Genomic DNA, 57,671 nt, shown 5'->3' on the forward strand with positions numbered 1-57,671 from the left:
AGATGTGTATAAGAGACAGAGCATATACGAAGTAAAACCGAAATTCCAACAACTGTTAATGCCATTAGTTGACTGGATGAGAAAAATTGGTATGATGCCAAATCACGTTACAATACTAGCATTACTCTTATCTATCCTGACGGGTGTTATTTTAAGTATATTTCATGATAACAAATGGATATATATTATCATGCCTATTGTGATGTTTGTAAGAATGGCATTAAATGCAATTGATGGTGTAATGGCGAAAAAATATCATATGAAATCTGATTTAGGGTTATTGTTGAATGAATTAGGAGATGTTATAAGCGATTTATTTTTATTTTTACCATTCGTGTTTATTTCAGAAGATTATGGGATAGGTATTTTGATGTTTATAAGCTTATCCATCATTAGTGAAATGACTGGTGTAACAGTACAAGTGATAGGTAGCACAAGAAGATATGATGGTCCTATGGGTAAAAGTGACCGTGCATTTATAATTGGTTTCATTAGTTTTTTAATTTTTCTACATTTAAATATGACACCCTATTTACATTTTGTGTTTTACGTTTGTTCAATTCTGATGTTAATCAACATATATAGTCGAATAACAAATGGGTTGAAGGAGGTTAAATCATGAATTTAGGGAAGATTTCTTCAGAAATGCTTATTGTTATGATAGGAGTATTTATCGTATTAGTATTATCAAGTTTAATCAGTATCTATTTAACGAAACGATACCCTGAAAAAGACTTCACTGAAATTAGATTAAGAATTAAATCATGGTGGAGTATGTGTATTATCTTTACAATCGCTTTAGTCATAAACTCTACTGTATCCTTAATATTTCTTGGCTTACTTTGTTTTTTAGCTTTGAAAGAGTATTTTTCACTAATACCTACGAATCGTAGCCATAGAGCTGTATTATTCTGGGCGTACTTATCTATACCTATTCAATTTACATTTATATATTTTGGGTTTTATGGCATGTTTATTATCTTCATACCGGTATATATGTTCTTATTCATACCGATACAAGCTATTTTGATAGGTGAAACAAAAGGGTTTTTACAATCAATGGGATCTGTGCAATGGGGCTTGATGCTTATGGTTTTTAGTTTAAGTCACATAGCATATTTAATTGTGTTGCCTGGCGAAAAAAGTACTGTACCTGGTGCGAGTCTTGTTTTATTTTTAGTCATATTGACCCAAGCAAATGATGTGTGTCAATTTATGTTTGGTAAAGCATTTGGTAAACATAAAATTGTACCTAAAGTGAGCCCTAATAAGACTTGGGAAGGTTTTGTTGGTGGGATTATTTCAACTACAATTCTATCGTTATGTTTAGCGCCATTGCTAACACCATTTACACTTTTAGGTATGATTGTAGCAGGTTTATATATTAGTATTATGGGGTTTGTTGGTGATGTGAATATTTCAGCTTTAAAAAGAGATTTGAATATTAAAGATACTTCCCAAACAATACCTGGTCATGGTGGTATTTTGGATAGGGTGGATTCTTTAACATACACAGCGCCACTGTTCTTCCACTTTGTAAGGTTCTTTTACTTTTAAGGAGTGAGCCGATATGTTAAGACACATCATTTTTACATTTATCATTAGACCAATTATTTTAATTGTTTTAGGATTAAATATACGTAGGCGAGAATGGTTACCTAAAAAAGGTCCTATTGTGATTATTGCCAATCATAATTCACATTTAGATACGTTAGTATTACTTTCATTATTTCAAGGAAAAGGATTTAAAAAAGCACGACCTGTAGCTGCAGGAGATTATTTTCTGAAAAATAAACTTTTAAAATGGTTTTCCGTAAATATTATGAGAATCATACCTATTGAAAGAAGAATGACACGTGATATAAAAGGTTTATTTGAACCAATTGTTGAGGCTTTAGATGAAGGTAGTATTATCATCTTGTATCCAGAAGGAAGTAGAGGAGAACCTGAAAAGTTATCAAAATATAAATCAGGAATTTATTATTTAATGAGAGAACGACCTAATATACCGATACAACCATTGTTTCTACATGGTTTAGGCAAATCATTACCGAAAGGATCTAAATTATTTGTACCATTCTTTGTTGATATTTTTGTAGGACGACCATTTTTATTTAATGAGAATAGAAAAGCATTTATGGATGAACTGAATGAACGAATGGATGCACTCAGAAATGAAGGTGATTTCAAAGAATGGTAATTATATTTATATGGGCTTTTCTTGAAGCAATCGTATTTTTTATCATTCCTGATGTTGCTTTAACTTATTATGCAATCATACAAAAAAGTAAATTTAAATTATTATGTGCGAATCTTATAGCAATTATAGGTGCAGTTCTAGGCGGTATAATTGTATACATTGTTTCAATACAAAATTTAAACTTTGTTGAAATGATTATGCTCAAGATTCCTGGTATTCATCCATATATGATAGAACATGTTATACATTCATTAGAAGATAAAAGCGTACTAGGATTAATAGAAGCACCATTGTTTGGTGTTCCATATAAACTTTATGCGATGATGAGCTATCACGAAGGTATATCATTTATCGTATTTATATTCGTAAGTTTTATTGCACGACTCTTAAGATTTATATTAACAAGTTATTTGTCATACGTATTAAGTCATATCGTGTTTAAAAACACTAATCGATATATCAAATTATCGCTTTGGTTGATAGTGTGGATAAGCGTCTATTGGATATATTTTTCGATACATCCGTTTTAATTTATGAAAGAAGCAGGGACATAAATATCATTTTCAAATAAATCAAAACCACCCTTTAAAGGGTGGTTTTGATTTATTTATCTTCTTCTTCACGTTCTTCTAATGATTTGGAAAAGTCAGTATCATCATCAATGTACGTCATTTTAAAGTGTTCTGCAGGTTCTCTTCGTAATGCTTTCATTATTGAGAACATCATTAAGAAGAGAATGACGGCAAATGGAAGGCCAGCTACAATTGAAGCAGTTTGTAAGCTTTTAAGTCCACCGGCTAAAGTCATGGATACAGAAATTGATCCTATTAAAATACCCCATACGAGTTTGTATTTTAATGGCGGTGTAATAGAACCTCTGTCAGACATACTAGAAAGTATGAATGTAGTAGAGTCGGCACTAGTTACTAAGAATAAGAAAATTAGTATAATTGCGAATATACTAGTCACTTCGTACAGTGGAAAATGCGAGAGTAATGAGAATAGTGCAATCGTATAATCTCCTTTAACATCTTCAGCAATACCAGCACCTTTGTTAATAACAAGGTAAATAGCTGTACCACCAAATGTAGCAATCCAGCTAAATGAAATCAATGGTGGAATAATAAGTACACCAATAACAAATTCACGAATTGTTCTACCTCTAGATACACGTGCTACAAATCCACCTATAAATGGTGACCAAGCAATAACCCAAGCCCAATAGAATATTGTCCATTGTTGCATCCAAGAATTATCACCTTCATATGGATTTAATCTTAAGCTGTATTGGACGAAATTCGTTATATAATCACCAATTGCTACAGTAAATGTCTCGAAAATAAACATTGTCGGACCAAAAATTAAAATGTATATCAGTAAAGCAAAACAGATAAATATATTTAAATTACTTAAAATTTTAACACCTTTGTTCAAACCTGATGCTGCTGATCCTAAAAATATAACAGTCATAATGACAGTTATAATAATTTTAGTCCAATTATTATTTGGAATATCAAAAACATGATTAAGGCCGCCACCAATTTGAAGTATACCTAAACCGATAGATGTGGCAATCCCCATAACTGTTGCGACGATTGCTAATACATCAATAACATTTCTGTAAGGTTTTTTATATGCTTCACCAAATACCGGTTCCATTGCTGTAGAGATGAGACCATCTCTTTGTTTTCTAAACTGGAAATATGCAACGATTAAGCCTGCCATAGCAAAGATTGACCATTGAGAAATACCCCAGTGGAAAAATGTATAGCCCATGGCTAATCTAGCGGATTCTAGTGTACTTCCTTTAACTTCATTAGGCATAGGTGATTTTAAGTAATGAGTCATTGGCTCTGCTACACCCCAAAAGACTATACCAACACCTAATCCTGCTGAGAAAAGCATGCAAATCCAGGAAATAAAAGAGAATTCTGGTTTTTCATTATCTCCACCAAGTTTAAACCGACCAAATCTTGTAATAGCTAATCCAATTAAGAATATATCTAATACAAATACGATGATAAGAAATAGCCAACCTGAACTACTAGATATAAATGTATATAATATATCTGCATTTTTACCAAAAGCACTAGGGAATATCCCTGCTACAATGGTAATTAATAATATAATAGACATTGATACCCAAAAAACTAAGGTCATTTTATTATTATGATTATCTGAAGGCTGTTTTGACTGTCCCATAGTTATCCCCCTTTAATAAATGCAGTCGCAATTTCAATTACCCTAATATATATGAGATTAACATGTTATTTTTTGGATAAAACCTTCTCTGTTGTGCATATCATGTAAAATTAGTTATGATATATTTAAATAGGTGGGGGGATTGGAAATGATACAAGAAAAACAATACGGTGATATTTATATTAAACCATTTGAAGAAAATATGAGATCCGCATTAAACGCTTTTCAATTGAACGAGCGCCAACAAGTATATTCATCATTACCTAAAGAAGTATTAGATGAAGCAATTGAAGATGTAGATAGAAGGCCAAACGTAGTTGTAAATATAAATAACGAAATTGTAGGTTTTTTTGTATTACATAAATATTATCAACATGAAGGATACGACACTCCAGAAAATGTCGTATACATTCGTTCATTATCTATAAATGAAAAATATCAAGGTAATGGATATGGGACAACAATCATGATGAATTTACCAGAATATGTTCAATTTGTGTTTCCTGATTTTGATCATTTATTTTTAGTTGTAGATGCTGAAAATGAGGCAGCATGGAATTTATATGAAAGAGCAGGTTTTATGCATACCGCGACAAAAGAAGAAGGACCTTTGGGTAAAGAAAGATTGTATTATTTAGATTTAGATTCAAAATATGTTTCATCTTTGAGATTAGAATTACAAGAAAATGATTTAGATGATGAATATGAAAATATACATTTAATGAAAGATAATAAAAAAATTGGTATTATCGTATTAGAACATAAAGATGATAACTTTGATGTAAGAAGTATTGAAGTGGAAGAAAGCGAAAGAAAAGAAGGCATAGCTGAAAGTGCATTAAGACAGCTTAGCACGTTTATAAGAAGAAACTTTAAAAACAAAAAAGAATTACATATAACGCTGTTCGGTTCACATAACAAACTTAAGCCATTATGTGATAAGGCGAATTTTGTTGAAATACAAAAAACTGAAGATTATATGACGTTAATGAAATATATTAACTATTAAACTAACATTTGCTAAAAATCAGCTTGTCAATTATAATCTTTAACTGTTATGATTATATATACGAATGCGCGACAATAGTATAGTTGTTGAAAGGAAGAGTAAAGCATGAAATTAAAAGATTTTTCTAAAGAGATGGTAGACGAACATTCATTTATTGAAATGGCTTTTATCTTATTAAATGAAAACGGTAAAGACACGAATTTATATGATATGATAGACGAATTTAAGAGAATAGGTAATTATAAGGATTCAGAAATTGAAAATCGTATTTTACAATTTTATACTGATTTAAATACTGATGGTCGTTTCTTAAGTGTAGGTGAAAATATTTGGGGTCTTAGAGACTGGTATTCAGTTGATGATATTGAAGAAAAAATAGCGCCAACTATTCAAAAATTCACTGTACTTGATGAAGATGAGGATTTAGATATCACATTATTAGGTGAAGAAGATAAAACTAAAGATGTTGATATTACAATTGCTCAAGACGATCAAGAAGGACTGAATGATCCTGAAGATCCTGAAGACGAAGAAGTTGAAGATGAACTTGATGAAGCTGGTTTAGTTGTCGAAGTCGATGAAGAAGATGAAGACGAAGAAGAGGAAGAAGAAGAATTATAATTGACTTTTCTTTAAAAGATGGTAATATTTTATTTGGGCTCCTTTAAATAGGACAACGTATAAAATATAGCGCTCCCTCCTTACATTATGAATTAATGTAAGTGGGAGCGTTTTTTATTTTTTAATTATTAGATGGAGGTACAAACATGACAAAGTTCATTTTCGTAACAGGTGGCGTCGTTTCATCACTTGGTAAAGGTATTACAGCAGCATCTTTAGGTAGACTACTTAAAAATAGAGGGTTAAATGTTACAATTCAAAAATTCGATCCATACTTAAATGTTGACCCAGGTACGATGAGTCCTTATCAACACGGTGAGGTTTTTGTGACTGAAGATGGAGCTGAAACTGACTTGGATTTAGGACATTACGAAAGATTTATAGACATTAATTTGAATAAATATTCTAATGTAACTGCTGGTAAAGTATATTCACATATTTTGAAAAAAGAACGACGTGGCGACTTTTTAGGTGGAACAGTTCAAGTTATTCCACATATTACAAATGAAATTAAATCAAGATTATTAATGGCTGGTGAAAGTACGAATGCTGATGTTGTGATTACTGAAATAGGTGGTACAACTGGTGACATCGAATCACTTCCTTTCATTGAAGCAATCAGACAAATAAAAAGTGACCTTGGTAGAGAAAATGTTATGTATATTCACTGTACGCTTCTTCCATATATTAAAGCAGCGGGTGAAATGAAGACAAAACCTACGCAACATAGTGTTAAAGAACTTAGAGGTCTAGGTATACAACCTGATCTAATTGTTGTACGTACAGAATATGAAATGACTGAAGATTTAAGAGACAAAATTGCATTATTCTGCGATATTAACAAACGTGCTGTAATCGAATGTCGAGATGCGGACACTTTATATCAAATTCCATTGGCGTTACAAGAACAACATATGGATGATCTTGTAATAGAAAGGTTAGCTTTAGATGCAGATCCGGAAGCTGAATTAACAGAATGGACGCAACTATTAGAAACGGTTCGTAATTTAGATGGTAAAGTGAAAATCGGTTTAGTTGGTAAATATGTAAGTTTACAAGATGCTTATTTATCAGTTGTTGAAGCACTTAAACATGCTGGATATAACTTTAAGAAGGATATTGAAATTAAATGGATTAACTCTGAACATCTTGATACATCAAATTATAAACAAGAACTTGCAGATGTAGATGGGATATTAGTACCTGGTGGTTTTGGTGATAGAGGTGTTGAAGGTAAAATTTTAGCAGTACAATATGCACGTGAAAATAATGTACCGTATTTAGGTATTTGTTTAGGCATGCAATTAGCTACAGTAGAATTTGCTAGAAATGTAGTGGGCATGAAAGATGCACATTCTGCAGAATTAGATCCAAATACACCATATCCAATTATCGATTTATTACCTGAACAAAAAGATATAGAAGATTTAGGTGGTACTTTAAGATTAGGTGTATATCCATGTAAATTGATTGAAGGAACGATTGCACATGATGTATATGGCGTTTCTGAAGTTGATGAGAGACACCGTCATCGTTATGAATTTAATAATGAATATCGAGAAAGACTGGAAAGTGAAGGTATGACATTCTCAGGAACAAGCCCAGATGGTAGATTAGTTGAAATAGTTGAACTAGAAAATCATCCGTGGTTCGTAGCTTGTCAATTCCATCCAGAGTTCGTATCAAGACCAAATCGTCCTCAAAAATTATTCAAAGGTTTTGTAGAAGCAAGTATTAAAAATCAAAAATAAATCATTAGAACATAAAGATCGTAACTTTTCTTTAATTTGCTAAGAAAAGTTACGATCTTTGTCTTTCTGTTGGGTTAAATACGTTATAAGCGTTTATTTCACAATTTATAGTTCTTCTAAGTCTTGCGTAATCTCATACATTTCTGCATACATGATATAATAAATATAATTAAGCGCCATAATATGAGGCGTTATGATTTTGCTGAAATCCGCAGTAGGTACAATTGACCTAGGCGTTGATAAATCTATGAAATGCATTAATGATTCATGTGTTTTATGTTCTTTATCTTTATTTGAAATCACAACAAAATCTATGTCGTGTTCGTTTAATTTTTCAATCCAAGATAGCAGTTCATCGGTAAAAAATGGTGAAATTAATAACACACGATCGGTTGTATCGATTTTACTGATTTCATCGATAGATTCAATTAATTTAGCGTTTGGTAGTTTTTCTTCACTATCTGTCATGTAAGTTGAAAAATATTTAGTTTCACCACATACATGAATTAAAATGTTCCCTTGACCACCTGCAGCTTGCATAAGTAATTGGGACGCAATTTCGATTTCTTCTTCTTGTGCATCTATTTTACTGAATATACCATTCAGTTGAGTATTGAAAATTTTAAGCAATTTGCATTCTCCTTAAATATGTAATTAAATTTATTTTATAGAAAAAGTGGGGTATCTTCAATGGATGTACTTATTATAGACGATGAAAAAATATTAGAAAACTTTTAAAAGAAATTTTTGAATTAAATGAGTTTAGTGTAGATACTGCCAAAAATGGTAAAGAAGGTCTTGAATTGTTTGAAAAACATCAATATGACCTCGTATTTATTGATAAGAGAATGCCAGGTTTGACGGGAGAAGAAGTCATCATAAAAGTAAGAGAATTAGATAAAGAAGTGCCAATATATATGATTTCCGCATTTCAAACATCAATAGATTTAGAAACGATAACAAATGAAAATATTACAGGTATGCTTATGAAGCCGTTTTCAATTGACGAAGTTATGAAAATTGCAAGAAAACATTTAGGATAGGGCTTTCAAAAGATGCATAAAGCATTAAAATTTGATATAATTAACGTATAAATATATGTGCAAAGCACAAATAGGAGGAAACTCAATGCCTTTAGTTTCAATGAAAGAAATGTTAATTAAAGCGAAAGAAAATGGTTATGCAGTTGGTCAATACAACTTAAATAACTTAGAATTCACACAAGCTATTCTTCAAGCATCTCAAGAAGAAAATGCACCAGTTATTCTTGGTGTTTCAGAAGGAGCAGCTCGTTACATGGGTGGATTCAAAACTGTAGTCAAGATGGTAGAAGGATTACTTGAAGATTACAAAATTACAGTACCAGTAGCAATACATTTAGATCACGGTTCAAGTTTTGATAAATGTAAAGAAGCTATTGATGCTGGATTTACTTCAGTTATGATTGATGCTTCTCATCATTCATTCGAAGAAAACATCGAAATTACTTCTAAAGTAGTTGAATATGCGCATGCTAACGGTGTTTCTGTAGAAGCTGAATTGGGTACTGTTGGTGGACAAGAAGATGATGTTGTTGCTGATGGCGTTATCTATGCTGATCCTAAAGAATGTCAAGAACTAGTTGAAAGAACTGGAATTGATACATTAGCGCCTGCATTAGGTTCTGTACATGGACCTTACAAAGGTGAACCAAACTTAGGATTTAAAGAAATGGAAGAAATCGGTGCTTCAACTGGTTTACCATTAGTATTACATGGTGGTACAGGTATCCCAACTCAAGACATCAAAAAAGCTATCACTTATGGTACTGCTAAGATTAACGTTAACACTGAAAATCAAATCACTTCTGCTAAAGCAGTTCGTGAAGTGTTAAATAATGACAGTGAAGTTTACGATCCACGTAAATATTTAGGACCTGCTCGTGAAGCAATTAAAGCAACTGTTAAAGGAAAAATTAAAGAATTTGGTACTTCAAACCAAGCTTAATTTTTAATTAATTTAATAAATTGTTATAAAAAGGCCGCTAATAAGTCACCTGACTTATTAGCGATCTTTTTTTATATAATATTTAGATATTTACATTTTGCGTTTTTGCGTTTATGTTATTGAATAGTATATAATAGTATTAATTATCTATTCATGTTGGGAGAGTATGCATTCTCTAAGACGATGAAGTAAAGGAGTAAACATATGTCTCAAGAAGTAATAAAAATAAACGGTGGAAATAAATTAAATGGTAAAGTTCAAATAAGTGGTGCTAAAAATAGTGCAGTCGCACTAATCCCCGCTAGTTTAATGGCAAATGATGTCGTAACATTAGATGGGTTACCAGATATTTCAGATGTAAAGACTTTAATGAGCCTATTAGGCGATTTAAATATAAAGACAGAACTTAACGGAGACCAACTTGTTGTAGATTCAAGTGAAGCGGTTAATTTACCATTACCAAATAATAAAGTTCAATCATTAAGAGCATCATATTATATGATGGGTGCTATGTTAGGGCGATTTAAAAAATGTGTCATTGGTTTACCTGGAGGATGTCCTTTAGGGCCACGTCCAATCGATCAACATATTAAAGGATTCGAAGCTTTAGGTGCTAAAGTAACAAACGAACAAGGTGCAATGTATTTAATCGCAGAAGAGTTAGTTGGTGCAAAAATATTTATGGACGTTGTAAGTGTTGGCGCTACAATTAATATTATGCTTGCTGCTTCATTAGCTAAAGGACGAACTGTTATCGAAAATGCAGCAAAAGAACCGGAAATTGTTGATGTAGCTACGTTGTTAAATAATATGGGTGCTAAAATTAGAGGCGCTGGTACAGACACATTAAAAATAGAAGGTGTTGAATCTTTACATGGAACAACACATTCTATTATTCCTGACCGAATAGAAGCGGGGACATATATGTGTGCTGCAGCTGCAATGGGTGAAGAAGTCATAATTGAAAATATTATTCCGCTACATTTAGAACCATTAATTGCTAAATTAAAAGAAATGGGTACAGAAATCGAATTAGGTGAAGATTCAATTTTAATTAGAGGTAAAGATGAATATAAACCTGTTGATATCCAAACTGCGGTTTACCCTGGTTTTGCGACAGATTTACAACAACCTTTTACGCCATTACTTTTAAAAGCGAACGGTTCTAGTAAAGTGACGGAAACGATATACCCAGCTAGATTTAAACATGTTGATGAATTGAGTAGAATGGGAGCCAAAGTTCACTTAGAAAATGGAACTGCTATATACTACCCATCTAAATTAACTGGAACAAGCGTTGCTGCTAGTGATTTAAGAGCGGGTGCATCATTACTCATTGCCGGATTAATATCTGAAGATGTTACGACAGTTTATAATGTTAATCATATCTATAGAGGATATAGTGGTATAGTTGAAAAATTAAAATCACTTGGTGCAGATATTTGGACAGAAGTTATTGAATAGAAGTATAAAATATATACTTTGTATAATAAATGTAGTATAATAGTCTTATAGAATTAAAAGAGGTGAGTATTATGGAAGTATGTCCTTATTTAGAAGAAACATTCAAAGTTATAGGACGCAGTTGGAATGGTTTAATACTCAATTACTTGTCACGTTGTGATGAAAGGGCTGCTCACTTTTCTGATATGAAAAGAGATCTCAAACGAATTACACCTAGAGCATTATCACTGAAACTTACAGAGTTAAGTGATTGGGGTCTTGTTGAGAAGAAAGTAGTTACTACAACACCATTATCTGTTGAATATCATCTTACTCATAAAGGATATGAATTAGCAGAGGCACTTGTTCCTTTAGAAGAATGGGCACAGCGTAATGTAGAATTAGAAGAGAATCATTCTTGAAATATAAAGTCATAACATAATGAGGAGATCCTGGAGACAAATATGTTCCAGGGTCTTCTTTATTATTTCTTTATAAACACATTATTTTAAATTTAAGTGTGTTAGGTATTATAATGAATAATGTAATGATTATAAAGGAGTAGATAATATATGAGACAAGATATTAAGCAATATATTAATGGCGAATGGGTAGATAGTCATAGTGGTAAAACAATTGACGTTATCAATCCAGCAACAGAAGAAGTAATGGGACAAGTTGCTGCAGGTAACAAACAAGATGTAGATGACGCTGTCGCTGCAGCAAAAAGTGTATACGTAAAATTTAGAAATACATCAGTAGAAGAAAGAAAAGCACTATTAGAAAGAATTGCTGATGAATATGAAAATAGAAAAGAAGATTTAATAGATGTTATGACAGATGAACTTGGTTCACCAATCGAAAAATCAGAATCAGTTCATTATCAAATGGGGTTGAATCATTTTAGAGAAGCAAGTAAAGCAATCGATTCAATTAATTTTGAAGAACGTCGCGGTGATGATTTAGTTGTTAAAGAAGCTATAGGGGTATCAGGACTTGTAACACCTTGGAACTTCCCAACAAACCAAACATCATTAAAATTAGCTGGTGCATTTGCTGCAGGTTCGACTGTTGTATTGAAGCCATCTGAGGAAACGCCATTTGCTGCTGTTATTCTTGCAGAGATTTTCGAAAAAGCTGGCGTGCCTAAAGGTGTATTTAACTTAGTAAATGGTGACGGCGCAAGCGTTGGAGATCCTTTAAGTTCTCATCCTGATGTAAGAATGATGTCATTTACAGGATCTGGACCAACTGGTAGAAAAATTATGGAAAATGCTGCTCGAGATTTCAAGAAAGTTTCATTGGAATTAGGAGGTAAATCACCATTAATCATACTTGATGATGTTGATGTAGAAAAAGCCGCTAAAGGTGCAGTTGCTAAATTTGTTCAAAATACAGGACAAGTTTGTACAGCAGCAACGCGTACATTAATACCAGAAAGTATTAAAGATGAATTTATAGAAGCAGCTAAAAAAGCAATTGAAAATGTCAAAGTTGGTAATCCTAGAGAAGCTGGGCAAGATACAGGTCCATTAGTATCTAAGAAACAGTTTGATACAGTTCAAGGATACATTCAAAAAGGTATCGATGAAGGTGCAACACTACTTCATGGTGGCGTAGGGAAACCAGACGGTATAGAAAAAGGATACTTTGTGAAACCTACATTATTTACAGATGTAAATAATGACATGACAATTGCACAAGAAGAAATCTTTGGTCCAGTAGGTACAATCATTACGTATAAAGATGTAAATGAAGCAATTGAAATTGCAAATGACACTGTTTATGGATTAGCAGCATACGTATATGGAAACGACAAAGATAAAGTAAGAGAAGTTGCGAGACAATTAGAAGCAGGAACAGTCGAAATAAATGATTCAGGTAGAAGACCTAATTTACCATTCGGTGGTTATAAACAATCCGGACTTGGTAGAGAATGGGGTGACTATGGAATAGAAGAATTCCTAGAAGTTAAATCAATACCTGGTTATTATAAATAATATAAGATTCATAATGAACCATCTAACATTAGTTTTTATTAATGTTGGATGGTTATATTTTATTTAGAAGTATAATTAAAAAAATATAAATAATGAGCTATAACATTTTTTGTCTTACAAGTAAAAAAATGCTATAGTTTAATGGAAGTTTATAAAAATTCATTATGTTATTGATGAATAGATTTTAGGAAATGGGTGTCACAATTATGGCTGAAAGAGTAAGAACTAGTCCTCAGTATGAATCGTTTCACGAATTATACAAGAACTACACAACAAAAGAATTAACATCTAAGGCAAAAGAACTCAGAATAAATAATTATAGTAAATTAAATAAAAAAGAGCTTGTCTTAGCAATTATGGAAGCGCAGATGGAGAAAGACGGAAATTACTATATGGAAGGTATCTTAGATGATATTCAACCTGACGGATATGGATTTCTAAGAACTGTTAACTATTCCAAAGGTGAGAAAGATATCTATATTTCTGCTAGTCAAATAAGAAGATTCGAAATTAAAAAAGGCGACAAAGTAACGGGCAAAGTTAGAAAACCAAAAGAAAATGAAAAGTATTATGGTTTATTACAAGTAGACTTTGTTAATGATCACAATGCTGAAGAAGTTAAAAAGAGACCACACTTTCAAGCATTAACTCCTTTATATCCACAAGAACGTATCCAATTAGAGACGACAGAGAAAAATTATTCAACTAGAATTATGGATTTAGTTACACCTATCGGTCTCGGGCAACGTGGTATGATAGTAGCACCTCCAAAAGCAGGTAAGACGTCACTTTTAAAAGAAATAGCAAATGCTATGGCGGTAAATCATTCGAATGCTAAATTATTTGTACTATTAATAGGTGAACGACCAGAAGAAGTAACAGATATTGAAAGATCGGTTGAACATGCAGAAGTCGTACACTCGACTTTCGATGAGCCACCTGAACATCATGTAAAGGTAGCTGAATTATTGTTAGAAAGAGCTAAGAGATTAGTTGAAATTGGCGAAGATGTTATTATCTTAATGGATTCATTAACGAGATTAGCAAGAGCATACAATCTTGTTGTTCCACCAAGCGGTAGAACATTATCTGGTGGTTTGGATCCTGCATCACTTCATAGACCAAAACACTTCTTCGGGGCTGCTAGAAATATCGAAGCGGGTGGAAGTTTAACAATACTTGCTACTGCATTAGTTGAAACAGGATCACGTATGGATGATATGATATACGAAGAGTTTAAAGGTACTGGAAATATGGAGTTACATTTAGACCGTAAGTTATCTGAAAAACGAGTATTTCCTGCAATTGATATTAGACGTAGTTCGACTCGTAAAGAAGAATTATTGCTCGATCCTAAAGATTTAGAGATGATATGGCAATTAAGAAATCTATTTACCGACCAAGGTGATTTTGCAGAACGATTTATTCGAAAATTAAAAAGAACAAAAACAAATCAAGAATTTTATGAAGAACTTAGAAAATCAATGGTTGAAAGTGCAAAGACAGGTAAACCTGTTATATAAATTTAAGGTTGCATTTTAATAGTTGAACATATATAATATGTAAGTATTGAGTGAATAAGTCACAAATAAACTCTGTTCCAGATGGTTCAGGGCAAAGGAGCTGAAAACAATGAAACAAGGAATTCATCCAGAGTATAAAAAAGTTATCTTTTTAGATACTACTACTGATTTTAAATTTTTAAGTGGTTCAACACGTACTTCAAACGAAACAATGGAATGGGAAGATGGTAACGAATACCCAGTTATCCGTTTAGATATTTCTTCTGATTCACATCCATTCTATACAGGTCGTCAAAAATTCGCATCTGCGGATGGTCGTGTGGAACGCTTCAACAAAAAATTTGGTTTCAAATCAAGCAACGAATAATGAAGCGCATCAAGCATCCTTTTATAAAGGGTGCTTTTTTTTGTAAAATTTAAGAACTGCAATTTATAATATGATATAATTAAGCGATTATGAAAAAAGGTGGATTTGTAATATGTACGAAAATTACCATTCCGGGTGGATAGAATGTATTTGTGGCAGTATGTTTAGTGGTAAATCAGAAGAACTTATTAGACGTCTTAGAAGAGGTTTATATGCTAAACAACAAGTGAAAGTATTTAAACCTGCTATCGATAATCGTTATAGTGATAAAGCTGTTGTGTCCCATAATGGTAATCAATTAGATGCCATTAGTATTGAACATTCAAGCGAAATATTGAATTTTGATTTACAAGGTATAGATATAATAGGTATAGATGAAGTTCAATTTTTTGATAATGAGATAGTAAGTGTTGCACAAAAATTAGCTGAAGAAGGCTATCGGGTTGTAGTTGCAGGATTGGACATGGATTTTAAAGGTGTTCCGTTTGAACCGATGCCAGAAATGATGGCTGTTGCAGAAATCGTTACAAAATTACAAGCTGTGTGTGCAGTATGTGGCTCACCATCAAGTCGAACACAAAGACTTATTAATGGAGAACCAGCACACGTTAATGATCCAATCATTTTAGTAGGTGCAAACGAAAGTTATGAACCGCGATGTAGAGATCATCATATTATAAGAACAGAAACAAGGAGTGATAATCATGTTTGATCAATTAGAAATAGTAGAAGATCGATACGAACAATTAAACGAGCTTTTAAGTGATCCGGACGTTGTTTCGGATTCAAATAAATTAAGAATTTATTCCAAAGAACAATCTGATTTACAAAAAACAGTAGATGTTTATAGAACGTATAAATCTGTTAAAGGCGATATAGAAGATGCGAAATTAATGCTAACTGAAACTTCTGATAAAGATGACCAAGAAATGTTGAAAGAAGAAATTAATTCATTAAATAAACGCATTCCTGAACTTGAATCAGAACTGAAGTTCTTGCTTATCCCGAAAGATCCTAATGATGATAAAAACGTTATTATGGAAATTAGAGGTGCAGCAGGTGGAGATGAAGCAGCAATTTTTGCGGGTGACTTATTCAGAATGTATTCTAGATTTGCAGAATCACAAGGATATAATATTGATGTAGTTGAAGAAAATATAAGTGACCATGGCGGATATAAAGAGATAAGTTTCTCTATCCAAGGTAATGGTGCATTTAGTAAGCTTAAATATGAAAATGGTGCTCATCGTGTTCAACGAGTTCCAGAAACAGAATCTGGTGGACGAATTCATACATCAACAGCAACTGTAGCAGTATTGCCAGAAGCAGAAGATGTCGAATTAAATATTAAAAGTGAAGATCTAAAAATAGAAACTTATCGTTCAAGCGGTGCAGGTGGACAGCACGTCAATACAACCGATTCAGCCGTTCGTATTACGCATTTACCTACTGGTGTAATCGCGACATCATCAGAAAAATCACAAATTAAAAACCGTGAAAAAGCTTTAAAAGTATTGAAAGCAAGAGTTTACGATATGATGGTTCAAGAAGAAAATGCTAAATATGCCGAAAAACGTAAATCTGCAGTTGGTACAGGTGATCGTTCTGAACGTATTAGAACATATAACTATCCACAAAACCGTGTAACAGATCATCGAATTGGTTTAACAATTCAAAAACTTGATCAAATTATGGAAGGTAAAGTCGGAGAAATAATTGATGCATTAACTATGCATGAACAGACTGAAAAACTGGAAGAATTGAATAATGGTCAATTATAATTTCGAGCAATTATTAAAAGAAACTTATGATGACTTATCAGCACGAGGGTTAGAAACCTCTCGTGCTGACTGGTTATTGCAAGATATTTCTGGCATGTCTCGAACTGATATTTTGATGCATTATAAAGAAGAGGTTCCACAACCACTCATTGATCAATTTTTAATTTTAAGAGAAAGAATGTACGATGGTGAACCAGTACAATATATTGTAGGGTTTGCAGAATTTTATGGTAGAAAGTTCGAACTTAATAAAGATGTACTCATTCCACGGACAGAGACAGAAGAATTAGTCTTTCAGACGTTATCAACTATTACTAAACAGAACAGTGTTTTATGTGATATAGGTACTGGTTCTGGTGCTATTGCGATATCGCTAAAGAAGGAGATGCCTACTTTAGATGTTATAGCAACGGATATTAGTAATGAAGCATTAGTAGTTGCAAAATCGAATGCAAATCTTCATAAAGCAGATATACATTTCATGCAAGGTGATGCTCTACAACCATTAATTGATAAAGGGATAAAGGTAGATGTTTTAGTATCAAATCCTCCGTATATTTCATACGAAGAACAGATACAGATGACAGATACTGTACTCAACTATGAACCACATTTAGCGTTATTCGCTGAAGATGATGGTTTGTATATTTATAAATCGCTACTTGCAAAACTTGACCAAGTTATGGATACAGGTGGTCTTGTGATATTTGAAATTGGACATTTACAAGGTGATGTTTTAAAAACATTTATTGCGCAACATTATCGTGTTGATGGACTGAAGATTATCACAGATATAAATCAAAAGAATCGTATGATACAATTTAATTGGATAAGCGAGTAAAAGTTATACACAAAACGGCTGAGTTAACCACAACCTGTGTATAACTTTTATTTGTATCGTTAAAATTATGAGAAGAAAGGGAGTAGTGATTTGAAAACTTATGTTTGGGATGTGCGTAAGTATGTTGACAACTTACAAAGTTATCCACAAATTAATAACATAATTGAAGGATATCATCAAAATCAACTGATTGCCTTACCGACAGAAACGGTTTATGGGTTAGGTGCAAATGCAAAAAATACAGATGCTGTTAAAAGCATATATGTAGCTAAAGGAAGACCTTCAGATAATCCATTAATCGTTCATATACACGATAGAGTACAACTTGAACATTTCACGCACAATATTTCAAGAGAAACAGAAATATTAATGGAAGCATTATGGCCAGGACCAATTTCATTTATCGTTCCGTATAAAACAGGATATTTAAGTGATTTAGTGACGGGAGGTTTAGAATCGGTTGCAGTAAGAATGCCTCGTCATAATGTTGGAAGAGAAATATTAAAGTTAGTAAACTTACCAATCGCAGCTCCGAGTGCTAATTTAAGCGGTCGCCCTTCGCCAACTAAATATGAACATGTGAAGCATGATTTAGATGGAAGAATATTTGGAATCATACAAGCAGATGAAATAGATGAAGGTATTGAAAGCACAGTGATTGATTGTACGAGTTTTCCATTTAAGATTGCAAGACCTGGATCCATTACTGCTGAAAAGATTAATGAAATTTTACCAAATAGTATTATCGATAAAAAAGTAGATATAGATAAACCAATTGCACCTGGTATGAAGTATAAACATTATGCACCTACACAACCCGTTACTTTAATTGAAGGTGGATTGACCAAATCAATAAACCCTTCTTCATTAAAGGGTATTAAAATTGCGGTTATAGGACCTAAAACGATTGAACCATTTATACCGGAAAACGCAAAGTTTATCCCATTAAGCGAACATGAACTAGATATTAAAGGAGCGCACCGACATTTATATGATGCGTTAAGAATAGCAGATCAATTGAATGATATTGATCACATTTTAATTTCAGGATTTGAAAGAAATGCCAAAACAATGGCATTAATGAATAGACTAGATAAAGCGAGTGGACATAATATAAAGAGGGAAGATGAATTATGAAAATAATCTTTGTTTGTACTGGAAATACTTGTAGAAGTCCTTTGGCAGAAGCAATAGCTAAAAATTTAAAACCAAATTTTGATATTCAATCAAGAGGAATCTCTGCTTTTGAAGGCGCAAATATTTCTCAACAATCTTTAGAAATTATTTTAGAACATGACTTACCGGTTCCAGGTAGAGCACAAAATTTTTCTGAGCAAGACTTAGATGCAGATTTAATATTAACAATGACAGAATCACATAAATTAATGCTTCAGTCAGAATATCAACATGAAAATATTGATTCAATAAAACACTACTTAAGTGGTGAGCAAGGTGATGTATGTGATCCGTATGGACAATCAATTGAAGTATATAGAAATACTTTTAAAGAACTAAATGAGTTAATAGAAGAATTATTACAGAGTAATTAAGAATTCAAATAATTTATAGAATTGCTATAACACTTATTGAAAATACGTTATAATATGTAAGTATAAACAAATTGGGAGGTGGGAAGATGAAAGTAGCTATTGCAGCAGACCATGGTGGCTATGAATACAAAGAAGCAATTAAAAATTTACTTGAAGAAATGAATATTGAATACAAAGATTTCGGTACGCACGAAGGCGAATCAGTAGATTATCCAGATTATGCAAGACCAGTATCAGAAAGTGTAGCAGATGGTTCATTTGATAAAGGAATTCTTATTTGTGGAACTGGTATTGGTATGTCAATCGCTTCTAACAAGGTAAAAGGGGTTCGATGTGCACTTGTACACGATGTATTTACTGCAGAAGTAACGAGACAACATAACGATTCAAATGTATTAGCATTAGGCCAACGTGTTATAGGTGAAGGATTAGCACTTCTCATCGTCAAAACTTGGCTGACAAGTGAGTTTGAAGGCGGAAGACATCAAAGACGCATAGACAAGATTGAAGGCGGTTGTTCATGAAATCAGATTTAGAGAAGTTGTTGAATGAACTTAATTCAATTGATTTTTTTCAAAAAGATGAGCTGTGTGTAATTGGTTGTTCGACTTCTGAAATTAAAGGTTCAAGAATAGGATCAAACGGTTCAATTGATATTGCCCAAACAATTTATAATTGTCTTTTAAATATACATAATGAGACAGGTGTACATTTTGTTTTTCAAGGTTGTGAACATATTAATCGGGCTATAACAATTGAACGTGAAATATTTGATCCTTATTTAATGACCGAAGTATCTGTTGTTCCTCAAAAAAACGCAGGTGGAAGCTTGTCAACATATGCATATAACCATATGAAAGATCCAATTGTAGTTGAATTTATCAAAGTTGATAAAGGAATCGATATAGGTCAAACATTAATTGGTATGCATATTAAGCACGTCGCAGTTCCGATTTCAATTGAAAGCAAAACAGTCGGAGAAGCAATTGTAACAGTAGCAAGAAGTCGTCCGAAATTAATAGGCGGAGAAAGAGCAAAGTATTAAATTCTTAAAAGTGAGGGATTGTACATGTCATTAATCAAAAAGCAAGACGAAAAACTTTTCAAAGCAATGGAAAAAGAGTTTGATAGACAAAATAACAACATCGAACTAATCGCATCAGAAAACTTTGTTTCAGAAGCAGTAATGGAAGCCCAAGGGTCTGTATTAACAAATAAATATGCAGAAGGTTACCCAGGTCGTCGTTATTATGGTGGCTGTGAATTTGTAGATATCGTTGAAGATTTAGCCAGAGATCGAGCTAAAGAAATCTTCGGTGGAGATCATGTGAACGTACAACCTCATTCAGGATCACAAGCTAATATGGCTGTATATTTTGTGGCTTTAGAGCCTGGTGATACTGTTCTTGGAATGAATTTAAGTCACGGTGGTCATTTAACACACGGTGCTAAAGTTAATTTTAGTGGTAAGTTATATAACTTCGTTGAATATGGCGTTTCTGAACAAGATGAACAAATCGACTATGATGAAGTTTTAAAAGTAGCCAAAGAAGCTAAACCTAAACTTATTGTTGCTGGAGCTTCAGCTTATCCAAGACAAATTGATTTTAAACGATTTAAAGAAATTGCTGATGAAGTCGGCGCTAAATTAATGGTTGATATGGCACATATTGCGGGCTTAGTAGCTGCTGGTTTACATCAAAATCCAGTAGAATATGCTGATTTCGTAACTACAACTACACACAAAACACTCAGAGGCCCAAGAGGTGGCATGATTTTCTGTAAGGAAGAATATGCTAAAGAAATTGATAAAACAATATTCCCTGGGATTCAAGGTGGACCGTTAATGCATGTGATTGCTGGTAAAGCAGTGTCATTTGGTGAGGCGTTACAACCAGAATTTAAAACATATCAATCTCAAGTAATTAAGAATGCTCAAAAATTATCATCAACACTTGAACAAGAAGGTTTACGTATCGTATCAGGTGGTACTGATAATCATTTAATTTGTGTTGATGTTAAAGGTTCATTAGGTATAACTGGTAAAGTAGCAGAAAATGCTTTAGATGAAGTGGGCATTACTTGTAACAAAAACACAATACCATTTGATCAAGAGAAACCATTTGTTACAAGTGGTATTCGTTTAGGAACACCAGCAGTTACTTCTCGTGGGTTCGATGAAGAAGCTATGGTAGAAGTGGGTAAAATAATAGCATTCGTATTAAAAAATCCAGAAGATAAAGAAACATTGAAAGAAGCACATGAACGAGTGTTGAATTTGACTTCTAAGTTCCCACTTTACAACAAATAAATATTTATTGGAGGATTGACTTATGGGTAAAGTACATGTTTTTGATCATCCGTTAATTCAACATAAGTTGAGTTATATTAGAGATCAAAAAACGGGCACAAAGGAATTTAGAGAGCTTGTTGACGAAGTTGGCATGCTTATGGCTTATGAAGTTACGAGAGATTTTGAAACGAAGGATGTCGAAATCGAAACACCGGTAACTAAGATGAAGGCACAAAGATTATCAGGTAAAAAATTAGCACTTATTCCGATTCTTCGTGCGGGACTTGGTATGACAGATGGCATTATGAAACTTGTACCAGCTGCAAGAGTTGGACATGTTGGTTTGTATCGCGATCCCGAAACACTAGAAGCGGTTGAATATTTTGTGAAATTACCACAAGATATTGAAGAACGTGAAATTATTGTAGTAGATCCTATGTTAGCAACAGGTGCATCAGCAATTGAAGCGATTCAATCATTAAAGAATCGTGGAGCAAATAAAATACGCTTTATGGGCTTGATTGCTGCACCTGAAGGGGTTAAGGCATTGCAAGAAGCGCATGAAGATGTAGATATTTATATTGCTGCATTAGATGAAAAATTAGATGACCATGCATATATTACACCAGGTTTAGGTGATGCAGGTGATCGATTATTTGGCACTAAATAATATTAGGAGGATTTTATTACAATGAAGAAAATTATGACTATATTTGGCACGCGACCTGAAGCCATCAAAATGGCACCCTTAGTTCTAGCATTAAAGAATGAACCTGAACTTGAACCAATCGTAGTAGTTACAGCGCAACATAGAGAAATGCTTGATTCGGTTTTGGAAACATTCAATATTACACCAGATTTTGATTTGAACATCATGAAACAAGGGCAAACACTTTCAGAAGTTACATCAAGAGTATTAGGTGGCCTAGAAAGCGTTATTCAGGAAGCAAAACCAGATATGATATTGGTACATGGAGATACGACCACTACCTTTGCTGGCAGTTTAGCAGCTTTTTATAACGAAGTTGCAATTGGACATGTAGAGGCAGGATTAAGAACGTGGAACAAGTATTCTCCATTTCCAGAAGAAATGAATCGACAAATGACGGGGGTCCTTGCTGATTTACACTTCTCACCAACAGAACAGTCTAAAAATAATTTACTTCATGAAAATAAAAAATCGTCATCTATTGTAGTCACGGGTAATACAGCAATTGATGCTTTGTCTACGACCGTTAATGAAAACTACAAAAGTAAGATCATTGCGCGTCATGAAGGCAAACGAATTGTGTTGTTAACTGCACATAGACGTGAAAATATTGGCAAGCCAATGGAAAATATCTTCAAAGCTGTTAGACGAATTGTCGAAGAGGAAGAAGATGTTGTAGTGGTATACCCAATGCACAAAAATCCTAAAGTAAGAAGTATTGCAAATGAAGTTTTAAGTGATCATAAACGCATCGAGTTAATTGAGCCACTAGAGGTAATAGATTTCCATAACTTTGCGGCGAATGCTCATCTGATACTTACTGATTCCGGTGGCGTTCAAGAGGAAGCACCTTCATTAGGTAAACCAGTACTCGTATTAAGAGATACGACTGAAAGACCTGAAGGGGTGGAAGCAGGAACACTGAAATTAGTAGGTGTAGAAGAGGAAGATGTATATAACGAAACGAAATTGTTACTAAATGATCAAGCATTATATGACAAAATGAGTATTGCACAAAATCCATACGGTGATGGCCTGGCATCTAAAAGAATTTGTGAGAATATTAAGTACTATTTTGGCATAATTGAGAATTCACCAGAGCCATTTAAAAAACAATAAAAGACTTAGTGGAATGTGTCAATTCTGTGACAAAAAAATGACAAAAATTTGTTTTCTATTTTTGTCATAGCATTGACACTGTAAGTCCACTATATTATCATGAAAATTGTGTGATGAAACGGTTTTCAATGATATACAACTTATTTAAGGAGTTTCAGCTGAATGTTTGATATAAAGGGCTTTTTTAAAGCTTATTTACAGTATTTTATTTTCTTTGTTATTTTTCTAATTGTCGTTTATTTTTTCTTGAAACATGAGTTCATTTTGGGACTTATTATTGGAACAATAGCATCGGCTGTTAACTTGTTTTCATGGGAATTTAACCTCAATCGAGCAAAAAATTCAGAATCATTGCAATTATCAACCGGAAACTGGGTCAGGTATCTTGTGACCATCGTTGCATGTTGTTTTTGGGTAAAGTATCCACTTGTCGTTGATATTATTGGTATTCTTGTTGGACTCATGATTGCTTATGTATTGATTATGATTAGGTCTTTACAGAATATCGATTAAATTATAAAAATTGTGAAAAGAGGTGAAATTATGGAACACGAATCACCATTGTGGTCCATCAATTTAGCAGGATTTGATTTAGTATTCAACTTATCAAGTATGTTAATGTTAGTGGTTTCAGCAGTAATCGTTTTTGCGATTGCCGTATTCTGTACTAGAAATCTTCAAATTAGACCTTCTGGTGCTCAAAACTTTATCGAATGGGTATTTGATTTCGTTAAAGGTATTATTCAAAGTAATATGGCATGGAAAGACGGTGGGAGATTCCATTTCTTAGCAGTTACATTAATATTCTTTATATTTGTATCTAATATGTTAGGACTTCCATTCTCAATTGTTGTAGGTCATACGTTATGGTGGAAATCACCAACTGCAGACCCGACAGTTACTTTAACATTAGCTACTTTAATGGTCTTATTAACACACTATTATGGTGTGAAGATGAGAGGCACAGGAGCATACCTTAAATCATTTGTTCAACCAGTTGCATTCATGGTACCTTTCAAAATCGTTGAGGAATTTGCTTCAACATTGACGCTTGGTCTACGTTTGTACGGTAACATATTTGCAGGTGAGGTATTATTAGGATTATTAAGTACTTTAGCTGTAGGAGGCGCACTTGGAGCTATTGGCGCATTTTTACCAGCATTAGTATGGCAAGGTTTCTCAATATTTATAGGTTCAATTCAAGCGTACATATTTGTAATGTTATCAATGGTTTATATGTCACATAAAGTGGCTGAAGACCATTAATATATAATTAAAAAAAACAATTAATATTTTTATTTCTTAGGAGGAAATTATAATGAGTTTAGGTGTATTAGCAGCAGCAATCGCAATCGGTTTAGCAGCATTAGGAGCAGGTATTGGTAACGGTCTTATCGTTTCAAGAACAGTTGAAGGTGTTGCACGTCAACCAGAAGCACGTGGTCCATTAATGACAATTATGTTTATCGGTGTAGGTTTAGTTGAAGCACTACCAATCATTGCAGTAGTAGTAGCTTTCATGGTAATGAATCGATAAGCTGACATAGTTTTTAAACAGGCGAAGTCTACCTAGATAGGATTTCGCCATTCATTTATGAGATGTATCACATCTTGAATTGCAATGAAAGGAGTGTAATTGGCAGTGGATCATAACGTATTCGTTTTAGGTGCTGCAAATGGTGGCGTTGAAACAGGAACAATTCTGTTTACATTAATAACGTTCCTTATTTTGTTAGCTCTATTAAAAAAATATGCGTGGGGCCCATTAAAATCTATTATGGATGAGCGTGAAAATGCTATCAATAAAGATATTGATGATGCACATGCAGCAAAAGTAAATGCTAAAAAATTAGAAGAAGAAAATAGAGAAGTTCTTAAGAAGACTCAAGAAGAAGTACAAACTATTCTTGATGACGCGAAACATCAAGCTAAAATACAACAAGAACAAATTATTAACGAAGCTAACTTGAAAGCAAATGGTTTAGTACAGTCAGCTCAAGCTGAAATACAACAAGAAAAACAAAAAGCAATCGCAGACATAAATAACAGAGTATCTGAACTTTCTGTATTAATTGCTTCTAAAGTGATCAATAAAGAAATTTCTGAACAAGATCAAAAAGGCCTTGTTGAAAAATACATTAAAGAGGCAGGGGATAAATAATGGCGAATATAAGTCAAAAATATGCCCAAGCTTTATACGATGTAGCATCACAACAAGATTTAACAGATACAATTCTTGGAGAACTTGAACAAGTTGATATAAGTGTTACTAAAAATCTAGAAGGTATTAAAGCAGTAGATAATAATCCTAAATTGTCTCAAGAACAGCGACATGAGTTTGCTCAAAAAGTATTTACTGGTGCATCAAAACCATTATTAAATACTTTGTTCTTACTAGCGCAAAACAGTAGGTTATCACTTCTGCCTGAAGTATTCGCAGATTATAGAAAAATTTATAACCAACTACATAGTCAAGACTTAATGAAAGTTGAATCTGTGTACCCTTTATCTAATGAAGAATTAGACGAAATAGGTAAGGCTTTTATAAAAAGAACAGGTTTAAAAAAATTAATTTTAGAAAACAAAATCAATGAATCATTAATTGGTGGCATTCGTGTCTCAATCGGTACAAAAGTATACGATGGTTCAATTCAAAATGATTTAAATCAATTAACAAAATCATTTCAACAAATGAAATAATATTAAGGAGTGACATAGATGGCCATTAAAGCTGAAGAAATCAGTGCTTTATTACGCTCTCAAATTGAAAACTATGAGTCAGAAATGTCCGTAACCGACGTAGGAACAGTAATTCAAGTCGGTGATGGTATTGCATTAGCTCATGGCTTAAACGACGCTATGGCAGGCGAACTATTAGAATTCCATACTGGCGTTTTAGGTTTAGCACAAAACTTAGAAGAAAATAACGTAGGTATTGTTATTTTAGGCCCTGCAGATGGCATTAAAGAAGGCGATCAAGTAAAACGTACTGGTCGTATTATGGAAGTACCAGTTGGTGAAGAATTAATTGGACGCGTTGTAAATCCATTAGGACAACCTATAGATGGACAAGGCCCACTTAATACTTCAAAGACTCGCCCAGTTGAGTCTCCAGCTACAGGTGTTATGGACCGTAAATCGGTTGATGAACCTTTACAGACTGGTATTAAAGCAATCGATGCTTTAGTTCCAATTGGACGTGGTCAACGTGAGTTAATTATCGGTGACCGTCAAACTGGTAAGACTACAGTTGCAATTGACACTATTTTAAACCAAAAAGACGAAGATATGATTTGTATCTACGTAGCAATTGGTCAAAAAGAATCTACTGTTAGAACAGCTGTTGAAACATTGCGTAAGCATGGTGCTTTAGATTATACAATCGTTGTATCAGCATCTGCTGCTCAACCAGCTCCTTTACTTTACATCGCGCCTTATGCAGGTGTAAGTATGGCAGAAGAATTTATGTTTAATGGTAAACATGTATTGATTGTATATGATGATTTAACAAAACAAGCAGCAGCTTATCGTGAATTATCACTATTACTTCGTCGTCCGCCAGGTCGTGAAGCATATCCAGGTGATGTATTCTACTTACACAGTCGTTTATTAGAACGTGCAGCAAAACTAAATGATGATTTAGGTGGCGGTTCTATAACTGCTTTACCATTCGTTGAAACACAAGCGGGAGATATTTCAGCTTATGTACCTACAAATGTAATCTCTATTACAGATGGTCAAATATTCTTACAATCAGATTTATTCTTCTCTGGTGTTAGACCTGCGATAAATCCAGGTTTATCAGTATCACGTGTTGGTGGTTCCGCGCAAATTAAAGCAATGAAAAAAGTTGCAGGTACACTACGTTTAGACTTAGCATCTTTCCGTGAACTAGAGTCATTTGCTCAATTCGGATCTGATTTAGATGCAGCAACAAAAGCTAAACTAGAGCGTGGTAAACGTACTGTTGAAGTTCTTAAACAAGATCAAAACAAACCGTTAACTGTAGACCGTCAAGTTGTTATATTATATGCGTTAACTAAAGGTCATCTAGATGATATTCCAGTTGAGGATATAACAAGATTTGAAGATGAATTCTTAAATTGGGTTGATGCTAATGCAAGTGACCTATTTAATGAAATTCGTGAAACAAAACAATTACCATCTGATGATAAATTTGTTTCAGCAATCGATCAATTTAAAAAAGTATTTAATAAATCTCACACAGTGTAGTATTAAAGCTTTAAATAAAAGGTGGTGAAATTGTGGCTTCACTTAGAGAAATCAAAGGAAGAATCACTTCTACGCAAAAAACTAGTCAAATAACGAATGCAATGAACATGGTATCGAATTCTAAGTTACGTAAGGCTGAAGAGAATACGAAAGCTTTCCAACCTTATATGGATAAGATTCAAGACGCAGTAACTGCTATTGCTTCTAAGAGTACAGATATCTCACACCCAATGCTTAACAGTAGACCGGTGAAACGTTCAGGATATTTAGTCGTTACTTGTGATAAAGGATTAGCAGGGCCTTATAGTGCTAACATCTTAAAAAATGTAGTAAATGATATTAAAGAAAAACATAACAATAACAGTGATGAATATGGGATTGTTGTTGTAGGTCGAGTAGGTCGAGATTTCTTCAAAGCTAGAGGTTATAACATCGTTGAAGAATATGTTGGCTTACCAGATCAACCAACATTTAAAAATGTTCAGGCATTAACTGAAAAAGTAGTTGATTTATACAACGAAGAATACTTTGACGAATTAACAATTTATTATAGTCACTTTGTAAGTGTATTAGAACAACAAGTTAAATCTAAAAAGATTTTGCCATTATCAGATGAAGATACTGGCAAGGGTTCAAGTATGATGGCTGGTTATGAATTTGAGCCTGACAAAGAAACAATTTTAAAAGTTATACTGCCGCAATATGCGATTAGCTTGATCTACGGTGCATTACTAGATGGAAAAGCTAGTGAACATGCTTCTAGAATGACAGCTATGAAGAATGCGACTGATAACGCTTCTGAATTAATTGATGATTTATCATTACAATATAACAGAGCAAGACAAGCTGCAATTACTCAACAAATTACTGAAATTGTAGGCGGCGCAGCTGCACTCGAATAATGATTAGGAGGAATTTACATGGGATTAGGTCAAGTAACGCAAATTACAGGGCCAGTTATTGACGTACGTTTTCCCCATGGTGAATTGCCAGAACTTAATAATGCTTTAACTGTAAAAGTTAACCGTCCAGATGGTTCAAGCTTTGACTTAGCATTAGAAGTTGCAATACACCTTGGTGATGATGTCGTACGATCTATTGCGATGGCGTCAACTGACGGTGTCCAACGTGGACAAGAAGTTACTGATACTGGAAGACCTATTTCAGTACCAGTTGGTGACGTTACATTAGGACGTGTATTTAATGTATTAGGTGAAAAAATCGATTTAGGTGAAGAACTTGACGAAAGTGTTCGTCGAGATCCAATTCATCGATTAGCTCCTAAGTTTGAAGATTTATCTACAAAAGTAGAAATTCTTGAAACTGGTATTAAAGTAGTAGATTTATTAGCACCTTATATTAAAGGTGGTAAAATCGGACTATTCGGTGGTGCTGGTGTAGGTAAAACAGTACTTATTCAAGAATTAATTAATAATATCGCTCAAGAACATGGTGGTATTTCTGTATTTGCCGGAGTTGGTGAACGTACTCGTGAAGGTAATGACTTGTACTATGAAATGAGTGACTCAGGCGTAATTAAGAAGACAGCTATGGTATTTGGACAAATGAATGAGCCACCGGGTGCTCGTGCTAGAGTAGCATTGTCTGGATTAACAATGGCTGAATACTTCCGTGATGAGCAAGGTCAAGACGTATTATTATTCATTGATAATATATTCCGCTTTACTCAAGCCGGTTCTGAAGTTTCAGCTTTATTAGGGCGTATGCCTTCAGCTGTTGGTTACCAACCAACACTTGCAACTGAAATGGGACAATTACAAGAACGTATTACATCTACTAATAAAGGATCAGTAACATCTATTCAAGCGGTATTCGTACCTGCCGATGACTATACTGACCCGGCTCCAGCAACAGCTTTTGCCCACTTAGATGCAACTACGAACCTTGAACGTAAATTAACTGAAATGGGTATTTATCCAGCGGTTGATCCATTAGCATCAACATCACGTGCTTTAACACCTGATATTGTTGGTGATGAGCATTATGATGTAGCACGTAGAGTGCAACAAACTTTACAAAAATATAGAGAATTACAAGATATCATTGCTATACTTGGTATGGATGAGTTGTCTGATGAAGACAAGAAAACAGTTGAACGTGCACGTCGTATTCAATTTTTCTTATCTCAAAACTTCCATGTAGCAGAACAATTTACTGGTCAAAAAGGATCTTACGTACCAGTTAGTCAAACTGTACAAGATTTCAAAGCAATTCTAGATGGACAATATGATCATATCCCAGAAGATGCTTTCCGTTTAGTCGGTGGTATTGAGGCAGTTCTTGAAAATGCTAAAAACATGGGTGTAGAGGTCTAATAATAATTAGGAGGAATGGAAAATGAATACATTTACCTTAGATGTTGTCACTCCTAATGGATCTGTTTACTCAGCAAAAGAAGTAGAACTTGTTGTTTTACATACAGAAACTGGCGAAATGGGTGTAATGGCTGGACATATTCCAACTGTTGCAGCATTAAAGACAGGATACGTAAAAGTTAAAAAAACAAGTGGTACAGAGTATTTAGCTGTTTCCGAAGGATTTGTTGAAGTAAGAGCCAAAAAAGTTACTGTTCTAGTTCAAGCAGCTGAAACTGCAGAAGAAATAGATAAAGAACGTGCGATTAATTCTAAAGAAAGAGCTGAAGAACGATTAAAACTAAATCGTGATGATGTTGACTTTAGACGTGCTGAACGTGCATTACATCGTGCAGTTAATCGAATTGAAGTGGCTAAATTTAGATAATATAAAAAGCCGTCTCTAAATGAGACGGCTTTTTATACTTTAGAAAGGAAAACTAATATGGAATATTATGGTCAAGTAGCTATAGTGGGACTAGTTTTACATATAATTTGCATATGTTTAGCTTTTTGGGCGTTACAAAGTTTACGTCTAGACGGTGTTTTTAAAAAACATCATGTTGCTCAAGCACAAACATTAATACTGATACTAGCTGTTTTACTAGGGACTGCATTAAGTCGTTTCATTTTAGATATTCTCCAATTTTCGTTACAATTAAAATTACTTTTCTAATAATAGAATTAATATAGATAATTAAATGAAAAAAGAACTAAAAAGTAGTATAATGTTTTGGTGAATGTTTATGAAAAAGGAAATTTGTGTATTTAATAAATATATACTTTTGTTAAATAACTAACTAGTGAAGTTTTGTGGAGGATAATTATATGGATAAAATAGTCGTAAAAGGCGGGGCACGATTAGAAGGTACTGTAGTAGTAGAAGGCGCAAAGAACGCTGTTTTACCAATACTAACTGCTACACTTTTACCAGAAGTAGGTCAAAGTGTATTAACGAATGTACCAAGATTAAGTGACGTAGATACAATAAATACAGTGTTAACACATTTAAATGCTGAAATTAATTATGATGCAGAGCATAATACTGTTAAAGTTGATGCTACACAGTCATTAAAGATAGAGGCACCTTACGAATATGTAAGTAAAATGAGAGCAAGTATTTTAGTGATGGGTCCATTATTAGCTAGAAAAGGACATGCACGTGTGGCACTACCAGGTGGATGTGCAATTGGATCGAGACCGATAGAGCAACACTTGAAAGGTTTCGAAGCTTTAGGTGCAGAAATAGAATTACATAATGGTTATATAGAAGCAACGACACCTAATGGATTAAAAGGAAGCAAAATTTATTTAGACTTCCCAAGTGTTGGTGCAACTCAAAATATTATGATGGCTGCAGTATTGGCTGAAGGCAAAACAGAAATACAAAATGTTGCAAGAGAACCTGAAATAGTTGATTTAGCTAACTATTTGAATGAAATGGGTGGAAATGTAACTGGTGCTGGAACTGATACAATTAAAATTGAAGGTGTAGAACGTCTTCATGGTGCTGAACATTCTATTATTCCCGATAGGATTGAGGCAGGTACGTTTATGATTGCAAGTGCAATCACAAGAGGTAACGTTAATGTTATAGGTGCTATGAGAGAACATATGACAAGTTTAGTTTCTAAATTAGAAGAAGCTGGTGTTCAAATCACTGATATTGAAGATGGTTTAAATGTTCAAGTACCTGGTGAAATTAAGCCAATTGACGTTAAAACGATGCCACACCCTGGTTTTCCAACTGATATGCAATCTCAAATGATGGCTTTATTATTAACAGCTAATGGCACTAGTAAAGTGACAGAAACAGTATTTGAAAATCGATTCATGCATGTAGAAGAATTTAAACGTATGAATGCAGATATCTTCATCAATGGAAGAAGTGCTATAATTACAGGAAATAAAGCATTACAAGGTGCAGATGTGAAAGCAACAGACTTACGTGCAGGTGCTTCATTAATTCTTGCTGGACTTGTTTCAGAAGGTTATACGAATGTAACTGAACTTATACATTTAGATAGAGGATATGTTGATTTTCATGTTAAACTAAAAGCATTAGGTGCTGATGTAGAACGCATCAATGATAATGATAAGTTAAACGATAAAGCGAGGGTTTAGTATGTCTGAGACGCAATCAACAAGATCTGACAATAAAGATAAAAAGTCACTTTATAAAAAGGTTAAAGAAAAATTACAAACGAATAGAGTAGAAACAATTCAAGGAATAGAAATAGAACATCGTGTAATTCCTTTGTGGATAAAGTTTCTCATATTGTTAGTTTTAATGATTTTATTATTTATTGTTGGGACTATGATTGGGTACGGTATACTCCATAATCCTTTTGGTGTTTTTAATCCTGAAACATGGCAACACATTTTTGATTTAACTGGAAGGAGATCATGATGGAAACAATCTATGATTTTAATGATATTAAGAAAATAATTCCACATCGCTACCCATTTTTATTACTTGATAGAATAGTAGAATTAGAAGACGGTAAGCGTTGTGTAGGAATTAAACAAGTTGCAGGTAATGAACCATTTTTCCAAGGGCATTTTCCTGATTATGCTGTGATGCCTGGCGTTCTAATTGTAGAAGCTCTTGCACAAACTGGTGCAGTTGCTATGTTACGATTAGAACAAAATGAAGGAAAACTAGCAATGTTTGCTGGAATTGATAAATGTAGATTTAAGAAACAAGTTACGCCTGGTGATACGTTAAGACTTGAAGTCGAAATAACTAAAATTAAAGGGCCAATAGGTAAAGGAACTGCTAAAGCAACTGTAGATGGAGAAATTGCATGTAGTTGCGAAATTAGCTTTGCTATTGTAGATAACTAAATTTTTATATTATATATATGCACAAAATAATATATATCAAAAATCTCTACCGTCTAGACTAGGCGGTAGAGATTTTTTAGTTATTCAGTAATTAAATGTTGCTTTTTTCGTCTTTAAGTTTTGGTTTAGACTGCATTAAACGATTGAAAGATGTTTTTAATTCATCGCCAGACAGCCCCTCGTCAATGAGTTGTTCGAGAAGTCGTTCTGCATAAACTTGTCTTAAAGTATAAATATGGCATTCAAATACAACAGAAATCTGTTCATCCAATCTTTCAATATATTTGATAGTTGCATCAAATAGAGCGGGATCATTGGATGGTCGCGTAATCACAACACGTGTATCAAGTAAAGTTTGCTTGTCGTAATACTCCTTCATTTGCTCATAATGAATATCTGATATTAAAATTTCAAGTAGCCAACCTGTACCGCTATTTTCTTTATTGATGATAATGCCATCAAGTAGTTCGTATTCCGTTATTTGTTCACCGTCGACAATTTGGAAACGAACAGCTTTAAATGTCTTCATGAATATCCCCCTTAAAATTAATTCAACGAATATTAAACTTTAGATTCTATTATAAAGCACTTTTTAATGAATTAACAATATTCATAAAAATTCTAGAGAATATCAGTACTTTATTCTTAAAATATGCATTTTGACTCATAGGAGGTAGCTTATTATATTAATCTTAGAAGGAGGTGATAAAATGCTAAATAAATCTGTGTTGGTTGGTCGTTTAACGAAAGACCCTTTGTACTATAAAAGAGGTGAAATCATGATTGCAACATTTTGTCTTGCTGTAGAGAGAGGATATAAATCGAGAGAAGGTACAATGGTCGTTGACTTTATAGTTTGTAAAGCATTCGGGAAACTAGCTTATAATATCCATAAATATACGAAGAAAGGTCAATTGGTCGCGTTGACTGGTCAAATACAATCTAGGTCATATACTCAAGATAAGAAGAAACAATATGTTACGGAAATCATTTGTGATTCTATTAAATTTCTAACAATGCCGATGAGTAGTAAATCTACTGTACCCCATTCTAAAGAAGATATAAGTGATTTGATTAGTGAAAGTGCTGAATTATATTCCGAGGAACAAATCACTAATTTTGAAAGAGAGAAGTCAAAAGCTGAAAAAAGAGCACGTGATAATGAGCGAAATCATGCATCTCATAAAATGTATAACCAAATCGATCAAATTGTAGAATTAATTGATGATGAAACTAAAAATGAAGATATCAAAGAAAAGTTAATAAATAAATCTAATGAAGAACAAGTAACGACATCATAGATTTATGCTTGCATTAGTATTGAATGACTAATAAACAATCCTCCATTTTTATATAGTTCTTGATTCTTTTTTCCAAAACTTGCTGTCTTGCTGTAGGGCAGCAAGTATACATATTAATAATAAATTGTTTAAAAAATTACAAACATATGACAAATTGTCTGACAATAAATTTTGCACAATGAGTGTTTTTCCTTTAACTACAACGTTTTAACATTAAATAATGTAACTACACACTTGAAACATGCGTAATGTAAATGTAATATATGGCTTTGTTTTATCATATATCTGTAACCTATGACATGAAAATAGATGGTATAGTTTAAACAGTAAAAATCATATAAAAAGAACCTTACGGGAGGAAACATTAAATTATGAAAAAATTATTAGCAGTTTCAACAGCAGCAGTTGCAGTTACTACAGGGGTAACAGCTACAGCAGATGCAGCAACTCATACAGTAAAATCAGGAGATACATTACATAGTATTTCACAACAATACGGTACTTCAGTAGACGCAATCAAATCAGAAAATGGTTTGAAATCAAACTTAATCTTACCAAATCAAGTAATCAAAGTTAACGAAGCTAAAGTTGAATCAACAACTTCTTATACAGTTGTTGCAGGAGATACTTTAGGTAAAATTGCTTCTAAATATGATGTAACAGTATCACAATTAAAAGCTTGGAATAATTTATCATCAGATTTAATTATTGTTGGTCAAAAATTATCATTACAAGCACCAGCACAATCAGCTGCACCAGTAGCACAAGCACCAGCAGCTCAACAAGCACCAGTACAACAATCATACCAAGCACCAGCACAACAACAAACTTATAATGCACCAGTTCAATCATATAAAGCACCAGCACAACAATCATATAATCGTGTTCAAACGTCACAAACTTCATACCAAGCGCCAGCACAACATTCAACTGGTTCTTCAGTAAATGTTAATTCACACTTGCAATTAATTGCACAACGTGAATCTGGAGGAAATATTCATGCGATTAACCCAACTTCAGGTGCAGCTGGTAAATATCAATTTTTACAAAGCACTTGGGATTCAGTAGCACCAGCTCAATATAGAGGAGTATCTCCTGCTAATGCACCAGAACATGTTCAAGATGCAGCAGCAGTAAAATTATATAATACAGCTGGTCCGTCACAGTGGGTAACAGCATAAATTGAATAATCTAACTGCCTTGAAAACTTCAAGGCAGTTTTTTTAATTTGACCAAAGGAATTTGTTTTGATACGATTTAATTAACTAAATAAATAAATGACTGCTAGGGGCGCCGTATTGGCTGAGATGATGTAATTCAGTCCCTTATACCTGATTTGGATAATGCCAACGTAGGAAAGTAGTCAATTAACGGATACTACTTTAATTGACTTCTTTTTTTGCGAAAGAGGTCATTTTTTTATAGAGTAATACGTTAATAGGAGAGATTAAATGCGTTTTTCTGAAAGACTACAACAACAGGTGGAACCAATTATTGAAAGGATTTATCAAGATGAATTCATTCAAGGATTTGTAAATGATGATATTTCGACTGAAGCAATTAAACATTATTTAAAAGCAGATGCGCGTTATCTTAATGAATTTGCGAAAGTTTATGCGCTCCTTATTCCGAAAGTGAATTCTAAAGAAGAAATTAAATTTTTAGTTGAACAAATTGAATTTGCTTCATCTGGAGAAGTAGGCGCACATCAAATACTTGCGGATTATATTGGAGAACCATATTTAGAAGTTATTAAAGATGGAGCTTGGTATCCGACTGCAGATCACTATATAAAACATATGTACTATAATGCATACGCACATGAGCATGCTGCATATACAATTGCGGCGATGGCTCCATGCCCATATGTATATAGAAGATTGGCGCAAATGGCGTTAGAAAGAAACAATTTTAGTGATAACCATAAATTGAAAGAGTGGTTTAATTTTTACTTAAAGGGTATGGACGAACTGATGGTTTATTTAGATGGTTGGTTGAATGATTTTAGTGAAAGTTGTAGTGAAGCGGAACTGAAAGTTGTAGAAAGAAACTTCCTTGAAAGCACAGTACATGAACGAAACTTCTTTAATATGGCTTTTACAAAGCAAGATTGGGAATTTGAGGTGGAATAAAATGAAAAAACCAAATATTGCTTTAACGATAGCGGGGACTGATCCAACTGGAGGAGCAGGTATTATGGCAGACTTGAAATCATTTCATGCATCGGGTGTTTATGGTATGGCCGTTGCAACAAGTATAGTTTCTCAAAATTCTTTAGGTGTACAAGATGTTTACCATCTGCCGATTGAAGTGCTTGAAAGTCAATTAAATAGCGTGTTTGAAGATGAGTCTCCACAAGCAATTAAAACAGGTATGATTGCATCTGAAGAAATGATGAAAATGATTAAACCATATATATTGCAGTCAAACGTACCTTATGTCATTGATCCGGTAATGGTTGCTAAAAGTGGTGATGCATTAATGGACGACGAAGGAAAACAAAAATTAATAGAAACACTATTACCAATAGCTACAGTGGTTACACCAAATATACCTGAAGCTGAAGATATTACAGGATTTAATATAGAAACTGTCGATGATATTAATAGGGCAGGTGCGTTTTTTATAAATGAAGTAGGTTCAGAAGGTGTCGTAATTAAAGGTGGTCATTTAGAAGGAGATGCAATTGATTATTTATTCACGAATAAAGGCGTTACAACATGGAATAGTGAGAGATTTGATACAAAACATACTCACGGTACGGGGTGTACATTTAGTGCAGTTATAACTGCAGAATTAGCGAAAGGTCATACAATAGAAGAAGCGGTTAATACAGCGAAGAGGTTTATAAGTTTAGCAATTCAACATACGCCGGAAATTGGTAAAGGAAGAGGACCTGTTAATCACTTCGCTTATCAAAAGATTGAGGGGTTAGATTATGAGTAAACTAAATCAAATTAGAGAAGAATCACCATTAGTTGTTTGCTATACAAACGATGTTGTTAAAAACTTCACTGCAAATGGATTGTTATCAATAGGTGCAAGCCCAGCAATGAGTGAAGAACCAGAAGAAGCATTAGAGTTCTCTCAAGTAGCGGGAGCATTTTTAATAAATATAGGTACGATTACGGCTGATCGTGCTTTTGATATGAAAGAATATACAAAAATTATGCACGAACAACATGTGCCGGTCGTGTTAGATCCAGTTGCAGTTGGTGCATCAACATTAAGAAAGACATTTTGTACGGCATTATTAAACGATGAAGTGGTAGATGTTATAAGAGGTAATGCATCAGAAATATTATCACTTATAGATGACGATGCCAAAATGAAAGGAACAGATAGTGATGATCAATTAGATCATGTAAAAATCGCTAAAAAAGCACACCAACAGTTAAATTTACCAATTGTATTGACAGGTAAAGTCGATGTTATTGCATGTGATAATAAAGTGTTGGAATTAGAAAATGGCAGTGAAATGCTTACTAAAGTAACAGGTGGAGGTTGTCTGCTTGGCGCGATTGTCGCAGCATTCATTGCTAACGAGAAAAAAATTACCATTGAAATACTAGAAGAAGCACTATCAACATATAATATCGCAAGTGAAATCGCAAATGATATTGAAGGTGGAAATTTACCTGGATCATTCCAGATGAACTTTATTGATCAATTAAATGCTATTACACATGATAAAGTATTGGAAATGAAGAAAGTGAAAGAAGTGAAATAAATGTTTAATCCAAATATGCTAAAAGTGTATTTCATTGCGGGAAGTCAAGATGTGCCAAATCATGATTTAAATGAAGTTGTTGAAGAAGCACTTAAAACTGGTATTACGATGTTTCAATTTCGAGAAAAAGGACCGAATAGTAAAACAGGTATAGAAAAAGAGAATCTTGCGAAATCTTTATTATCGCTATGTCGTCGTTATGACATACCATTTATCGTTAATGATGACGTATCCCTTGCTATAAAAATTAATGCAGACGGCATTCATGTTGGTCAAGATGATCGTAAAATATCTTCGTTTAAAGATGATTTCCAAAATAAAATAATCGGGTTAAGTGTTGCTAATATTGAAGAATATAATCAATCTGAAATAGAAAATGTAGATTATATTGGTACTGGTCCAATTCATTCTACAATATCTAAACAAGATGCTGGCGTCCATGGTGGATATAAATTGGTTGAAACACTGAGACAATATGACAATGTGATTCCAATAGTTGCGATAGGTGGCATTACGGAGCAAGATGTTATGCCACTAATTGATGCAGGTGCTAACGGTGTAAGTGTCATATCGGCTATAGCACAAAGTGAAAATATTGAACAAACTGTGAAGGGCTTTCATAAACATTATAAAAAATTCTGACAAAAATTGAGATATTGATTTATGTTGGCTTGAAACTATGATAGAATAACCTTTATGTGAATATATCAATAGAGGTGGAAAAATGAAGAAAAAAGCGTTATGGCCATTATTATTTGGTGTAATGGTAGTGTTAGCCGGATGTGACTATTCTAAACCTGAGAATAGAGATGGATTCTTTTATAATACATTTGTCAAACCAATGGATAGTTTAATTCATTGGCTCGGTGCAAACTTAAATCACAATTACGGTTTAGCAATTATTCTTATTACATTAATCGTTCGATTTGCGTTATTCCCATTCATGATGAAAACGTATAAAAATCAAAAATTAATGCGCGAAAAAATGAAATTAGCAAAACCAGAAATGACCGCTATACAAGAAAAAGTAAAACGCGCACGTACGCAAGAAGAAAAAATGGAAGCCAATCAGGAAATGATGGCATTATACAAAAAACACGGCATTAATCCTATGAATATGGGTTGTTTACCGATAGTTATTCAAATGCCAATTGTTATGGGTTTATTCTATGTATTGAAGTATCCTACAGAAGGTGGTATTACAGAATATCCACATTTCTTATGGTTTAATTTAACTGAGCCAGACATCTTCATCACAATTATTGCGGGTATTATATATGCTTTACAAGCATTTGTCTCTATGAAATATGCAAATGTTCCTGATGAACAAAAGAATATGATGAGAATGATGATGTTCATTTCTCCAATCATGATTATTTGGATGTCATACATTTCAGCTTCAGCATTAGGTTTATACTGGGCTGTTGGTGGTGCATTCTTAGTGATTCAAACATGGTTAGGTAATGTCTTTTATAACAAAAAAGTAGAAGAAGAAATGAAACCAATCATTGAAGCACATGAAAAAAATCAAAAAGAAAATAATAAAGATAAGAAACCAGCTAAATTAGTTTCAAACAAGAAGAAATAAATTAGATGTGGTTTCAATATATAAAAGCCTGCGACATAATATTATGTCGCAGGCTTTTATTACTGTACAGAGAGTTTATCTATCCTGTTCACTATTTCTATCTCAATCTTGTTCTTGATTTATATGCCATTCATCGAAAAACTGATTTAAAAATTGAATCATGAAATCATGACGTGTTTCAGCGATTTCATAACCCTTTGTTGTATTCATTTGATCTTTGAGCAATAATAATTTTTCATAAAAGTGATTTATAGCGGTGTTAGGTTCGTTATGATATTGTTCAGCAGTCATTGTGTTTAAATCTCGAGGCTTTATACTACTTATATGCATCGGTTCTTTAAAATGACCTGAAAATTGAAATGTGCGAGCGATGCCGATAGCACCTAATGCATCAATTCTATCTGCATCTTGTACGACTTTACCAGCTAAACTATTGAGCTTGCCTTTGTTCTTACCACCGTTATAGCTAATATATTTTAAAATGTGAACCAATTCTTGTTGGATGTTAAGAGGTAAACTGACAGCATTCATCCAGTTATTTAAATGTTGCCATGCTTGATTTAAATCTTTAAATAGCTTTTTGTCGACTGTATCATGCAATAAGCTAGCTAGTTCTACTACGAATGAATCTACTTCTTCTGTTTTTGCGATTTGCAATGCGATATGTCTTACTCTTAAAATATGTTCAAAATCATGACCTGTTGTATCGGATTCATGTAATTGTTGAGCATATTCTTCAGCACTTTGTATGACTTCTATTTTGTTCATATTATTCTCCTTAAAGAGGGAATAGGATAGCAACCTAATGTTGTTAACAACATTTCATCATCCTTGCCGTAATGTAGTAAGGCCGGGACTATTCAAATATGTCCCAGCCTTTTAATTTTGTTACTAAAGTAATGGTGAAAGTAACCTTGCAATACCTTCTTTTAATTTAATCCAAGTGCTTCTTTTTTCATAAATTTCATTTGTTAAAATGGACGAATATTCCATATCTTTTTGATAAGCTAATCGTGAGTTTCTAGCGATTTCTTCATCGTATATAAATGCGTTTACTTCAAAGTTTAATACGAAGCTACGGTTATCCATATTTGCTGTACCAATACTTACAACTTCATCATCTATTGCAACCATCTTTGTATGAATAAAACCATTTTCGTAAATATGCACATTAACGCCTGCTTTAATGAGATCTCCGACATTTGCATATGTTGCCCAATAAACGAATGGATGATCAGGTTTATTAGGAACCATAACATTTACATCTACACCAGATAGGGCAGCAATTTTAATTGCATCTAAAAATGATAAGTCTGGTATAAAGTATGGTGTTTGAATATAAATATGCTCTTTAGCTTCTGAAATCATCTTTAAGTAACCGTATTTAATTTGTTCCCAATCTTCGTCAGGTCCACTCGATGCGATTTGGATTCCAACTTTACCACCAGATTCAACGTCAGGGAAGTAGCGTGAATCATACCGCATCTTATCACGAGTCGATTGTGAGTTCCAATCCATCATAAATCTAAGTTGTAACGCATTAACTGAGTCGCCTTCAAGTCGTAGGTGTGTATCTCGCCAATAACCAAACTTTTTGTCTAATCCTAAATATTCGTCTCCAACATTAAATCCACCAACATAACCAATCTTTCCGTCTATAACAACAATTTTTCTATGGTTACGGTTGTTCATTCTAAAATTAATTAAAGGTAATTTGGAAGGGAAGAAGCTTGCTACTTCTCCACCTTGCTCACGAAACTTTTTAAATGATGAAAGATTTAGTTTTCTAGACCCCATATCATCATATAACATCTTTACTTCTAAACCTTCTTGTAGTTTCTTCTCAAGTGCATTTAAGACTTTCTTACCGATATTATCTTTCTTAAAGATATAATATTGAATGTGAATGTAATGTTCAGCATTTTCGATATCCTTAATTAAAGCATCAAATTTATCATGACCATCTGTAAACATCTTTACCTTATTATCTGTTGTTAAAAAGGCTGAATTATTATACAAAAGCATGTGAATGAGGTGCTTATAGTTATAAATCTCTGGCTTGTCGATTTCAAAATTATTATCGTCTATCGCTTTGATTTGTTCATTTATTATATGTTCCAAACCTATTTTATCTTCTTCATCAAGATTAAAAATACTTTTTCTTTGAATTTGTCGTCCGAACAATAAGTATAAAATAAACCCTAAAATAGGAACAAATAGTAATACTAATAACCATGCCCAAATAGCCCCAGCTTCTCTACGTTCAAGAAAAATGATAACAAAACCAAATACTAGGTTTAGTATAAAGGCAGTTATAAGTAGCACTGATATAATGATTGAGAAATCAAATGAAAAATTCGGAATAAAATGCATACCAATGCCTCCGTTTCTGTTTCTTTAAACTAGTATAATACATTTAAAATAAAATTGGAAAGTTTGTATTTGACCAATGATGTTGAGATGCCTATAATAAAACAAAATACATACAATAATAAATGTAATTTAATATAAACGTTCTGTATAGGAGAGATTATCATGAAAGAAAAAATCATTAATGTAGAAGGCATGAGTTGCGCACATTGTAAACAAGCTGTCGAGGAATCTGTAGGACAATTAATTGGGGTAAATGAAGTTGTAGCAAGCCCAGACGATAATCAAGTACGTGTTGTATTTGAAGATCCCGCTAGTATAGATAATATTGAGAACGCTATTTTTGATGCTGGATATGAAGTTATATCGTAATTGAACATTGAATTTTAATACGTCATTCATATATTTACAAAAAAATTATATGTTAATACTAATGGCCTATAGTCAAATGACAAATAATAGAGTAGAATAAAGATAAGATTTTCAAATTGAAATAGAGGTGGTACCCATGAATCAACCTAATTCAAAGGTCAAGAATGTGGTCAAGCTTTTATCATCATTAGGCGTAAACATAACTGAAACAAAATCACGTATTGAAATAATGCGCAGTTTACCGAATGTTGCTACGAATAAATTGAAGTAATATTTAGGCGAATTGAAAAGAGTCCGGAACAATTATAATTGTTCCGGACTCTTTTTATGTCATTTAACTTAAATGCTTCTCTGTAATCATCGTGTATTTATCTTTTTCGTGATAGGTAATGGATAGAATGATACCAATACCAGCCATTAATGACCATAACGCCGAACCACCATAACTTATAAATGGTAATGGTATACCTGTTATTGGCAATAATTGAATCGTCATACCAATATTTTGTACTACGTGGAACAATACAAATGAAATGTAACCTACAATAAATACTGCATTAAATGGATGAGATGTCGTTGTAGCAAGTCTTGCTAAATGAATAAAGAGTACTAAGAAGATAATCAGAATGACCATCGTTCCTAGAAATCCAAATTCTTCTCCAATTATAGAGAATATGAAGTCTGTATGGTTTTCTGGGATGTATACTTCGCCATTATTTAAACCTTTACCAAAGATTTGACCAGAACCGATTGCTTTTAATGATTCTGTTAAATGGTATCCATCACCAGAACTATACTGATATGGATCTAACCATGAATTAATACGTCCGAGTTGATATGTCTTAATACCAGACACTTGTTCAATAACGCTAGGCTTAAAAATAATCAATAATATGATACTTGAGCCTAATGCAAATAACGCGATGAATACTGGCGCTAAAATTCTCCAAGTTACACCTGAAACAATGACTGTTCCTAATATAATGGCCATTAAAACAAGAGTCGTACCTAAGTCATTTTGAAATAATATAAGACAAAGTGGAACTAATGATGTAAATGCCATTTTAGTAAGTAAGTTTAAATCTCTAGATAAAGATTTATTATATGTAAACCGATTATGTTGATATATCACATTAGCTAATGCCAATATTAATATCACTTTCATGAATTCAGATGGTTGAATACTAATTGGACCAAGTCTATACCAACTCTTAGCCCCATTAATAATAGGTGTAAAACTTGATTCGGGCAAAATTAATAATCCAACTAATGATAAGTTTCCTACAATATAAATAATCCAAACGTTCTTACGTAATGTTTTGGGGGAAATAAACATTAAGGCAAATGCTAATATAAACCCTAAAACATAATATAATACTTGTTTGAAAAGAAAGTTCGTTTCATATTGACCGCCTGACATTGCAGAATTAATTATGAGACAACTCGTTGCAAATAAAATGAGGATGATAGTAATTAAACGCCAATCTATACGTTCTAGAAATGACTTGTTCAATGTACGAGTAGAAGTTTCCATTAATATACTCCTTTAATTAACGCTAAATTTCATATTTTCTATTATAACTTGATTGTACATAAGATTGTACAATTTTGCTATTCTCATTTCTTCTTAAATTTAAATTAGAATAGTTGAAAGGTGCAACAAACTATAAAAACATGATAAAATGTAGGCTAATAATCTACATGGAGGCGTCTTAATGTCTAAAGAAAATATTTGTATCATTTATGGTGGGAAAAGTGCTGAGCATGAGGTTTCTATTTTAACAGCACAAAATGTAATTAATGCAGTAGACTTATCAAAGTATTGCGTGGACATTATTTACATTACAAATGATGGAGAATGGATTAAAGGTGAACATTCAATTGAAAATCATATCGAAGATGTAGAACAACTTCGTCTAAAAACTAATGAATTGACTCCAATATCTAAATTACTTGAATCAAGTATTAATGGTCAATCTTATGATGCTGTATTCCCATTGTTACATGGACCTAATGGAGAAGACGGTACGATTCAAGGATTATTTGAAGTGCTAGATATTCCTTATGTAGGTAATGGTGTATTAGCTGCTTCATGTTCAATGGATAAATTGGTTATGAAACATCTATTCGCGCATAGAGGACTACCACAACTGCCGTATGTTAGTTTCTTAAAAAGCGAATATGAAAAATATAAACACAATATACAAGAACTCATCCAAAATAAATTAGATTACCCAGTTTTTGTTAAACCAGCAAACTTAGGATCAAGTGTAGGGATAAGTAAATGTACTAATAAAGAAGAATTGATTTCAGGAATTGAAGAAGCATTTAAGTTTGATCGTAAATTAGTTATTGAACAAGGTGTTGAAGCGCGAGAAATTGAAGTAGCTGTTCTCGGAAATGATTATCCTGAAACAACATTACCAGGAGAACTAGTTAAAGATGTACAGTTCTATGATTACAAATCTAAATATAAAGATGGTAGAGTACAGCTTCAAATTCCAGCAGACATAGATGAAGAAACGGCAACAACTTTAAGAAATATGGCAGTTGAGGCTTTTAAAGCGACAGATTGTTCTGGACTTGTGAGAGCAGACTTCTTCTTAACTGAAGATAATACTATCTATATAAATGAAACAAATGCTATGCCAGGGTTCACACAATATAGTATGTATCCACAATTGTGGGAGAATATGAACTTAAGTTATACAGAATTAATTACAAAGTTAATTGAACTTGCTATTGAGAGATTTAATAACAAGAAAGATATTAAATATAAAATTGACTGAGGGTAAATACAATGAACATTAAATTAAGTACTATAAAAAAATGGATAGATTGTGATATTAACGATGAATATATGGATTCTGTAGTGATTGGTACATGTATTGATTCTAGAAAATTGGACCCATCTAATTTGTTTATCCCATTTAAAGGTGAACATGTAGACGGACATCGTTTTGTTGAACAATCATTGAGTAATGGAGCAGGTGCCTCATTCTGGCAAAAAGATGTACCAAATCCTCCAGAAGGTCCGCTTATATTCGTGGACGATACATTACAAGCTCTACAAAATTTAGCAAAAGCATATTTAAAATATGTTAATCCTAAAGTGGTTGCAATAACCGGATCGAATGGGAAGACAACAACTAAAGATATGGTAGAGTGCGTGTTAAGAGAATCTTTTAAAGTAAAAAAAACACAAGGTAACTATAATAATGAAATAGGTTGTCCACTTACGATATTAGATTTAGACGAGGATACTGAAGTTTCTATTTTGGAAATGGGTATGAGTGGGTTCGGAGAAATTAGAGAATTAACTGAATTGGCAGAGCCAGATGTTGCCATTATTACGAATATCGGAGAATCTCATATGCAAGATTTAGGTTCGAGAGAAGGTATTGCAGAGGCAAAATTTGAAATCACTGAAGGATTACAAGATGATGGACTCCTTATATATGATGGTGACGAACCATTATTAAAACCATTAGTTGCGACATTACGTAATAGAAGTTTATCAATTGGAACACAAACTGAGAATGATGTGTTGATTCATACGAATCAAACTTCTAGTACAGGTATTAACTTCCAATTGAATAAGGAACAAATTGTTTATCATCTTAATATTTTAGGTGAACATAATGTAAAAAATGCAACATATGCAATTCAAGTCGCAAAGCATTTTGGTGTGATGGATGATGTTATTCAAAATGCATTACATGATTTATTAATCACAGATATGAGAATGCAGCAAATTTCAACGAACTTATACGGTTTATTTATCAATGATGCATATAATGCAAGTCCTACTAGTATGAAAGCGGCAATCGACACACTTGATAAACTACAAAAACCTCAGAAGATAATTGTACTTGCTGATGTACTAGAATTAGGCGATATCAGTAAGGATATGCATGAACAAGTAGGGTATTATTTAAAGGATAAAGATATTCAAACGTTAATTACATTTGGTGAAGAAGCGAAACATATCTCCAAAATAGCAGATCAATTTATCGAAGAGACACTTCATTTCGATTCGAAAAAAGAAATAGTTGAATTCCTTAAGTTAAATTTAGATTCGGATTCTGTCACACTGTTTAAAGGTTCAAGAGGTATGTCATTAGAAACGATTATTGAAGATTTAACATGAAACTCGGTATTTTATTTTTGCATGGTTACACTGGTGGCAGATATGAATTACTTCCATTAATCAACTATTTAGGTGATCGTTATGATTTTGTAATTGAAGCACCAGAATATCCAGGACATGGCAAGAAGTTACTCATTAAAAATACAAACGAAGAAATGTGGTTCGAAGCGGCTGAGAAGTCGTATATCGCACTTAGAGAAAAATGTGACACTGTAATTGTAATTGGATTTTCAATGGGAGGTGTCATTGCGGGTTTATTATCGCTAGCACATCAACCAGATAAATTAATTCTAATTGCTCCAGCATTCGATAACATTAATCTTCAGTATATGGTGAAGTATCCTTATACATATATTCATAATATGCGCTATGCAGATTTAAGAATACTTGAATTTATGTTGTTTAGAACGTTTAAAGTTGATTACAAATCACTTGTTTCTTTTAAAAAATTACAACAACGTGCTTTGTATGTACCAGAACAAATCACAGCAAACACTTTAATTATTCACGGCACAATTGATGGTCTTGTGCCAATTCAGAAATCACGTCAATTAGTAAAAAGAATAAAAAAAGCTAAATTGATAGAAATTGAAAAAGGACCACATGAAATTTGTTTGTCAAAAATGAATAAAAAAGTTTTTTATGAAGTTGAAAAATTTATATTTAAAAATAAATCAATTAATTAAAACTGCACTAAATCCTATTTTAGTGCAGTTTTTTTGTGCTTTTTACTATGAAAATAAAATGTAAACAAGTAAGTCAGTACATTGCGCTATTAACAAAAGGGTGGTAGTATATAGAAGTTGAATAAAAAAGACGAGAGAGTCACTATATAAAAGGAGAATTATTTTGCAAAAATTTAGAGAATTAGGTATTTCTGAAGCTACCTTAAACGCTTTGGACCAAATGGGATTTACTGAACCAACACCAATACAAGTAGAAAGTATTCCACATACATTAGAAGGTACTGACGTGCTAGGCCAAGCGCAAACAGGAACTGGAAAAACTGGTGCATTCGGTATTCCATTAATAGATAAAGTAGCAAATAAACAAGGTGTACAAGCATTAATACTTGCACCTACTCGTGAATTAGCTAACCAAGTAGCTGAACAATTAAGAACATTTAGTAAAGGACAAAACGTAAGTGTGGTAACTGTCTTTGGTGGTATGCCAATCGATAGACAAATTAAATCACTCAAAAAAGGTCCTCAAATTGTTGTTGGTACACCTGGACGTGTAATCGACCACTTAAAAAGAAAAACTTTAAAAACAGAAGGTATCGAAACATTAATTTTAGATGAAGCAGACGAAATGATGAACATGGGCTTTATTGATGATATGAGATTAATCATGTCTAAACTTCCTAGTGAAAATCGTCAAACTTTACTATTCTCAGCAACGATGCCAAAAGCTATTCAAGAATTAGTTAAAAACTTCATGAAGAGTCCAAAAATCGTTAAAACAATGTCAAATGAACTTTCTGATCCACAAATCGATGAGTACTATACAATTGTTAAAGAATTAGAGAAATTTGAAACATTTACTAATTTATTAGATGTTCAAAATCCTGAATTAGCAATCGTATTTGGTCGTACAAAACGTCGTGTTGATGAATTAGCAAGTGCATTGATTAGTAAAGGTTACCGTGCAGAAGGATTACATGGTGATATTACACAAGCTAAACGTTTAGAAGTATTAAAGAAATTCAAAAATGATCAAATAGATATATTAGTAGCAACCGATGTTGCTGCACGTGGACTTGATATTTCAGGCGTAAGTCATGTTTATAACTTCGATATCCCTCAAGATACTGAAAGTTATACTCATAGAATTGGACGTACTGGTAGAGCCGGCAAAAAAGGTGCTGCGGTAACGTTCGTTAATCCAATCGAAATGGATTATATTCGCCAAATAGAGAGAGCGAACAAACGTGAAATGACTGCTTTACGTCCGCCAACTCCTGGTGAAGTAATGCAAGCCAAAGAATCAGATGTTAAAGATAAAGTTAAAGGTTGGGTGGAAAGTCCAATCGAAGGCCGCATTGAAAAGATAGCTGAAGGGCTTATCAGTGAATATGGAGAACAAAAATTAGTTGCCGCATTATTACAAGAATTAATCAAATCAAGTGATGATGGCGATGTACAATTAACATTTGAAAAACCACTTTCTAAAAAATCTGGTCAAAGAGGTAACCGTGGCGGTGGAAACCGTGGAGGCGGAAATCGTGGCGGTGGAAACCGCGGTGGTAATAGCCGTGGCGGAAACAGAACAAGATTTGAAGGTAAAAACAAACGAAGCAGTAGCGATAAAAACAGTAGTTTTGATCGTAATAAAGGTAAAAACAGTAAACCACAAAAACCTCGTTCAAAAAAACAGTTCTCAGGTAGAACATTTGCTGAACATTCTAAATAAGTATAAGAAAAAAGCGTGTAATCGAAAAGGTTACACGCTTTTTTTATGATATAATACAGCTAAATCATGGCTTAGAGGAGTTATTATGTATAAACAAATTTTAAATAACAGCATTTCAAGAAACTCAATAAAATATGATTATATCAACCACTTTTTTACAATAATCATTATGTTCGTTCTATATAGTGCATTTATATATTTGTGGTCACGTTTCGATTGGTGGTTTCCATTGATTTATATAGTAAGTTTAATTGTATTATTCATTGGTGTTACAGGTTTTATTACGCCATTTATTAGACTTAAAAGAACTTCATTTGAAATAGGACATCGACATTTAGAAATTCAAAGTGGTTTATATTTTCAAAAAAGATATGTACAACCATATAATAGAATACAATATGTGACCATAAAACATGGTCCAATTTCTCGAAGATTAAATATATATTTCTTAGTAGTTGTAACTGCAGGGAATCAAAGATTTTTACCAATGATGGGAAGAGATATGGCAGAAGAAGCTAGATTGAAAATCATGACGAATGTTAAAGAGGTGTTAGATGATGTTTAGTCCTCAGAAATTACATCCAATTTCTTATGTAACCGATTTTGTAAGAAGCCTTAAAAGTAATATCTTCCCACTCATTATAGGTTTATTCTCACTGTTCAGTAATGGTTTAGATAACTTTTGGGACGCAATCTTTCCGTTATCTATATTATCAATTTCATTTATATATTCAATCTATAATAGTATTAAGATTTATAACACACGATATTGGATTGAAGATGATCAGTTGATAATGGTATGGGGTGTGTTCTCTAAAAATAGAAAAGAATTAAATATTGAAAGAATACAATCTGTTGATACATCACAAAATATCATACACCAATTATTAGGTGGCGTTAATTTAAGTGTTAAAACGGCAAGTGACGGAATTGAATTAGATACAATAACAAAAAAACAAAGCGAAGAATTATCAAACTATTTGAAGAAACGTAAAACGATACTTGAAAATAGTAAAGATACTCATGCAGATAGCCAAACGTTTGAAAGTACAGAACATATTATACGAGACGAATCAGACGAATTAGAAATAGAAACTGACGCAGCATTATTTTTTAAATTATCTAATATAGATTTACTGAAGATGAGTTTTACAAGTGGTGGAATATTAATTGTTTTTGCAGCCATAGGTTCTTTGTACGGATTTTCAACACAATTTATTGACGTTTCAGGTTATATCACGCCATTAATTGATAAAGTAATTAATTTAACTACAGCAATTATATTTATTGGACTGATAGGTCTTATTCTTAGTTATATAATAGGTTCTTTCATTGTATTTATTAAAAATTATAAATATCAGTTAACATTTGATGGTGAGTTGTTAGTCGTGAAGTATGGATTATTTACTGTTCAAAAAAGAACTGTACCTATTAAGAGAATTCAAGCTTTGAAAGAAGAACAGTCATTATTTAGAAAACTAATTGGCTACACTAAAATATCAGCAATTATTACGACGGATGGACATTTTGATAATCTTGATGAAGATCATGTAGGCAATGTAACAATATTACCTTTCATAAAGAAAAAGGACGCATTCCAACTGTTGGAACAAATTGTTCCACAATTCAAATTTGAATCTGTAAATCAAGGACTCCCTTTACAAGGTATAAGAAGAAGGGTGTTTGTACCGAGCATTCTGATTATCTTAATTACAATACCAATTCAAATATATCTATGGTCATATTCATGGATTATAGCGCTTGGTTTAATATTAATTGGTATTGGTTATGCTTCAGTCATAACGTTAAAATCAGGTTATAAAGTTAATAATCAGTTTATCAGTATATTAATGGCGACACCTTTCGCTTATGAAACGATTTGGGTCAATAAAGAGAAGATATTAACATTACAATTAAATGAAAATCCGATTATTAAGAGAAAGAATATTGCACACTTTAATATTCAAATCGCTTATGGCAATACTCAAATGACCAAAGGTTTAAAATTCGTCAAGAAAAAAGACGTACTTTCAATATATGACTGGTATAACGAAAAGGAGGTAGAAATCAATGCTTCCAACACATAGAATGGATAAAAAAGGAATGACGGTTGAAAGAATTGGATCACTCATTACTTTATTAATATATTTAATCATCTTAATCGCAATGTTTGTCATGCTAAAATTTTGGTTTGTTGAATTTTCAAAATGGTGGCTCATGATTCCCGTCGTACTTATTGTAGTAACGGCTATTTATGGATTAATGATTCATCCATATTATATGTATCGTAATTTTAGGTATAGCATTGATAAAGATGAAATTAACATTAAGTCTGGTATATTTTTTATTAAGGAAGTGAGTATACCAATCTTTAGAATTCAAAATGTTGATTTATACGAAGGGTTTATAATGAGAAAATTTGACTTAGCCAATATTACGCTCTCGACAGCTGGTGGAAGAAAAGAAATTAAATATATAAATAAAGAAAAAGCAAATATCATTAAATATACGATTCAAAATAGGATAGGTAATGAGTAAAACTTAAAGGTGTGATAATAATGATTCATGGAGTTGGTATTGATTTAATAGAAATAGATCGTATTCAAAAATGGTATACGAAAACACCAAAAATGGCCGAAAAAATTTTAACACAAGACGAACACGATATATTTGATAAAATTAAACTAGAATCACGTAAATGTGAGTTTCTCGCAGGCAGATTTGCTGTGAAAGAAGCATTTAGTAAAGCGATGGGAACTGGAATCGGAAAGTCATATGGATTTCATGATATAAATTGTATTCCAGATGAAAATGGCAAGCCAGAGATAATATGTGAAGGATTTCGAGTGCATTGCTCTATCACGCACACCCAACAATATGCCCAAGCAATTGTTACGATTGAATTAGGAAATAATAAGCAAGAATAATCGCTATATGATAAAATACACTTATTATAAGAGGAGGTGTTTGGCTGTTGTCCGAAAAATATTATAGGCCAACCTATATAAACGTTGACTTAAAAGCGATACTAGAAAATTATCAAGCAGTTGGAAGACTGCATCCAAATAAAAAAATTATAGCAGTAGTTAAAGCAAACGGGTACGGTTTAGGTAGTGTACCAATTGCTACTTACTTAAGTAATGAAGGTGTAGACTTCTTTGCTGTAGCAACATTGGATGAAGCTATTGAACTTAGAATGCATGGTATTAAATCTAAAATATTGGTTTTAGGCGTAATAAATGCTCGAGATATCAATAAAGCGATTCAGCATAGAGTTGCATTAACAGTACCATCAGAAGAATGGTTATTAAATGCTATTGAATCATTAGATGAAGAATCATCCAAATTAGTTTGGCTACATGTCAAAATAGATACAGGAATGGGTAGAATAGGTATACAAGATAAAGAAACTTATCAGAAAGTTGTAAATCAAATTGAGACACATGATCGATTTATATTTGAAGGTGTTTATACACACTTTGCATCTGCTGATGAACCAAATGACTTTTCAAAAAAACAATATGAAAGTTTTGAGGAATTTGTAGAATCATCAAATACACCAGAGTATGTACATACCCAAAACTCTGCTGGTGCACTTAGATATGATGCAACAATTTGTACAGCTGTAAGACTAGGTATTGCTTTATACGGATATTACCCTTCAAAATATATTCAAGAAGTTTCTAATTTGAAGCTAAAACCTGCTGCCCAACTAATTAGTGAAGTCGTACAAACTAAATATTTAAATTCTGGCGAAACAGTAAGTTATGGTACGACTTATACAGCTAAAGATAAAGTGAAAATTGCAACAATACCTATTGGATATGCAGACGGTTATTTGAGAAAAATGCAAAATACTTATGTAAATATAAATGGTGTTGAGTGTAAAGTCGTTGGTAGAGTTTGTATGGACCAAACAATGATTGAAGTTCCTGAAACAGTGAAAACTAGGGATAAAGTGATTTTGATGGACAATCATGTCGAATCAAACCAATCTGCTGAGATGTTAGCTGAAGCACAAGGTACGATAAATTATGAAGTATTATGTAACTTGAAAAAACGCATTCCACGCATATATTTTGATGGAGAAAACCAAGAGATAACAAACGAATTATTAAAATAACATAGTCAAAATGCGTGACATTTGTTATGATATAAGTAACTAAATGGACAAAAATAAACTGTTTAATAAAGCTGGAGGTATTTGTTATGACATCTTTAACACAAAATCGCACGCAAAATTTAGAACAAACGCTTAAAGAAGGATATCGTTCTATGGCAGATTTGAACCTCTCCCTTGCATCTGAAGCATACTATAGTGAATGTGAAGCATGTGATTCAAATGAGTCGCATTTGACATCTTCAAACGGTGAATAAATGAGAAGAGGAGATGTGTATCTCGCAGATCTTTCACCAGTTACTGGTTCTGAACAAGGGGGAACAAGACCAGTCGTGATTATACAAAATGATACCGGAAATAGATACAGTCCAACTGTCATTGTAGCAGCGATAACTGGGAAGATTAACAAAGCCAAAATACCTACACACGTAGAAATTGAAGCAGCGAAATACAAATTAGATAGAGATTCAGTTATTTTACTTGAACAGATAAGAACAATCGATAAAAAACGTTTAAAAGAAAAATTAACATATTTATCTGATGCAAAGATGAAAGAGGTTGATTTAGCAATTGCAATCAGCCTCAATCTCACTTTGCAACATAAGTTTGATACATTAGGTAATACATAAAATACATCAATACTGTTTTAGAAGAAGAGATTACTTTTAAAGCAAATTCCGCTTTAGGATTAGCCTAAAGCTTTTTTAGTCTAATGATAAAAGAGGTGACCTTGTGACAGAAGAAAAGAAACTGCGTTATCAAGAATTAATATTAGAATATGTAAAAACTTCTAATGATCAAGTTTTGTCAGATTGTCAAACATATTCTAATGAAGCGGTTGAAGAAAATGTATCGCCGGAAGAAATCGTTCAAATACATTTAGATATTATAAAAAGAGAACGAGACTTAACGAAAGATCAAGTTGTAAAATCTTTCGATGTATTATTAGAAATTATTATAGGTTATGGTTTTACATATAGAGATTATAAGAAATTATTAAACAAAATTAAAATCCATGATAAAGAAATGGATGTAGCATCAAGTTTGCAACAAACAATGTTAAAGCCACAAATTCCTCAATTTGATAGTATTCAAATTGGGGCGATTTCTGTGCCAGCTCAAAGAGTAAGTGGAGATTATTTTAATTTAATTGATCACAACGATGGTACGATGAGTTTCGCAGTTGCAGATGTAATCGGTAAGGGAATACCAGCTGCCTTAGCGATGAGTATGATTAAGTTTGGTATGGATTCATACGGGCATTCACAACTACCAAGTGATGGATTGAAACGATTAAACCGAGTAGTTGAAAAGAATGTAAACCAGAATATGTTTGTTACGATGTTCTACGGATTATATGAAGAAATAAATAATATGCTTTATTATAGTTCGGCAGGTCATGAACCAGGATATATTTATCGTGATCAAACTGGTGAATTTGAGGAAATGTCAGAACGAGGTATCGTGCTCGGTGTAAATAAATATACAAGGTATAAGCAAAGTGAAGTTAAAATTGAATTGCAAGATATGATTATTGTGTTTACTGATGGCGTTACAGAATTAAGAGATAAAAACAATGAATTCATAAAGACACAAAAGTTGCTCGATATGATTAATGAGCATAAACAATTACATCCTCAAGATATCGTTCAAATACTTTATGAAGAACTTGTTAAATTGCAAAACCCAACGAAACGTGATGACTTAACTATATTAATTGTAAAAAGAGTAAAATAGCAAGATTAGAATTTCCAAAATCGGGTATTATTTAATGATGAAAGTCTAATATATTTAGGGGTGTAAGTAGGAATGAATCTTAACATTGAAACGACAGAACATGAAAACTATTATGAAATTAAAGTTGGCGGAGAACTAGATGTATATACTGCGCCTGAACTTCAAGAAGTTTTACAACCAATTAGACAAAAAGGAACACATGATATACATGTAAATTTAGAAAATGTAAGTTATATGGATTCTACAGGATTAGGATTATTTGTAGGCACTTTAAAATCTTTAAACGAACATGATAAATCACTATATGTACTCGGTGTATCCGATAGAATAGAGAGATTGTTTGATATTACAGGACTCAAAGAACTCATGCATGTCAACAAAGGAACGGAGGTAAATTAAGATGACTTCTAACTATGATTATATAGAGATGAGATTTCCAGCTGCACCTGAGTATGTAGGGTTAGTAAGATTAACTTTATCTGGTGTGTTCAATAGAGCTGGTGCATCATACGAAGATATAGAAGACTCTAAAATTGCTGTTTCCGAAGCTGTAACAAATGCAGTAAAGCATGCATATAGTGAAAATGTTGATGGTGAAATTTTGATAGGTTATCTTGTCTACGAAGATAAAATAGAAATTATTGTTTCTGATTCAGGTAAAAGTTTTAACTACGAAGAAGCTAAAAAAGTACTAGGCCCTTATCAAGAAAGTGATAACATTAACTTCTTGAGACAAGGTGGATTAGGACTATTTCTAATTGAATCTTTGATGGATGAAGTGAACGTCCAAAAAGATGCAGGTGTTACAATAAGCATGACAAAGTATTTATCTAAAGAGCAGGTGCAAACAAATGACGGAAGAGTCCAAAGCTTATAATGAAGTTTCGCCAGAAGATATTAATGCCTGGATTGCAGATTATCAATTAAATCAAAATAACGAGGCACAAGAAAAGCTCGTTCTTCATTACCAAAAATTAATCGAATCTTTAGCGTATAAATATTCTAAAGGTCAAGCACACCATGAAGATTTAGTGCAAGTAGGTATGGTTGGATTATTAGGCGCTATTAAGAGGTTTGATGTGTCATTTGAGCGTAAATTCGAAGCGTTTTTAGTACCTACAGTTATTGGTGAAATTAAGAGATACTTACGAGATAAAACTTGGAGCGTCCATGTACCTAGAAGAATCAAAGAAATAGGTCCCAAAATTAAAAAAGCCAATGAAGATTTAACAAATGAATTAGGACGATCTCCTCAAATTTCTGAAATTGCCAATCGGTTAGAAGTAACTGATGAAGACGTACTAGAGGCAATGGAAATGGGACAAAGCTACAATGCTTTAAGTGTAGATCATACAATAGAAGCAGACAAAGACGGTTCTACTGTTACATTGCTTGATATAATGGGGCAATCAGAAGAAGGTTATGATTTAACTGAAAAAAGAATGATACTAGAGAAGATTCTTCCAATTTTAACAGAACGTGAAAGAGAGATTATTCAATACACCTTTATTTCTGGCCTAAGCCAAAAAGAAACCGGTGAAAAAATTGGACTTAGCCAAATGCATGTATCTAGACTACAACGTACGGCAATTAAAAAATTAAAAGAAGCAGCAATGAAATAAATGTTGTTATAGAAAAGCAAGCATCTAAAAAATCAATGAGATTTTAGTGATGCTTGCTTTTTTGTGGAATACTGCATTTGGAAAGCCATTCATGAAATATGTTAAAATAAACTATAATACAATTCAGGAGGCAACTATGAATCAAGAATTAATTAATATTATAAAAAACAATCACGCATTTACTGAAAAGCAAATTAACACGGTACTAGAATTATTGGAAGATAAAAATACGGTTCCGTTTATTGCAAGATATAGAAAAGAATTAACAGGCGGTTTAGATGAAGTAGAGATTAAATTAATTGAGAATGAATATACATATGCAGTGAATTTACATAAGAGAAAAGAAGAAGTCATTAGATTAATAGATGAACAAGGGTTACTAACAGAAGATTTAAAACAAGATATTTTAAAACAAACAAAATTACAAAGAATTGAAGATTTATATAGACCATTTAAGAAAAAGAAAAAAACAAGAGCTACAGAAGCAAAGAGAAAAGGTTTAGAGCCGTTTGCTAATTGGATAATCAAAGGTACAAATGAACAGTCCATTTATGATAAAGCAACCGAATTTATAACTGAAGAAGTTGAAACGGAAGAACTAGCTATTAAAGGTGCACAAGATATTATCGCAGAAATCGTATCAGATGAACCTAAATATCGTAAATATATTTTAAATATGATTGAAAATCAAGGTAAGTTAGTTACAGAGAAAAAGAAAAAATCAGAAGATGAAAAAAACGTATTCGAAATGTATTACCAATATGAAGAACCAATTAAAAAAATTGTTCCACATAGAGTACTTGCAATAAATCGTGGAGAATCGGAAGGTGTTTTGAAAGTTAGTTTCGACATAGATATTGAAAAATTAAAACATTATTTAGCGAAACAATATATCAAACCAAATCATATACACACTCAAATTATAATAGAGGCTTTAGAAGATAGTTTAAAAAGACTAATCTTACCATCTATTGAAAGAGAAATTCGAAGCGAACTAACAGAGAAAGCAGAGAAACATGCTATTGAGATATTCTCTGAGAACTTAAAGAATCTACTTTTACAACCACCTTTAAAAGGCAAGAAAATATTAGGACTTGATCCAGCATACAGAACTGGATGTAAACTTGCTGTAATTAATGAGTACGGGTCATTTGTGGATAAGAATGTTATATATCCTCATCCACCGGTATCTAAAATTGAACAGTCAGAAAAAACATTTCTAGATTTAATAAACAAACATCAAATTGAATTAGTCGCTATAGGTAATGGTACAGCAAGTAGAGAATCGGAACAGTTTGTAGCAGAAATGATTAAAAAGCATGATTTAAACTGCCAATTTATTATCGTGAATGAAGCGGGAGCTTCAGTTTATTCAGCATCAGACGTTGCTAGAGAAGAATTTCCAGACTTTAAAGTTGA

At 32.9% G+C, this 57,671-nt stretch carries 68 protein-coding genes and 1 riboswitch (1 of these 69 running past the window's edge); of the genes, 62 read left to right on the forward strand and 6 right to left on the reverse strand.

Going from position 1 to position 57,671, the window contains the following annotated elements; all coding sequences use genetic code 11:
- From CD111_RS01705 to CD111_RS01720, 4 genes are all read left to right on the forward strand, one after another.
- Positions 1–622 (forward strand): CDP-alcohol phosphatidyltransferase family protein (locus CD111_RS01705; protein ID WP_206124214.1); only part of this gene is annotated, 622 nt, incomplete at its 5' end.
- A complete protein-coding gene (locus tag CD111_RS01710) occupies positions 619–1,557 on the forward strand; it encodes a phosphatidate cytidylyltransferase (RefSeq protein ID WP_095086582.1) in 939 nt (312 codons plus the stop codon). The genes CD111_RS01705 and CD111_RS01710, both read left to right, overlap by 4 nt.
- Before the next feature lie 13 nt (positions 1,558–1,570).
- The gene (locus tag CD111_RS01715; RefSeq protein ID WP_095086585.1) at positions 1,571–2,200 is read left to right on the forward strand and encodes a lysophospholipid acyltransferase family protein; all 630 of its coding nucleotides are present in this window, start codon (positions 1,571–1,573) and stop codon (positions 2,198–2,200) included.
- Positions 2,194–2,730 carry a YqaA family protein gene (locus tag CD111_RS01720; protein WP_095086588.1) on the forward strand — a complete coding sequence of 179 codons (537 nt, stop codon included), beginning with the start codon at positions 2,194–2,196 and terminating at the stop codon, positions 2,728–2,730. Before CD111_RS01715 ends, CD111_RS01720 begins: the two co-directional genes overlap by 7 nt.
- 73 nt (positions 2,731–2,803) lie before the next feature.
- On the opposite strand, the gene CD111_RS01725 is transcribed toward CD111_RS01720, so the two are convergent.
- Entirely contained in the window at positions 2,804–4,402 is a 1,599-nt protein-coding gene (locus CD111_RS01725) for a BCCT family transporter (RefSeq protein ID WP_095086591.1), read from the reverse strand.
- Between the two features lie 148 nt (positions 4,403–4,550).
- On the opposite strand from CD111_RS01725, the gene CD111_RS01730 reads away from it, so the two are divergent.
- The 3 genes from CD111_RS01730 to CD111_RS01740 all read left to right on the forward strand — a co-directional run bounded on the left by CD111_RS01730 (position 4,551) and on the right by CD111_RS01740 (position 7,783).
- The gene (locus tag CD111_RS01730; protein ID WP_095086594.1) at positions 4,551–5,411 is read left to right on the forward strand and encodes a GNAT family N-acetyltransferase; all 861 of its coding nucleotides are present in this window, start codon (positions 4,551–4,553) and stop codon (positions 5,409–5,411) included.
- 105 nt (positions 5,412–5,516) lie between these two features.
- Positions 5,517–6,032, forward strand: coding sequence for a DNA-directed RNA polymerase subunit delta (rpoE, locus tag CD111_RS01735; RefSeq protein ID WP_095086597.1), 516 nt, complete (start codon positions 5,517–5,519; stop codon positions 6,030–6,032).
- Positions 6,033–6,178: 146 nt separating this feature from the next.
- The gene (locus CD111_RS01740; protein ID WP_095086600.1) at positions 6,179–7,783 is read left to right on the forward strand and encodes a CTP synthase; all 1,605 of its coding nucleotides are present in this window, start codon (positions 6,179–6,181) and stop codon (positions 7,781–7,783) included.
- 105 nt (positions 7,784–7,888) lie between these two features.
- Here CD111_RS01740 and CD111_RS01745 read toward each other — a convergent pair whose 3' ends face one another.
- Positions 7,889–8,413, reverse strand: coding sequence for a DUF2529 family protein (locus CD111_RS01745; RefSeq protein ID WP_095086603.1), 525 nt, complete (start codon positions 8,411–8,413; stop codon positions 7,889–7,891).
- Between the two features lie 113 nt (positions 8,414–8,526).
- On the opposite strand from CD111_RS01745, the gene CD111_RS01750 reads away from it, so the two are divergent.
- From CD111_RS01750 to fabZ, 30 genes are all read left to right on the forward strand, one after another.
- On the forward strand, positions 8,527–8,826 hold the full coding sequence (locus tag CD111_RS01750; RefSeq protein WP_240610490.1) for a response regulator: 300 nt from the start codon (positions 8,527–8,529) through the stop codon (positions 8,824–8,826).
- A gap of 85 nt (positions 8,827–8,911) precedes the next feature.
- Positions 8,912–9,769 (forward strand): class IIb fructose-bisphosphate aldolase FdaB, encoded by an 858-nt coding sequence (gene fdaB, locus CD111_RS01755; RefSeq protein ID WP_095086609.1) that lies wholly within the window; start codon positions 8,912–8,914, stop codon positions 9,767–9,769.
- A gap of 204 nt (positions 9,770–9,973) precedes the next feature.
- Positions 9,974–11,233: a UDP-N-acetylglucosamine 1-carboxyvinyltransferase gene (locus CD111_RS01760; protein WP_095086612.1), complete on the forward strand. Its 1,260-nt coding sequence runs from the start codon at positions 9,974–9,976 to the stop codon at positions 11,231–11,233.
- Between the two features lie 71 nt (positions 11,234–11,304).
- Positions 11,305–11,634 carry a winged helix-turn-helix transcriptional regulator gene (locus CD111_RS01765; RefSeq protein ID WP_095086615.1) on the forward strand — a complete coding sequence of 110 codons (330 nt, stop codon included), beginning with the start codon at positions 11,305–11,307 and terminating at the stop codon, positions 11,632–11,634.
- Positions 11,635–11,784: 150 nt separating this feature from the next.
- Positions 11,785–13,212 carry an aldehyde dehydrogenase family protein gene (locus CD111_RS01770; RefSeq protein WP_095086618.1) on the forward strand — a complete coding sequence of 476 codons (1,428 nt, stop codon included), beginning with the start codon at positions 11,785–11,787 and terminating at the stop codon, positions 13,210–13,212.
- A 206-nt stretch (positions 13,213–13,418) separates the two neighbouring features.
- Positions 13,419–14,735: a transcription termination factor Rho gene (gene rho, locus CD111_RS01775; protein ID WP_095086621.1), complete on the forward strand. Its 1,317-nt coding sequence runs from the start codon at positions 13,419–13,421 to the stop codon at positions 14,733–14,735.
- Between the two features lie 109 nt (positions 14,736–14,844).
- Positions 14,845–15,102 carry a type B 50S ribosomal protein L31 gene (locus CD111_RS01780; RefSeq protein WP_095086624.1) on the forward strand — a complete coding sequence of 86 codons (258 nt, stop codon included), beginning with the start codon at positions 14,845–14,847 and terminating at the stop codon, positions 15,100–15,102.
- A gap of 112 nt (positions 15,103–15,214) precedes the next feature.
- Complete coding sequence (locus CD111_RS01785) at positions 15,215–15,814, forward strand: thymidine kinase (protein WP_095086626.1); 600 nt, start codon at positions 15,215–15,217, stop codon at positions 15,812–15,814.
- On the forward strand, positions 15,807–16,883 hold the full coding sequence (gene prfA / locus CD111_RS01790) for a peptide chain release factor 1 (RefSeq protein WP_095086628.1): 1,077 nt from the start codon (positions 15,807–15,809) through the stop codon (positions 16,881–16,883). The genes CD111_RS01785 and prfA overlap by 8 nt, the downstream gene beginning before the upstream one ends.
- Complete coding sequence (gene prmC / locus CD111_RS01795) at positions 16,870–17,724, forward strand: peptide chain release factor N(5)-glutamine methyltransferase (RefSeq protein ID WP_095086630.1); 855 nt, start codon at positions 16,870–16,872, stop codon at positions 17,722–17,724. Before prfA ends, prmC begins: the two co-directional genes overlap by 14 nt.
- Positions 17,725–17,814: 90 nt before the next feature.
- A complete protein-coding gene (locus CD111_RS01800) occupies positions 17,815–18,861 on the forward strand; it encodes an L-threonylcarbamoyladenylate synthase (protein WP_095086631.1) in 1,047 nt (348 codons plus the stop codon).
- Complete coding sequence (locus tag CD111_RS01805; protein WP_095086632.1) at positions 18,858–19,274, forward strand: low molecular weight protein arginine phosphatase; 417 nt, start codon at positions 18,858–18,860, stop codon at positions 19,272–19,274. The genes CD111_RS01800 and CD111_RS01805 overlap by 4 nt, the downstream gene beginning before the upstream one ends.
- A gap of 86 nt (positions 19,275–19,360) precedes the next feature.
- On the forward strand, positions 19,361–19,798 hold the full coding sequence (rpiB, locus tag CD111_RS01810) for a ribose 5-phosphate isomerase B (RefSeq protein WP_095086636.1): 438 nt from the start codon (positions 19,361–19,363) through the stop codon (positions 19,796–19,798).
- Entirely contained in the window at positions 19,795–20,319 is a 525-nt protein-coding gene (locus CD111_RS01815; protein ID WP_095086639.1) for a TIGR01440 family protein, read from the forward strand. The genes rpiB and CD111_RS01815 overlap by 4 nt, the downstream gene beginning before the upstream one ends.
- A 24-nt stretch (positions 20,320–20,343) precedes the next feature.
- Positions 20,344–21,585, forward strand: coding sequence for a serine hydroxymethyltransferase (locus CD111_RS01820; RefSeq protein ID WP_095086642.1), 1,242 nt, complete (start codon positions 20,344–20,346; stop codon positions 21,583–21,585).
- Between the two features lie 22 nt (positions 21,586–21,607).
- Complete coding sequence (gene upp, locus CD111_RS01825) at positions 21,608–22,237, forward strand: uracil phosphoribosyltransferase (RefSeq protein ID WP_095086645.1); 630 nt, start codon at positions 21,608–21,610, stop codon at positions 22,235–22,237.
- A 21-nt stretch (positions 22,238–22,258) separates the two neighbouring features.
- Positions 22,259–23,395 carry a non-hydrolyzing UDP-N-acetylglucosamine 2-epimerase gene (gene wecB / locus CD111_RS01830; RefSeq protein ID WP_095086648.1) on the forward strand — a complete coding sequence of 379 codons (1,137 nt, stop codon included), beginning with the start codon at positions 22,259–22,261 and terminating at the stop codon, positions 23,393–23,395.
- Positions 23,396–23,557: 162 nt separating this feature from the next.
- Positions 23,558–23,908, forward strand: coding sequence for an ATP synthase subunit I (locus tag CD111_RS01835; protein ID WP_095086651.1), 351 nt, complete (start codon positions 23,558–23,560; stop codon positions 23,906–23,908).
- Positions 23,909–23,938: 30 nt separating this feature from the next.
- Positions 23,939–24,661, forward strand: a complete 723-nt coding sequence (atpB, locus tag CD111_RS01840; RefSeq protein WP_095086654.1) for a F0F1 ATP synthase subunit A — start codon at positions 23,939–23,941, stop codon at positions 24,659–24,661.
- A 52-nt stretch (positions 24,662–24,713) separates the two neighbouring features.
- The gene (gene atpE / locus CD111_RS01845) at positions 24,714–24,932 is read left to right on the forward strand and encodes a F0F1 ATP synthase subunit C (protein ID WP_016998905.1); all 219 of its coding nucleotides are present in this window, start codon (positions 24,714–24,716) and stop codon (positions 24,930–24,932) included.
- A gap of 99 nt (positions 24,933–25,031) precedes the next feature.
- Positions 25,032–25,556 (forward strand): F0F1 ATP synthase subunit B, encoded by a 525-nt coding sequence (locus tag CD111_RS01850; protein ID WP_229726495.1) that lies wholly within the window; start codon positions 25,032–25,034, stop codon positions 25,554–25,556.
- On the forward strand, positions 25,556–26,095 hold the full coding sequence (locus CD111_RS01855; RefSeq protein WP_095086658.1) for a F0F1 ATP synthase subunit delta: 540 nt from the start codon (positions 25,556–25,558) through the stop codon (positions 26,093–26,095). Before CD111_RS01850 ends, CD111_RS01855 begins: the two co-directional genes overlap by 1 nt.
- A gap of 18 nt (positions 26,096–26,113) precedes the next feature.
- Positions 26,114–27,628 carry a F0F1 ATP synthase subunit alpha gene (gene atpA / locus CD111_RS01860; RefSeq protein ID WP_095086661.1) on the forward strand — a complete coding sequence of 505 codons (1,515 nt, stop codon included), beginning with the start codon at positions 26,114–26,116 and terminating at the stop codon, positions 27,626–27,628.
- A gap of 32 nt (positions 27,629–27,660) precedes the next feature.
- Positions 27,661–28,530 (forward strand): ATP synthase F1 subunit gamma, encoded by an 870-nt coding sequence (gene atpG, locus CD111_RS01865; protein ID WP_095086664.1) that lies wholly within the window; start codon positions 27,661–27,663, stop codon positions 28,528–28,530.
- 18 nt (positions 28,531–28,548) lie between these two features.
- On the forward strand, positions 28,549–29,964 hold the full coding sequence (gene atpD / locus CD111_RS01870; protein ID WP_095086667.1) for a F0F1 ATP synthase subunit beta: 1,416 nt from the start codon (positions 28,549–28,551) through the stop codon (positions 29,962–29,964).
- Between the two features lie 22 nt (positions 29,965–29,986).
- Positions 29,987–30,391 carry a F0F1 ATP synthase subunit epsilon gene (locus CD111_RS01875; protein WP_095086670.1) on the forward strand — a complete coding sequence of 135 codons (405 nt, stop codon included), beginning with the start codon at positions 29,987–29,989 and terminating at the stop codon, positions 30,389–30,391.
- A gap of 57 nt (positions 30,392–30,448) precedes the next feature.
- Positions 30,449–30,679, forward strand: a complete 231-nt coding sequence (locus CD111_RS01880) for a DUF1146 family protein (protein WP_095086673.1) — start codon at positions 30,449–30,451, stop codon at positions 30,677–30,679.
- Between the two features lie 152 nt (positions 30,680–30,831).
- The gene (murA, locus tag CD111_RS01885; RefSeq protein WP_095086676.1) at positions 30,832–32,127 is read left to right on the forward strand and encodes a UDP-N-acetylglucosamine 1-carboxyvinyltransferase; all 1,296 of its coding nucleotides are present in this window, start codon (positions 30,832–30,834) and stop codon (positions 32,125–32,127) included.
- A 1-nt stretch (position 32,128) separates the two neighbouring features.
- A complete protein-coding gene (locus tag CD111_RS01890) occupies positions 32,129–32,413 on the forward strand; it encodes a DNA-directed RNA polymerase subunit beta (RefSeq protein WP_095086679.1) in 285 nt (94 codons plus the stop codon).
- Positions 32,413–32,850: a 3-hydroxyacyl-ACP dehydratase FabZ gene (gene fabZ / locus CD111_RS01895; RefSeq protein WP_095086682.1), complete on the forward strand. Its 438-nt coding sequence runs from the start codon at positions 32,413–32,415 to the stop codon at positions 32,848–32,850. The genes CD111_RS01890 and fabZ overlap by 1 nt, the downstream gene beginning before the upstream one ends.
- A 91-nt stretch (positions 32,851–32,941) precedes the next feature.
- On the opposite strand, the gene CD111_RS01900 is transcribed toward fabZ, so the two are convergent.
- A complete protein-coding gene (locus tag CD111_RS01900; RefSeq protein WP_095086685.1) occupies positions 32,942–33,379 on the reverse strand; it encodes a YwpF-like family protein in 438 nt (145 codons plus the stop codon).
- 181 nt (positions 33,380–33,560) lie between these two features.
- Between CD111_RS01900 and CD111_RS01905 the strand changes: the two genes are divergently transcribed.
- The 7 genes from CD111_RS01905 (at position 33,561) to yidC (ending at position 39,469) form a co-directional block, all read left to right on the forward strand.
- Positions 33,561–34,151 (forward strand): single-stranded DNA-binding protein, encoded by a 591-nt coding sequence (locus CD111_RS01905; protein ID WP_095086688.1) that lies wholly within the window; start codon positions 33,561–33,563, stop codon positions 34,149–34,151.
- Between the two features lie 371 nt (positions 34,152–34,522).
- Positions 34,523–35,332, forward strand: a complete 810-nt coding sequence (locus CD111_RS12905; RefSeq protein WP_095086691.1) for a LysM peptidoglycan-binding domain-containing protein — start codon at positions 34,523–34,525, stop codon at positions 35,330–35,332.
- 95 nt (positions 35,333–35,427) lie between these two features.
- Positions 35,428–35,526: riboswitch (TPP riboswitch) on the forward strand.
- 76 nt (positions 35,527–35,602) lie between these two features.
- Positions 35,603–36,283 (forward strand): thiaminase II, encoded by a 681-nt coding sequence (gene tenA, locus CD111_RS01915; RefSeq protein ID WP_095086694.1) that lies wholly within the window; start codon positions 35,603–35,605, stop codon positions 36,281–36,283.
- 1 nt (position 36,284) lies between these two features.
- The gene (gene thiD / locus CD111_RS01920; RefSeq protein ID WP_095086697.1) at positions 36,285–37,097 is read left to right on the forward strand and encodes a bifunctional hydroxymethylpyrimidine kinase/phosphomethylpyrimidine kinase; all 813 of its coding nucleotides are present in this window, start codon (positions 36,285–36,287) and stop codon (positions 37,095–37,097) included.
- The gene (gene thiM / locus CD111_RS01925; RefSeq protein WP_095086700.1) at positions 37,090–37,881 is read left to right on the forward strand and encodes a hydroxyethylthiazole kinase; all 792 of its coding nucleotides are present in this window, start codon (positions 37,090–37,092) and stop codon (positions 37,879–37,881) included. The genes thiD and thiM overlap by 8 nt, the downstream gene beginning before the upstream one ends.
- Positions 37,882–38,523, forward strand: coding sequence for a thiamine phosphate synthase (thiE, locus tag CD111_RS01930; RefSeq protein WP_095086703.1), 642 nt, complete (start codon positions 37,882–37,884; stop codon positions 38,521–38,523).
- Positions 38,524–38,605: 82 nt separating this feature from the next.
- The gene (yidC, locus tag CD111_RS01935) at positions 38,606–39,469 is read left to right on the forward strand and encodes a membrane protein insertase YidC (protein WP_095086706.1); all 864 of its coding nucleotides are present in this window, start codon (positions 38,606–38,608) and stop codon (positions 39,467–39,469) included.
- 102 nt (positions 39,470–39,571) lie between these two features.
- Here the strand turns inward: yidC and CD111_RS01940 are convergent, their stop codons facing one another.
- Together CD111_RS01940 and cls are read right to left on the reverse strand one after the other, a co-directional pair.
- Positions 39,572–40,237: an HD domain-containing protein gene (locus tag CD111_RS01940; RefSeq protein ID WP_095086709.1), complete on the reverse strand. Its 666-nt coding sequence runs from the start codon at positions 40,235–40,237 to the stop codon at positions 39,572–39,574.
- Positions 40,238–40,360: 123 nt separating this feature from the next.
- Entirely contained in the window at positions 40,361–41,842 is a 1,482-nt protein-coding gene (gene cls / locus CD111_RS01945; protein ID WP_095086712.1) for a cardiolipin synthase, read from the reverse strand.
- Between the two features lie 162 nt (positions 41,843–42,004).
- Here cls and CD111_RS01950 point away from each other — a divergent pair, with 162 nt between their 5' ends.
- Positions 42,005–42,211 (forward strand): copper ion binding protein, encoded by a 207-nt coding sequence (locus tag CD111_RS01950; protein ID WP_095086715.1) that lies wholly within the window; start codon positions 42,005–42,007, stop codon positions 42,209–42,211.
- Positions 42,212–42,347: 136 nt separating this feature from the next.
- The gene (locus CD111_RS12725; protein WP_229726496.1) at positions 42,348–42,482 is read left to right on the forward strand and encodes an Lmo0850 family protein; all 135 of its coding nucleotides are present in this window, start codon (positions 42,348–42,350) and stop codon (positions 42,480–42,482) included.
- A gap of 63 nt (positions 42,483–42,545) precedes the next feature.
- On the opposite strand, the gene CD111_RS01955 is transcribed toward CD111_RS12725, so the two are convergent.
- On the reverse strand, positions 42,546–43,745 hold the full coding sequence (locus tag CD111_RS01955; protein ID WP_095086718.1) for an FtsW/RodA/SpoVE family cell cycle protein: 1,200 nt from the start codon (positions 43,743–43,745) through the stop codon (positions 42,546–42,548).
- 181 nt (positions 43,746–43,926) lie between these two features.
- Here CD111_RS01955 and CD111_RS01960 point away from each other — a divergent pair, with 181 nt between their 5' ends.
- The 16 genes from CD111_RS01960 to CD111_RS02035 form a co-directional block, all read left to right on the forward strand.
- Entirely contained in the window at positions 43,927–45,000 is a 1,074-nt protein-coding gene (locus tag CD111_RS01960; protein ID WP_095086721.1) for a D-alanine--D-alanine ligase, read from the forward strand.
- 11 nt (positions 45,001–45,011) lie between these two features.
- Positions 45,012–46,361: a UDP-N-acetylmuramoyl-tripeptide--D-alanyl-D-alanine ligase gene (locus tag CD111_RS01965; protein WP_095086724.1), complete on the forward strand. Its 1,350-nt coding sequence runs from the start codon at positions 45,012–45,014 to the stop codon at positions 46,359–46,361.
- Positions 46,358–47,047, forward strand: coding sequence for an alpha/beta hydrolase (locus tag CD111_RS01970; protein WP_095086727.1), 690 nt, complete (start codon positions 46,358–46,360; stop codon positions 47,045–47,047). The genes CD111_RS01965 and CD111_RS01970 overlap by 4 nt, the downstream gene beginning before the upstream one ends.
- 163 nt (positions 47,048–47,210) lie before the next feature.
- The gene (gene cshA, locus CD111_RS01975; RefSeq protein WP_095086731.1) at positions 47,211–48,773 is read left to right on the forward strand and encodes a degradosome RNA helicase CshA; all 1,563 of its coding nucleotides are present in this window, start codon (positions 47,211–47,213) and stop codon (positions 48,771–48,773) included.
- 229 nt (positions 48,774–49,002) lie between these two features.
- Positions 49,003–49,338, forward strand: coding sequence for a PH domain-containing protein (locus CD111_RS01980; protein WP_229726497.1), 336 nt, complete (start codon positions 49,003–49,005; stop codon positions 49,336–49,338).
- Positions 49,328–50,860, forward strand: a complete 1,533-nt coding sequence (locus tag CD111_RS01985) for a PH domain-containing protein (protein ID WP_095086737.1) — start codon at positions 49,328–49,330, stop codon at positions 50,858–50,860. Before CD111_RS01980 ends, CD111_RS01985 begins: the two co-directional genes overlap by 11 nt.
- A complete protein-coding gene (locus tag CD111_RS01990; RefSeq protein WP_095086740.1) occupies positions 50,844–51,311 on the forward strand; it encodes a PH domain-containing protein in 468 nt (155 codons plus the stop codon). Before CD111_RS01985 ends, CD111_RS01990 begins: the two co-directional genes overlap by 17 nt.
- Before the next feature lie 20 nt (positions 51,312–51,331).
- Positions 51,332–51,700, forward strand: coding sequence for a holo-ACP synthase (acpS, locus tag CD111_RS01995; RefSeq protein ID WP_095086743.1), 369 nt, complete (start codon positions 51,332–51,334; stop codon positions 51,698–51,700).
- 47 nt (positions 51,701–51,747) lie between these two features.
- Positions 51,748–52,896, forward strand: coding sequence for an alanine racemase (alr, locus tag CD111_RS02000; RefSeq protein WP_095086746.1), 1,149 nt, complete (start codon positions 51,748–51,750; stop codon positions 52,894–52,896).
- 86 nt (positions 52,897–52,982) lie between these two features.
- Positions 52,983–53,150 (forward strand): type II toxin-antitoxin system antitoxin MazE, encoded by a 168-nt coding sequence (gene mazE / locus CD111_RS02005; RefSeq protein ID WP_095086748.1) that lies wholly within the window; start codon positions 52,983–52,985, stop codon positions 53,148–53,150.
- Complete coding sequence (locus tag CD111_RS02010) at positions 53,151–53,522, forward strand: type II toxin-antitoxin system PemK/MazF family toxin (protein ID WP_095086751.1); 372 nt, start codon at positions 53,151–53,153, stop codon at positions 53,520–53,522.
- Between the two features lie 103 nt (positions 53,523–53,625).
- On the forward strand, positions 53,626–54,630 hold the full coding sequence (locus CD111_RS02015; protein WP_095086754.1) for a SpoIIE family protein phosphatase: 1,005 nt from the start codon (positions 53,626–53,628) through the stop codon (positions 54,628–54,630).
- A 72-nt stretch (positions 54,631–54,702) separates the two neighbouring features.
- Positions 54,703–55,029, forward strand: coding sequence for an anti-sigma factor antagonist (locus tag CD111_RS02020; protein ID WP_095086757.1), 327 nt, complete (start codon positions 54,703–54,705; stop codon positions 55,027–55,029).
- 1 nt (position 55,030) lies between these two features.
- The gene (rsbW, locus tag CD111_RS02025; protein ID WP_095086760.1) at positions 55,031–55,507 is read left to right on the forward strand and encodes an anti-sigma B factor RsbW; all 477 of its coding nucleotides are present in this window, start codon (positions 55,031–55,033) and stop codon (positions 55,505–55,507) included.
- Positions 55,482–56,252, forward strand: a complete 771-nt coding sequence (gene sigB / locus CD111_RS02030; RefSeq protein WP_095086764.1) for an RNA polymerase sigma factor SigB — start codon at positions 55,482–55,484, stop codon at positions 56,250–56,252. The genes rsbW and sigB overlap by 26 nt, the downstream gene beginning before the upstream one ends.
- A gap of 136 nt (positions 56,253–56,388) precedes the next feature.
- A protein-coding gene (locus CD111_RS02035) for a Tex family protein (protein ID WP_095086767.1) crosses the window boundary here: on the forward strand, positions 56,389–57,671 show its 5' portion. Its footprint extends 871 nt past the window's final position; the window shows 1,283 of its 2,154 coding nt (coding positions 1–1,283); its start codon is at positions 56,389–56,391; its stop codon lies beyond the right edge, outside the window.

It is taken from the genome of Mammaliicoccus stepanovicii (assembly GCF_002902525.1).
Lineage (GTDB): Bacteria > Bacillota > Bacilli > Staphylococcales > Staphylococcaceae > Mammaliicoccus > Mammaliicoccus stepanovicii.

Coding starts and splice junctions, on each gene's coding strand:
- CD111_RS01710 (WP_095086582.1), top strand. CDS start 619: ATGAATTTAGGGAAGATTTCTTCAGAAATGCTTATTGTTATGATAGGA.
- CD111_RS01715 (WP_095086585.1), top strand. CDS start 1,571: ATGTTAAGACACATCATTTTTACATTTATCATTAGACCAATTATTTTA.
- CD111_RS01720 (WP_095086588.1), top strand. CDS start 2,194: ATGGTAATTATATTTATATGGGCTTTTCTTGAAGCAATCGTATTTTTT.
- CD111_RS01725 (WP_095086591.1), bottom strand. CDS start 4,402: ATGGGACAGTCAAAACAGCCTTCAGATAATCATAATAATAAAATGACC.
- CD111_RS01730 (WP_095086594.1), top strand. CDS start 4,551: ATGATACAAGAAAAACAATACGGTGATATTTATATTAAACCATTTGAA.
- rpoE (WP_095086597.1), top strand. CDS start 5,517: ATGAAATTAAAAGATTTTTCTAAAGAGATGGTAGACGAACATTCATTT.
- CD111_RS01740 (WP_095086600.1), top strand. CDS start 6,179: ATGACAAAGTTCATTTTCGTAACAGGTGGCGTCGTTTCATCACTTGGT.
- fdaB (WP_095086609.1), top strand. CDS start 8,912: ATGCCTTTAGTTTCAATGAAAGAAATGTTAATTAAAGCGAAAGAAAAT.
- CD111_RS01760 (WP_095086612.1), top strand. CDS start 9,974: ATGTCTCAAGAAGTAATAAAAATAAACGGTGGAAATAAATTAAATGGT.
- CD111_RS01765 (WP_095086615.1), top strand. CDS start 11,305: ATGGAAGTATGTCCTTATTTAGAAGAAACATTCAAAGTTATAGGACGC.
- CD111_RS01770 (WP_095086618.1), top strand. CDS start 11,785: ATGAGACAAGATATTAAGCAATATATTAATGGCGAATGGGTAGATAGT.
- rho (WP_095086621.1), top strand. CDS start 13,419: ATGGCTGAAAGAGTAAGAACTAGTCCTCAGTATGAATCGTTTCACGAA.
- CD111_RS01780 (WP_095086624.1), top strand. CDS start 14,845: ATGAAACAAGGAATTCATCCAGAGTATAAAAAAGTTATCTTTTTAGAT.
- CD111_RS01785 (WP_095086626.1), top strand. CDS start 15,215: ATGTACGAAAATTACCATTCCGGGTGGATAGAATGTATTTGTGGCAGT.
- prfA (WP_095086628.1), top strand. CDS start 15,807: ATGTTTGATCAATTAGAAATAGTAGAAGATCGATACGAACAATTAAAC.
- prmC (WP_095086630.1), top strand. CDS start 16,870: ATGGTCAATTATAATTTCGAGCAATTATTAAAAGAAACTTATGATGAC.
- CD111_RS01805 (WP_095086632.1), top strand. CDS start 18,858: ATGAAAATAATCTTTGTTTGTACTGGAAATACTTGTAGAAGTCCTTTG.
- rpiB (WP_095086636.1), top strand. CDS start 19,361: ATGAAAGTAGCTATTGCAGCAGACCATGGTGGCTATGAATACAAAGAA.
- CD111_RS01815 (WP_095086639.1), top strand. CDS start 19,795: ATGAAATCAGATTTAGAGAAGTTGTTGAATGAACTTAATTCAATTGAT.
- CD111_RS01820 (WP_095086642.1), top strand. CDS start 20,344: ATGTCATTAATCAAAAAGCAAGACGAAAAACTTTTCAAAGCAATGGAA.
- upp (WP_095086645.1), top strand. CDS start 21,608: ATGGGTAAAGTACATGTTTTTGATCATCCGTTAATTCAACATAAGTTG.
- wecB (WP_095086648.1), top strand. CDS start 22,259: ATGAAGAAAATTATGACTATATTTGGCACGCGACCTGAAGCCATCAAA.
- CD111_RS01835 (WP_095086651.1), top strand. CDS start 23,558: ATGTTTGATATAAAGGGCTTTTTTAAAGCTTATTTACAGTATTTTATT.
- atpB (WP_095086654.1), top strand. CDS start 23,939: ATGGAACACGAATCACCATTGTGGTCCATCAATTTAGCAGGATTTGAT.
- atpE (WP_016998905.1), top strand. CDS start 24,714: ATGAGTTTAGGTGTATTAGCAGCAGCAATCGCAATCGGTTTAGCAGCA.
- CD111_RS01855 (WP_095086658.1), top strand. CDS start 25,556: ATGGCGAATATAAGTCAAAAATATGCCCAAGCTTTATACGATGTAGCA.
- atpA (WP_095086661.1), top strand. CDS start 26,114: ATGGCCATTAAAGCTGAAGAAATCAGTGCTTTATTACGCTCTCAAATT.
- atpD (WP_095086667.1), top strand. CDS start 28,549: ATGGGATTAGGTCAAGTAACGCAAATTACAGGGCCAGTTATTGACGTA.
- CD111_RS01875 (WP_095086670.1), top strand. CDS start 29,987: ATGAATACATTTACCTTAGATGTTGTCACTCCTAATGGATCTGTTTAC.
- CD111_RS01880 (WP_095086673.1), top strand. CDS start 30,449: ATGGAATATTATGGTCAAGTAGCTATAGTGGGACTAGTTTTACATATA.
- murA (WP_095086676.1), top strand. CDS start 30,832: ATGGATAAAATAGTCGTAAAAGGCGGGGCACGATTAGAAGGTACTGTA.
- CD111_RS01890 (WP_095086679.1), top strand. CDS start 32,129: ATGTCTGAGACGCAATCAACAAGATCTGACAATAAAGATAAAAAGTCA.
- fabZ (WP_095086682.1), top strand. CDS start 32,413: ATGGAAACAATCTATGATTTTAATGATATTAAGAAAATAATTCCACAT.
- CD111_RS01900 (WP_095086685.1), bottom strand. CDS start 33,379: ATGAAGACATTTAAAGCTGTTCGTTTCCAAATTGTCGACGGTGAACAA.
- CD111_RS01905 (WP_095086688.1), top strand. CDS start 33,561: ATGCTAAATAAATCTGTGTTGGTTGGTCGTTTAACGAAAGACCCTTTG.
- CD111_RS12905 (WP_095086691.1), top strand. CDS start 34,523: ATGAAAAAATTATTAGCAGTTTCAACAGCAGCAGTTGCAGTTACTACA.
- tenA (WP_095086694.1), top strand. CDS start 35,603: ATGCGTTTTTCTGAAAGACTACAACAACAGGTGGAACCAATTATTGAA.
- thiD (WP_095086697.1), top strand. CDS start 36,285: ATGAAAAAACCAAATATTGCTTTAACGATAGCGGGGACTGATCCAACT.
- thiM (WP_095086700.1), top strand. CDS start 37,090: ATGAGTAAACTAAATCAAATTAGAGAAGAATCACCATTAGTTGTTTGC.
- thiE (WP_095086703.1), top strand. CDS start 37,882: ATGTTTAATCCAAATATGCTAAAAGTGTATTTCATTGCGGGAAGTCAA.
- yidC (WP_095086706.1), top strand. CDS start 38,606: ATGAAGAAAAAAGCGTTATGGCCATTATTATTTGGTGTAATGGTAGTG.
- CD111_RS01940 (WP_095086709.1), bottom strand. CDS start 40,237: ATGAACAAAATAGAAGTCATACAAAGTGCTGAAGAATATGCTCAACAA.
- cls (WP_095086712.1), bottom strand. CDS start 41,842: ATGCATTTTATTCCGAATTTTTCATTTGATTTCTCAATCATTATATCA.
- CD111_RS01950 (WP_095086715.1), top strand. CDS start 42,005: ATGAAAGAAAAAATCATTAATGTAGAAGGCATGAGTTGCGCACATTGT.
- CD111_RS12725 (WP_229726496.1), top strand. CDS start 42,348: ATGAATCAACCTAATTCAAAGGTCAAGAATGTGGTCAAGCTTTTATCA.
- CD111_RS01955 (WP_095086718.1), bottom strand. CDS start 43,745: ATGGAAACTTCTACTCGTACATTGAACAAGTCATTTCTAGAACGTATA.
- CD111_RS01960 (WP_095086721.1), top strand. CDS start 43,927: ATGTCTAAAGAAAATATTTGTATCATTTATGGTGGGAAAAGTGCTGAG.
- CD111_RS01965 (WP_095086724.1), top strand. CDS start 45,012: ATGAACATTAAATTAAGTACTATAAAAAAATGGATAGATTGTGATATT.
- CD111_RS01970 (WP_095086727.1), top strand. CDS start 46,358: ATGAAACTCGGTATTTTATTTTTGCATGGTTACACTGGTGGCAGATAT.
- CD111_RS01985 (WP_095086737.1), top strand. CDS start 49,328: ATGATGTTTAGTCCTCAGAAATTACATCCAATTTCTTATGTAACCGAT.
- CD111_RS01990 (WP_095086740.1), top strand. CDS start 50,844: ATGCTTCCAACACATAGAATGGATAAAAAAGGAATGACGGTTGAAAGA.
- acpS (WP_095086743.1), top strand. CDS start 51,332: ATGATTCATGGAGTTGGTATTGATTTAATAGAAATAGATCGTATTCAA.
- mazE (WP_095086748.1), top strand. CDS start 52,983: ATGACATCTTTAACACAAAATCGCACGCAAAATTTAGAACAAACGCTT.
- CD111_RS02010 (WP_095086751.1), top strand. CDS start 53,151: ATGAGAAGAGGAGATGTGTATCTCGCAGATCTTTCACCAGTTACTGGT.
- CD111_RS02020 (WP_095086757.1), top strand. CDS start 54,703: ATGAATCTTAACATTGAAACGACAGAACATGAAAACTATTATGAAATT.
- rsbW (WP_095086760.1), top strand. CDS start 55,031: ATGACTTCTAACTATGATTATATAGAGATGAGATTTCCAGCTGCACCT.
- sigB (WP_095086764.1), top strand. CDS start 55,482: ATGACGGAAGAGTCCAAAGCTTATAATGAAGTTTCGCCAGAAGATATT.